Source organism: Paenisporosarcina quisquiliarum, assembly GCF_027563315.1.
Taxonomy (GTDB): Bacteria; Bacillota; Bacilli; order Bacillales_A; family Planococcaceae; genus Paenisporosarcina; species Paenisporosarcina quisquiliarum.
Map to the genome: position 1 here is coordinate 1 of NZ_JAMKBJ010000002.1, position 57,671 is coordinate 57,671.

Below are 57,671 nucleotides of genomic sequence, written 5' to 3' on the forward strand. Positions count from 1 at the left end.
GACCACTTTGTTCGATAGATCCATATTTAATGTCTAATTGCCACATCTCATTTGGACCTGTAATGACGTGATTTCTTGCCAAACGCCGTGGGTGTTTGCTTTTCTTCTTGCGCTGCGGCAAGAGGATGCCCATCTCTTTGCAGAGGCGATACACCTTCTTTGCGTTGATTTTCAAATCATACACAGTCTTTAAGTGGTGGGTAAGTTTTCGGTAACCGTACACGCTTTCTTCACCCTCAATCGCTTCCATCAGAAACTCTTGAATTTGTTCATCCGAAATTCGCTCTTCTTTGTTCGTTAAGGAAAAACCAGGACAGGGACGTCCACGCTCTTCCGCTTTTTCAGGATTTTGTGCGACTGGCTTATAGTAAAACAGGGAACGGCTTAAACGAAGGAATTTCATCAACCGTTTAATAGAAAAACCTTCTTCATGCCATTCTTTTACCATCTCCAACTGTTCCGCTATACTAAAGTGTTTTTTTTTACAATTTCTCGCAAGAAGGCGACTTCAAGTTCTTTTTCACCCAATAGCTTCATGGCCTGATCATATTTCTTCTGGAGTTCGTCATGTGTAGGCTCATCCGAAAGGATGGAAATATCCTCTTTTTCCATTTGGTCGCCAACCTCATCTTGGTATTCAATCATCCACTTTTTTAACGTTGAACGATCGATTCCAGCCTTTCGTGCAATGGAAGCATTGTTTCCCGTCTCTAATGCCATGCGAACATATTTCTTTTTCACTTCTTCAACTACGGCAATTTTCTTATTAGGCATTTCTTTCCCCTCCTATTCGATTTAAACATCCGCTCACAAGTTTGGTTATATTGTAACTCGCTTACTTTATGGTGTCTAAAACTTTAAGGGGGCTTAAGAGTTGACGTAGGAATAATCGGCCTCCACGTAGGAAAAATCTACGTTCACGTTGTAAAAGTAACTTTTAGCATATGCTTCTTCTCGGCAAAGCCAAATCCGCACCTCCACTTTCCTAGTTTCTATGCCTCACTAATAAGCTTTCTGTTTTGAAGAAAATTAACCTCATATTTATTATCTATTAAAGAAAAGAAAATATTAAAGAAATTGATAGGCTTTGGAAAGGGGTATCGTTGACCGAACTAGGCAAGAGCTGTTGCAACATTCAATAGGTTAATTCAAGTGAAAAAACACACGTTGTATCGAAATGATACAACGTGCGTTTTTTGAATGGCGCATTTTGCTGTTCTAGTTTAAAGTCCACATTTTAATTGAGCACCGCAATTTGTACACGTATTGCAGCCACCCATTTCTTTTACTGTCCCCTGTCGGCAAACCGGACAAGTATTCCCAACTTCAGAACCGATTGTAACATTCGTCGAACGTAAATCTTGAATCGTATCGATCAGTACCACTGGGCGTTTTCCAATGATGGTTTCTTCATAATGATGTTCATCCATCACGTTTTCTTCGGCTTTTAAAGTAAGTACTTGTGCATCTCGACTTCCATCGACATAAACAGTCCCACCTTTAGCCCCCCCGCGGTAAAGTCTTTCATACACGCCTTGCACTTGTTCAACTGTATATCCACGTGGCGCATTGACTGTTTTAGAAATGGAACTGTCAATCCAGCGTTGAATAATACATTGTACATCGGCATGAGCTTCTGGTGCCAATTCCATGGAAGCAACAAACCATTCAGGCAATGTTTGTTCATCAGCTTCAGGATTTGCGTTTAAGTATTCCTGAACGATATCTGCTTTAACTTCTATGAATTTACCAAGACGGCCACTGCGATAGTAAGTAAAGGAGAAATAAGGCTCGAGACCCGTTGATACGCCTACTAATGTACCTGTAGAACCCGTCGGTGCAACAGTCAATAAGTGGGAGTTGCGAATGCCTTGTTCTTTGATTGACTGGCGAACATGTTCAGGCATTTTTTTCATGAATCCCGTATTGATGAAAGCATCACGCAAACGGTTTGTTTCTTCATCAGTTTCACCTTGCAAGAATGGGAAACTACCTCTTTCCGACGCAAGTTCAGCAGACGTTTCGTATGCTGTTACTGCTATCGTTTCGAAAATCTGATCAACAAGTACATTACCTTCGTCAGATCCATATTCTTTTTCACAATAGATTAATAAGTCCGCCAGACCCATCACACCTAAGCCCACTCGGCGTTCTCCTAATGCTTGTACTTTATTTGCTTCAAGGAAATATGGAGTAGCATCAATGACGTTGTCCTGCATACGAACTCCGACACGCACAGTTTCTTTCAGACTTTCAAAATCGACAGTTTTCGTATCTTTTTGTGCAAACTGCGCTAAATTCACAGCCGCCAAGTTGCAAACGGAATTTGGTGCTAATGGTTGTTCTCCACACGGGTTGGTAGCCACCACTTGTTGTCCATAAGCTTTAGCGTTGGTCATTTCATTAGCATTGTCGATAAAGAAAATGCCAGGCTCTGCAGAATACGTTGCACAAATGTTAATAAGGTTCCACAAATCTTTTGCTTTCATCGTACGGTAAGTACGGATGGCATGTCCTTGTTTTTCCCATTCACGCACGTCCCCAACTTCGTGCCATTTCTCATTATACGTTGCCATTTCCTCAGCTGAATAACTTTCAACAGCTGGGAATCGTAACTCGTGCTCTCCATCTTCTTCCACAGCTTTCATGAAATCATCTGTCAACGTTACTGAAATGTTAGCGCCTGTTAAAAATTCCGAATTGTTGACACTATATGTGCCGCCGTCCTGCAGCTTCGTTTCGGCATCTCGGATAATAGCATCACTGAAACCACCAAGACCAGGAATCGTCTTGTAGTTTACAATACCTTGATACATTGCTTCTTCTTGTTGTGTCAAAGCTTTAAATTTAAGTTTGTCTTTAGCTAATTGTTTGATTGTTTCATCATTTGTATTTTCAATTAGGAAACGCAGGATTCTTGGATTTTGCATCTTGGAAATGATGAATTCCGCAATGTCAGGATGCCAATCCGCTAACATAATCATTTGAGCACCTCTGCGACTGCCTCCTTGCTCAACCAGATGTGTTAGTTTAGCGATATCATCTAACCAAGATACGGAACCAGATGATTTACCGTTCACACCTTTTGCAAGTGTATTGCGTGGACGCAATGTAGATCCGTTTGTTCCAACACCACCACCGCGACTCATGATTTCCATGACTTGTTTGCGGTGATCGGAAATGCCTTCTCGGGAATCAGGGACAAATGGCATAACGTAACAATTGAAGTATGTAACATCTGTTTCTGCGCCAGCTCCATAAAGCACACGACCTGCGGGAATAAATTTCAGTTGTACCAATTGCTCATAAAACTTCTCAAACCATTCTTGTCTCTTCTCTTCGGAAGTTTCTACAGAAGCAAGTCCGGTCGCATTGCGTTTCGCAATTTGCTCATAGAAAACTTCCAGGGGTTTTTCGATGACATTGATGGAACGATTGACAATGCCTGACTCCAGTTCAGTTGGATCATCAATTGCACTGCGGTAATCTTCTTCAATTAAAACACGCGCTTTATTTGTCGAATTATCGATGGAAACAATATAACCCAATCCACGTGCAGGGAATTTCGGGTCTTCCTTCACTGTTAATACGACAAAATCGCCTTCTTTTAATGTCTTCTTTTCAGTATCTTTAAATGAATAGCGGTCAATCATGACTAACCTGGATACACCTTTGTGAGTTAATGTCATGTCATTCGTGATGGGATGAACTTGAGGGAAAGAAACGATGTCTTTATTTAATGCATCAATGTTTAATTGCCCGATTTTTTGATTTGAAACTAGTACCATTAGCTACTCCTCCTTAATTAACAGAAAAAACACAACATATAGTGCTATACGTTGTGTTTAGGGTACTATATATTGATATGTAAATCAAACAAATCGCATGTTTGTTCGAACATAGACGCGCAACGTCTATAGGATAATAGAACCTATTTTTAGTATAAATTAATCCTTTAGACCTACTACTTGCGATATGTCCACTCATCATTTGCATAGCGTCGAATCTCAAGCTTTTTTACATAATCCATTTGCTCGATTGTTAGCATATATGGTTGAAAATTGACATCAAGACCTTCAGCAAAACCTTCTTTAAAAGCCTCTACACAATCGTCAAACGTTACCGGAGTTTTCCGCACTTGATTGATTGCAACCGCTTTTTTTGCGAGTCCTCTACGCACTCGTTCCTTCACTTCATCTGACGGATAGTTAAACAATGAAACTAATTTGTCTTCATCTAAATCCAAAAGAATTGCTCCGTGCTGAAGAATAACACCTTTTTGTCTGGTTTGTGCACTACCAGCTACTTTTTTACCTTCTACTACTAATTCATACCAAGAAGGCGCATCAAAACAGACCGCACTTTTGGGATTTTTTAAATCACTTTTCTTTTCTTCCGTGTCAGGTACTGAGAAATATGCGTTCAACCCAAGTTTCTGGAAGCCAATCAATAGACCTTCACTTAACACGCGGTAGGCTTCTGTAACGGTTGCAGGCATATTCGGATATTCTTCACTGACAATAATGCTATAGGTTAATTCATGTTCATGCAAAACACCACGCCCACCAGTAGGACGACGGACAAAACCTAAATTATGATTTCTGACGGCATCCATGTTGATCTCTTTTGCCACATTTTGAAAATAACCAATGGAAAGTGTAGCAGGTGTCCACCCATAAAAACGAACAATTGGTGGAAGGAGTCCTTCACTATGCCAGTCGAGTAATGCTTCATCCAGCGCCATATTGAAGGACGGACTGCAAGCGCCAGAATTTATAAAATACCAAATCGGTTTCGACATCTTTTTTCCTCCTCACAATGCTATTCATATTAACAAACTCGTTGTATTGTGGCTACACTTTCTTTTATAATAAGAACATAGATAGAAAGGGGAAAGTTGTTTTGACATTTGTATACATTATCTCTGCTGCATTGTTTGGTTTGATTGTTTACTTTTTAATCTCATCAATGCGATTAAAGAAAGCAGTATCAGGTTTAACGCAAGAACAATTTATTGAAGGCTATCGTAAAGCACAGCTTGTGGACGTTCGTGAACCAAAAGAATTCGAAGGTGGACATATTCTGGGAGCGCGTAATATCCCTTCATCACAAATGCGTCAGCGTTTTAAAGAAATCCGTGCGGACAAGCCAGTATATTTATATTGCCAAAATAGTGCTAGAAGTGCACGTACTGCATTGTTCCTTCAGAAAAAAGGCTATAACCAGATTTACCAACTGCAAGGCGGTTTCCGTCAGTGGACTGGGAAAATCAAAACAAAATAATTTATTCAAAGTTCTTCCAAACGGAGGAACTTTTTTTCAACTTAGAACGTATGTATGAAGTCAAACAATAACGGAGGTCACTATGAAACCAAAAACGCTTATTTCTCATCATGAAAACACTAGAGAATCTCTTCCGCACTATGAAGATCTCGCGTTTGTTTCCCGTAGAATTATCGAAACGTTGGAAAACAGACTGTCAGGTACATGGCAGCATATATACATTGGAGAGACCATTGCTCAACTTGATGCACATGTTCTTGAAATGATGGAAAAAGGACTACTTTCATTTGAAACTCTCAGTCATATTTATGAATCCCGGACTCTTGGTAAAGTGGCTTCAACTTCCGAAGACGCAAATGATAACCTTTTGAAAGTCGTAAATACTTTTGAAAATCAAATCATCTATTTCCCTGATCATGAAGTGGCATTAACTGTTATCTACTTCTACACAACAGACCATAGCTGGCCAGAATTTCAATGCTATGCCCAGTCAGCTGAAAAAGCGTTGAAATTTCTAAAAGACATCAATGAAAAATTACGTCAGATGCTGATGCAGTCTGTCACCTTTCTAGTAGACACGGAGGACGGTGTGAAAAGACGCAACTATGGTGAGCATGCTGTAGTCAGCCGAGAGGATGTTATGTTGGAAGAATCGATTAAGCAGGATATCTTTCGTTCCATTGATCAGTTCTTCACGGCGGATGGCCAATTTTTTAAAGAATACGGATTGCCTTACAAGCGCGGGATTTTATTGTATGGTTCACCGGGTAACGGAAAAACAACGCTTGTAAAATCGATTACGGGGTCAACGAATGCACCAGTTGTATATTGGCAAATCACTGAGTTTACAGGCAGTCATTCTATACAGGAAGTGTTTGGCATTGTAACGAGATTGGCACCAGCGATTCTTGTTATTGAAGATATCGATTCCATGCCGGAATACACTCGCTCCGTCTTTCTCAATACACTGGATGGCACACAATCGCGTGAAGGGTTGTTTATTATCGGTACAACCAACTACCCGCATAAAATAGATCCCGCTTTGATTAATCGTGCCGGCCGATTTGATCGTGCTTACGAAATTCCGGCTCCATCTTTAACTGTACGTGAGCACTATTTAAGAAAAATGGATTTGAAAGATATTTTCTCCCAAGAACAAGTACACGATATGGCTAAGCTGACCAAAGGCTTATCCATTTCCCAATTAAATGAATTGTATATGTCAGTCGCACTGAATTGGCATTATGACGGTGAACTTGCTTACGAAGAACGAATTAAAGAGCTGCAAAAACAAAATAAACGTTCAAAGAAAAATGATTGGGAACATGAAGAAGCATCCATTGGATTTTAACAAAAAGTAAGAGAGCTCTATACTTGAGTAATGAGCTTTCTTGAGAAGTGCAAAACTCTAAATCATATACTGAAATTAATCGAAAAAAGCATCGCATTTTTTGCGATGCTTTTATTATGGTGAAAATCGAATAAAAACTAGCCATGAGGCAGAGTTTCCTATCAATTAATTTTTATCGTGAATTTTATAATGATTTTTTACATGAATATGACTTGGAAAGGCAAACTAATATGAACCTTAATTCAGAAAGGAAGATGTATTGTGGGCAGAGATGATAACAAATCAACGAGTAATAATAAAAACTCCTTACCTCAAACGCCGAAAACACTAAAAACCCCAAGAGAACGTATAAAAGAAGAAACAGCGAGTGAATTTGCAGAAATAGGTTCCAAAGCATTGGAAGTTCTAAACAAGTCCACTAATCAAAAAATTGCACCAGATCATATTAAAGCAGAACTCGCGCGTGAATTTGCAGAAATAGGTACTAAATCGTTAAAAGGTAAAACCACATCCATCCTATACACAACTAAGAAAGATTAGCTTTCCGTATTTAACAAAAAATATGCAGCCTCAACAAATACCTTATGTATGTTGTGGCTGCATTCCCCACTGACTTTTTAGTTGCTCAGGCAACAGCCCCAGTTTTTTTGTTTTTCTAACACCACTATTTGTCATAAAATTGATTGGTTAAAGTTGCCTTGATCTTAAAACAACGAATCCAAGTAGTAAAACTCCTACCCCAACTATAATCCATGTATAAACGCTATACAGAATATCTGTAATATGAAACGGCGCCTCGTGTACATACTCTGCTTTAATAAAGTTGTTTGGTTTTGATTCTACAGCAATGGCTTTACTCGTAGAAACTTCTTTAATTTCAAAATATCGTGTGCCAATTTTATAATAATTAGAAGCGTTTCCGAAATATTTACCGCTTTGTTCATCAGCTCTTGTTTCCACTTTTCCAATCATATCCCCTAACTCACTTTGTGTGATAAGAATGTCTTCTTTAACTTCGTAAACTTTTCCGTTATGTACAACAAACGAATACGCCCAAGATAAAGCACTAGTAGATGTTGAGTAAAAAAACAAACAAGCGATAAATAAATACACAACTTTTTTCAAATATATTCTCCTTAAAGTGTGGTTTGTTTAAAAACGTTCTTCGATGAATCTCAAAAATCCTAATCCCACAAAAATTACCAATATCTATATTCTTCTCAGTCAACCTGCCTTGCTCACTCAATTGTAAACTTAGTTCTTTTTTATTATACCAATAATATCCATTTATATTATGGAATATTAAAAAATGAAACGGAAAATAATAATATCGTTTAACAGAATTTTAAACAAAAAAGAGAGCTCGTGAATGAGCTCTCTTCCTTAATCATTATGCTTTTTTATAACGCAATACTGGTGTACGCGCAGCTTTTGTCTCGTCTAGACGTTTAATAACCGTCGTATGAGGAGCTTGTTGCACGATTTCTGGTGTTTCTTCTACTTCCTTGGCAATTTGGATCATTGCATCGATGAACGCATCCAATGTTTCTTTGGATTCCGTTTCTGTCGGTTCAATCATCATCCCCTCTTCCACATTCAATGGGAAGTAGATTGTTGGCGGATGGTAGCCGAAGTCGAGCAGGCGTTTTGCCATATCCAACGTACGTACGCCCAATTTCTTCTGACGACGACCACTCAACACAAATTCATGTTTACAATGACGGTCATATGGCAAGTCGAAATGAGGCTGCAGTCGACGCATCATATAGTTTGCGTTTAGTACAGCGTATTCCGTTACGGCTTTCAATCCGTCTGGACCCATTGAACGGATGTATGTGTAGGCACGTACATTGATTCCGAAGTTCCCATAGAAAGGTTTCACTCGCCCGATCGATTGTGGACGGTTGTAGTCGAAGTGGTATCCTTCTTCTGTTTTCACAAGTACTGGTTTTGGTAAGAATGGGATTAAGTCTTTCTTCACGCCAACCGGACCAGATCCAGGTCCGCCGCCACCATGTGGTCCTGTGAAAGTTTTATGCAAGTTTAAATGAACGCAGTCGAAGCCCATATCTCCTGGACGTGCTTTTGACATAACTGCATTTAAGTTTGCGCCATCATAGTACAACTTCCCACCAACACCATGGATAATTGCAGCCATTTCTAAAATGTTTTCTTCAAATAGCCCTAATGTATTCGGATTCGTTAACATTAAAGCGGCTGTGTCGTCTCCAACTACTCGTTTTAGATCTTCTAGATCAACCAAGCCATTTTCGTCTGATTTCACTGTGATTGTATCAAATCCAGCAACTGTAGCTGATGCAGGATTTGTACCGTGTGCGGAGTCAGGTACGATTACTTTTGTACGTTGTGTATCCCCATTTGCTTCATGGAAAGCACGAATCATCATAAGAGCTGTCCACTCACCATGAGCACCAGCGGCAGGTTGAAGAGTTAAATCATCCATCCCCGTAATCTCAATAAGATGTTCTTGTAGGTCATACATTAATTCCATTGCACCTTGAACAGTTTCTTCGTCCTGAAGTGGATGAATATTCGCGAATCCTGGGAAACGCGCTACTGATTCATTGATTTTCGGATTGTATTTCATTGTACAAGAACCTAGTGGATAGAATCCTGAATCCACACCATGATTACGCTTGGAAAGCGCTGTATAGTGACGCATAATATCCAATTCCGATACTTCCGGAAGCTCTGCTGCTTCTTCGCGAAGCAAGCCTTCTGGCAATAATGTTGATAAATCGACTTCAGGAATATCAAGTTCCGGTAAGCTATAACCCACGCGGCCCTCTTTCGTCATTTCAAAAATTAGTGGTTGATTATCTTTATGCACGGAAAGACCCCATTTCTTGCACAAGTGCATCGATTTCTTCTTTCGTCCGCTGTTCAGTTACAGCGATTAACGCATGACCTTCCAAGTTCTCATCAACTTTACCTAAGTCGAATCCACCAATAATGCCCTTATTAAACAACTCTTTATTTAGTGCTGTTATGGAAGTTTTAACGTTGACAACGATTTCGTTGAAGTGTGGACCTTGGTACACTACTTCAAATCCAGCCGCTTCAAACGCTTTCTTCGCATAGTTTGCTTTAAGGATATTTTGAGTGGCAATTTCCTGAACACCTTTTTTCCCAAGTGCTGTCATTGCTACTGAAGCTGCAAGAGCATTTAGCGCTTGGTTTGAGCAGATGTTTGAAGTGGCTTTGTCACGACGAATGTGTTGTTCACGCGCTTGTAAGGTTAAAACAAAACCTCGACGGCCAACTTCATCCGTTGTTTCACCTACTAGACGACCTGGAACTTTACGCATCAATTTATTCGTTACCGCAAAATAACCACAGTGAGGTCCACCAAATGATTCCGAGATTCCGAATGGTTGCGCATCCCCTACAACAATATCTGCTCCAAGTTTACCTGGAGAAGTCAAAATTCCAAGTGCCAATGGGTTTGAAGAAACTACCATCAACGCTTTAGCTTCGTGTGTGACTGCTTCCACTTTGCGCAGGTCTTCAACTTGACCGTAAAAGTTAGGATATTGAACAAGAACCGCTGCTGTATTATCGTCGATCATTTCGTTTAACGCTTCAATATCTGTTACGCCGTCTTTAGTCGGAACTTGTACAACTTCAATCGACTGTCCCAACGCATACATACGAACCACATCTTGAGATTCAGGATTAACCGCACCTGAGATAAGAAGCTTTTTACGTTTTGTATGACCTGCTGCCAGCATCCCTGCCTCTGCAAGTGCTGTTCCACCGTCATACATGGATGAGTTTGCAAGATCCATTCCTGTTAATTCACAAATCATTGTCTGGAATTCAAAAATAGCTTGTAGTTCACCTTGTGAAATTTCCGGCTGATACGGCGTGTAAGCTGTATAGAATTCCGAGCGTGAAATCACATGGTCTACAATAATTGGTTTGTAGTGATCATAAACACCAGCACCTAAAAATGATGCATATGCTTTGTTGTCCGCATTTTTTGCAGCCATCTGAGACAACTCTTTTAATAATGAAGACTCTGATTTGGCCGGTTTAATTTGATATTGTCCTTGGAAACGAACTTTTTCTGGAATGTCCGAAAACAACTCATCTATAGAAGAAACACCAATTGTATCCAACATTTCTTTTTGATCTTGTTCCGTCATAGGCAAATAACGATGTTTCATTGGGTCATGACCTCTTTCCAACAATTATTTTTGGCGTTTATAAAACGGCGTTGCCACAGTAACAGCTTTCAACCGTTTACCGCGAATCTCCACTTCAACTTCAGTTCCAAGTTCAGTATATTTACTGACAATCAACCCTAACCCGATGTTTTTCTTCAGCGTAGGAGATTGTGTACCTGTTGTAACTTCCCCGATAACTTCATCATCTTTAAAAATCTGATAACCATGTCTCGGTATGCCTTTGTCAATCATTTCTAATCCCACTAATTTACGTGGAACACCCGCTTCTTTTTGTGCTACAAGTGCTTTTTGACCAATAAAGTCATCTTCTTTTTTCAATTTCACCGCAAAGCCAATACCTGCCTCGAGCGGTGAAATATCTCTTGAAAGTTCCTGACCGTAAAGAGCTAAACACGCTTCAAAACGAAGAGTATCCCGAGCACCCAGACCACAAGGAATTACTCCGTCTTCTTTTCCTTCTTCTAGAATCAAGTCCCATAAAGCGATGATAGATTCAGGAGTAGCGTAAATCTCAAAGCCATCTTCACCTGTATAGCCTGTACGTGAAACCAAAGCTTCGTACTCCCCAATTTTCACATCCGTTTTGAACTTGAAGAAACCTATTTCACTTAAATCTTCTTTTGTCAGACGTTGAAGAACTTTTTCTGCAAGTGGTCCTTGCAACGCAAGTTGACCATATGAATCTGAAACATTATGTACAGTCGTGTCACCAATCATGAACTTTTTCATCCACTCGAAATCTTTTTCGATATTAGAAGCATTGACTACTAGTAAATAATCATTTTGATCGATTTTATACACGAGTAAATCGTCGACAGTGCCACCGTCTTCGTAGCACATCGCACTATACTGAGCTTGACCGTTCTGTAACTTAGAAACGTCATTTGTCAATAATTTTTGCAAGTAGGACAGGCTGTCTTCACCACGAACGATAATTTCACCCATATGTGATACATCAAATAATCCTGCTTTTGTACGTACTGCTTCATGTTCTTCTTTTATACTGGAGAATTGAACGGGTAGTTCCCATCCGCCAAAATCAATCGTTTTGCCACCGTATGTTTTGTATGAATCAAATAACGGAGTGCGTTTTAAATTTTCTGACAATTCATTTTCCTCCTCTTCACTTAAAAAGCAAGTGTGCTCTTTCGGGCGAAACATTTCCCCCAATTTTTCTTAAGAAATGATTGAATTCAAGCAAATGTGTTTTCACACAAAAAAGGACAGAGAATCCCCTTTAGGTGAGAATTCTCTGTCCTGGTACCTGAAAGTTTACCTGAAATCGGCTTTCCTCTTTGGTAGCTATAAGATCCAATAGCGTTCTCCAGAGATGCGTCCTATACGAGTCTTGTTTACCTGAGAGATTCGTAGCTTCTACTTGCTCCTTCGGCGACGCGACTGGCGCGTTCTCTCCCCGTATATTCATCCGCCCAAAACATCCGTTTTGGCATATAAAGAAATCAATGTACAAAAGCGTGTATCGCTTTGTGTATATCCTAACATTGATTAGAAGTAAGCGCAATCTATTTTGTGTTTTCAACCAAAACACGAACGATAATTATTTCCAACTAAAAATCGTTCGATTTTAGGCGGTTAACTTGAAATGCAGCATATTCAGTTATCTGTCTCAACGAGCGTCCTTCAGTTCTTATTGTTATGTGTGCGGTTGCTTTATAATGGCGCTTTCGCATCGTGTACAACGCTTCCAACTCTTCCTTTGTGGATGACTGGACAATAGGTCTGTTTACATCGCGGTGAATTCGTTTCCAAATATCCGCAAAGGTTGCATCCAAAAACAATACAAGTCCGGTCTGGCGCATTAGTATGCTATTGCTTGGATTGACAGCTACCCCTCCACCAGTCGATACGATACACCACTCATCTCGAAACGTTTTAAGGAATTCATGTTCTTGTTGACGGAAAAAAGATTCACCGTATCTCTCGAAAATTTCAGGAATTGTCATCCCCATTTTTTTAACTATCTCCTGATCCATGTCGTAATAAGGAATTTTTAGCAAAAAGCTCAAACGTCGTCCGATTGCACTTTTTCCTGATCCCATGAAACCAATTAAATAAATTTTTTTCATATCCCTACCCCGCTCATTTCACTACAAATCATCACAAAACGACTACTATCGCTAATTTTCCATTTTTATAATAGTAGCAGAAATATAATGACTTTCCAACATTTCATAGATTTTCATCTGTGATATATAAGAAGTAGTAAAATAAAGCAGTATGCCCGAGACAATAAATAATAAAACGATGGCTACGGGAAGTAAAAATCCGGACTCATTCCTGGGACAAATACACTTCATACGCTCGAGCCTCTTTTCGTCCGTTAGCAAACTCAACATCGATCAATACTTGATCACCCAAGAATTGAAATTTACACTTTCTCACTCCAATTAACATGGGCTCATGTCCTGAACGGTTTCTCTGCTTTCGAATTAGCGACGGATAACATTCAATGTCATATTCAGTCCCATTTTTTACAAACCTTATTCCCGTCTGGCTAACTTGTTCTTCAATCGCTGTCACGCCAAAAAGATTATTTTCGATTTCAGATGAAAACAATTCCCATTCAATTGGTTCCGATTGAAAAAAATGCTTTTCGACTTGTTTGAACCAAACTGAATAGAACAATATGAGTTGAGAAAATAATAGGAGGACGAATAATTGAAGAATCGCATCCACAAAAGTGTAACCTTCTTGAGTCAATACATGTCGCATGATTCTTTGAGCTCTTCAAAAAAATAATAACGAACACATAGAGTCGGTTCCGTCCACTGCCAGGAATAAGGCATGTGATCTAGAAAGATTTCACCGGTTACATCCCCTTTTTTGATCCTCGTTGCCGCTTGATTTTTCGCAACCGCAACATGTAACGCAACTTTCTTTTCCGCTAAATTAAACATCATTTGATTTGCCAATGGCAATAATGTACCAAACACCAAAAACAGAATGCTTAGCGTAAGAATCATTTCAACCAAAGAAAACCCTTTTTCATTGTTCAAGGATCATCCGTCCTTTTCCAATGTAAATCCGCACAATTTTAATTCCTCCAGGTGTCACAAACGAAATCGTCCCAAATTTTTCAATGGTTCCATTTGGTAAATAGGCCAGCTCTTTTAAGGTACTACTCGAAGATAGTGCGTATCCTAAAGGTAATTTCCTCTCAAACAATGGTTCATATAGTGATTTTCTCCCTATATACCGTGTCCCTCCTGCATCAAATATCAGTTTCATGTACCGCTGTTCTTCCGTAGCTTTCAATTGAATATGCATCGCATCCAGTTTCAGTTGGTTATAAAACAACTCGAACGTATGCTTTTCAACATATCGATTTTTCACATAAAGTGTACTCGAACTGATGACCAGGACAATGGCTAACACTAGCAACAACTCAATCAGAGAATAACCTTTTTGATCAAGAGACATCTTCCGGTTCCGCTGGAGTTTCCGATACAAGTCCAGTAGTTGCATCGATTTGAATCGGTTTGCCATTTGGACAGGTCGTTTCTCCTTCGTTTAAATACCCATTCGTCGTCAACTCGACAATTGTCGGAATAGATTTTTCATCAATCCGATATGCCTCCACTTGGCCTTGAACCATTTTAATGTAGGCTTCGCACCCTTTTTCATCAATGGTCGCAGAATGCTTCGTTACATTCGGAATTGCGATTAAGATCAGCACAGAAATAATAAGTAAAACGACCATCATTTCAATTAAAGTGAATCCTTTTTGACACTTAATTCTTTTCATTCATGTTTCCTCCTATTAAATAAAGTCAATCATGCCGTATACAGGCAACAATATGGACAAATAAGCCGCTAATATACAAATGGCCAACACTCCAAATAGTATAGGTTGGACAAAAGATAGGGCTTTTGTAAGAGCCGCTTCAGTCTGCTCATTCAATAACTCACTATAAATCAACAATTCCCTGTCTAGATGTCCACTGATTTCTCCGTGTGAAATGTATGTAGGAAAATCATCTGAAAAACATTCTGCTATCTGCACCGCATGTTTTAATGAATCCCCCATTAAAATAGATGTGTATATACTTTCCGAGATCACTTGCAAGTAAGGCTGGTACGTTTGATTTCTCAGTACATCCAGCGCATGCTGCAACGATAACCCACTGGCTAATAATGTCCCAAGTTCCTGCGATAAACTTTTCGTCCAAAATAATTTCATCCACTTAGAGAGGATTGGTATCTTCAATAAGATTGTCACTTGTTGTTTATACGAATTCCTTTGAATCAACCATCTAGAAATAAGCGCGATGAAAATGACTACTATACTAACTACGACTAAGGCATCGGGTAAGTGCAGCAACAGGGTTGTCCAATTCAACGAAGATGATGACGTAGAGTTCTGTCTGGAATCGGCAAGCATTTGCATGTTCGGTAGAAAATAAATACGGAACGCCAAAAACAAACCCGCTAGCATACAAAATAAAAACACCGGATACACAACCACTTTTTTCAGGCTCGCTTTAGCTCTGTCCAACATCGCAATGTGTGTATGAAGGCTTCGAAGTGCTTGATGTAATCTACCATGGGATTCCGCCATTTGAATGGACAGCAAATAACTTTTGGGAATCCCCAATGTCATTAACAAAGTAGTGACTCCTTCCCCATTTTTCAAATGGACTTTTAGGGTACTACTTGCTTCTTCACTTGCTTTCACATGATGTGGCAAAAGCATGACCAACGAATCATAAAACGTATAGCCTTCAGACAATAGTGTAGAAAGTCTTTTAATAAACTGTGCGTGTTTTTTCTTCGGTATTTGACTATTTCTTACTTCAATACGTGACGGGGGAAACTTGAATGACACCCAGTTTCACTCCTCGCTCATATTGATTGGAAAGCGTATTCTCAAAGGGCATAGAAAAAGTATCACCTGTCTTAATCGACACAATCGCTTGCTCAAGAACTTGGCCATGCAGAATCTCATATAAAGAAGAACGATTCGGTGTAACGCGGTCACCTTCCCGCTCGTAGGATGAAATGACAAGTTGTTGGCTTGTTATACCGAGAATTGCTTGTTGCAAGTCATCAATGGGAATCCCTAAATCCATTAATCGATAAAGGCAACCAAGTGGGTTTTTGGCATGTAAAGTCGTGATGACAAGGTGTCCTGTCAACGAAGCTCGTACAGCAGCTTGTGCTGTTTCGGCATCGCGAATTTCACCTATCATGATGACATCAGGAGAATGACGTAATATCGCTTTTAATCCTGATGCATAGGAAATACCTGAGCGTTCATTCACTTGTATTTGAAGCAAGTGGGATTGGCTGTTTTCTACTGGGTCTTCTAAGGAAATCACATGCCGATTCAATTGATGTGCACTATAGCTCGTAAGGGAATACATAGTTGTCGTTTTCCCACAGCCCGTCGGACCAGTTATGCAAATCAACCCTTGACGGCTTAGCATCAACTCATGGAGTAATTGTGCTGTTTCCTGAAATAGAGCAAGTTCTTGCAGTGGTTTGGAATCGTCATGTAACTGCACCCTGATTACTAAACTTTCTTTATTTTGTACTGAAGGTAAGGTTGAAACGCGAAAGGAACATTGCTGGGAATTGAAGATTTGTTGAAATGAACCACTTTGGGGTTTTCGTTTTTCACTGATGTCGAGAGAGGATAAAAACTTGAAGTAAGAAATCATGCGATCCCCGATGTCCAGGTGAAGCTTACCTGCAGGAACCAGTTTTGTGTGTAAGCGAAAATAGATTGTATATAATCCGGAAGCTGGAATTAAATGAATATCGGAGGCGCGTGCCAGAACAGCTCGATTTATCAACTCTTCGCTTTTCTGTTCAATGATATTCAGTAATTCAGTCATGTGTAATACCATTCACCCTTAACAGGTTAGGACCGCTCATCCCCTGTTCTCTGGATTATAAAGTTTTTATAAAAATAATAAAAGACTTTGCCCCAAAATTAAAATTTCCCGCCTTTTTAGGCAGGAAATTTTAATTTTGCCACTTAAACTGCGTGGAATAATTTACTTTTGCGGCAAAAGGTCCCCAAATGCTCAGGTTGATACCCCACTACCAATTGTTTACCATCCGTAAGAATCGGTCTTCTCAATAATTTGGGATTTTCAACAATTAATTCAACCACTTTTGATAAAGGCAAATCATCTATATCCAGATTCAGTTCTTTAAAGGATTGACTTCTAGTGGCCAATATTTCATCGAGACCTTCTGTTGTCAGTGACAATAGAAAAGTGAGTTCTTCTACAGAAGGAGTTTGACGGAATAAATGTCTTTCTTCGAATTGAACTTGGTTCGAGACCAACCATTTTTTCGTTTTCCGACATGATGTACAAGATGGATAGGTGTAAAATTTTAATTCAGTCATTTGAATCCCTCCAATTTCGTTTTACTTGTTATACAGAGTGTACAATATTTGTATAACTATTGTCATCTAAAAAGGAAGGAATATTTAAAAGTTTTTTAAATGAGAGTTTTTTTGGACATACTTTATTGATACGCAAAAAAATTTTGACTCATTTTAATTAAGAATTCACAACTTCCACTGTTCTGTCACATTCTAAAGACATTCTAGAGTTTACATCTGGGAACCGAATCATCTATAATGAGGTAGAGATTATTGTATAGTTGTAAAAGGAGGGGACTACTCATGAACAATATGTATAAAGTGATGGGTTTCTGGACAGGAATTTTCGCAGTTATGTTTTATTTAGGTGATATGTATTCGGCATCATTATTATTTCTAGCTAACACTGGTCTATTTATTCTTTTAGGTTTCTTAAACCTCTCAGAACGTATGTACATTTACATCTTCGGAGCATATTTAACGGTGTTTTTTGCTGGCTTCACTTACTATACGACATTTATCCACGTACCTGGTGCTGGACACTAATCAAGCATATAAAAAGACAGTCATTTCAAATGACTGTCTTTTTTATTTGATTAACATTAATTTTTTCGTCCATAACAAAATAGAACAATAAATTATGACATACCTGCTTTGTCAAAAACCATTAAGAAACGGATTTTGACTCATTTCTTCTTCAGGTGTCGTTGGATTGCCGTGTCCAGGATAACAGATGGTGTCTTCTGGTAAAGTCAGCAGCTTATTATGAATGGAATTGATTAGCTCTTTATGGTTACCATGTGGAAGATCCGTTCTACCAATGCTCCCTTGGAACAGTGTATCTCCTACGATGGCAAATCCGTCTTCTTTAAACCAATACGAAATGCTTCCCGGTGAGTGTCCGGGTGTATGGAACATTTGACATGAAAATGGACCAACTTCAAGCATACCTTCTTTCTCAATCAATATGTCAGCAGGTTTTCCCTCCACTAACGGCAATTCGCGGAAACGGGCTGAACCATTTTTTGTCGAATCAGAAAGCCAGTTTTTTTCAGCCTGATGAATATAGACCTGAATATTGAAAGTGTCCCGTACAACATCAACTGCCCCAATATGGTCAAAATGAGCATGAGTCAAAATAATTGCTAACGGTTTTACCTGCAATCTTCGTAGTTCTTTTATTAATGCTTCTCCTTGCTCACCCGGATCAAAAATCAAACATTGCTTTTCTTTATTGGAAACCACATAACAATTTGTCTGTAATGGTCCCAATGGAAACGTGCGTATATTCAACATGTATATCACCTCAGGATAATTGTAGCAGAAACTGCGCCGCCATACTCGCAGTTCATATATCCGACACTTTTTAATCCTCGACAAATGCCATATTAAAACTTATAATAAGGTAGAAAACTTGTACTCGGCATTCATTTTCTGATGTCAAAAGGAGTGTCTATAATGAACTTATTAATGGTTATTTTTGGCCTGGTTGCTATCTTTGGTGCAATTGGTACTTACCAATCATTTAAAGAGAAAAACCTTTTAGGTGTTGTCTTCAACCTTGGAACTTTCGCTATTTTTGGATGGTTCACAGTGATGACGATCTTGAAACATGGTTATCCACCAGCATTACACTAAACCCATAAAAAAGCTGACGTTCAATCGAACGTCAGCTTTTTTCGTATTGAATCTTTCTTTCATTATTCCCCCAAAGAGATCCACGAATGGATTTCCCCACTTTCAACTTCCAGCAATTTCTCTAATTGGACACCCGTTAAACAAATACGTCCGGAAGGATTACATGCAAAGGATTCATATGGACCTTCTAGAATAATGTTTTTAGGTTTATCGATAGATAGTTGAATAAGGTCGAACTCAGATGGAATTTCATCCATCAAACCAGCCTTAGATGACTCATAAGTCAGCAAGGTTCCGTCTCTAAGCCATTCTATGTCAGGCACGAACCACTGTGAATAATTACTGATAGCTGGCAACTCAAACGTCGTGGATTTTCCATCTTGGTATCGCACCAGTGTATACAAAAACTTTTGTTGATCATTAGAAATACTTACCCTCACTTCTACTCCATCTGCAGCTTCTACGTAAATAATGTTGGAATCTGAATCCTTTGATGTCATGTCCACCGTATTAATTGCACGTAAAGAGCCACCACTTAAAGTATCGTTTTCTGGCCAATTAATCGTATAAATTGAGGATTCTTTTCCCCATTTCCCAAAGGGATCGTTTGTTTCAAATCGTTTCATTTCCTTTGTATTACTTGAGTAAACAAATGAATCGAATGTCCAATCTTCATAAAATGCGCTGAAAAATATGTCATTGGTTTGCGTTGGATGCCAGTCCCAATACAACTCTGAAGATTCAATCGTTAATTTATCCAATTCCTCTCCTGCGTTTGAGAAAATTTGTATGGATGCGCTTAAGGAATTACTGGAGGTTACTACAGCAATTTTCGTAAGACTTGGATGTATCCTGACTTCTATAATCGGTTCGATAATCGTCAGTAAAGTCCTATTCTCCCCAGACTCGACGTGATAGGCATTCAATAAGTAGTTAGATTGCAGTCTGGTTATATACAGTATTTCTTGATCTGTAAGCCAACCGATGATTTGTTCAAAATCACCGATTAATTCTGTTAAAGGTTTAATCGCTTCTTCTTGAATTGGAGGTTCGCGTTCAGGCTCTGATGAAATTGATTTCTCAGGTAAGGTAGGTTCAGAGACAATCGGCTGACAACTCGTTAAAAATAGCAATAAAAAAATCGTACCTAATCTTACGAATCGTCCCATCACCCAATTCCCCCTTTCCTATATAAGTAGTACGTTTAAAATGGACATGTGTTTCATAAAAATTAAGGCTTTTATAACTTTCATAGTTTTTGTCAAATATAAAATCGTTCACTTCCTTGGTCTACTCAAGACCCACGAGTAACGCAATAATTTAGCAAAAAAAAATCGTCAAAAAGTGCATCTACACTTTTTGACGATTTTTATTGAATCTACTTTTTACTTTCAGTTGTTTCATCAATCAAAAGGTTACCCGTTTTTTCATCATAAAAACGAAGTAAGTCTCCATTGATGATTTCATCCGAATAGCCAAGTTCTTCAGAAGCCCGTTCAATGTAAGGCGCACATGCTTCAGCATCAGTCTCTAAGCCAGTTTCCTTGTCGTAACATACATTTCCTGCATAGACCACTTCGTCGGTAACAAAGCGTCCGTCACGGAAAACGACAAACTCTTCATGGTCTTTAGAGAAGACGTCGGCACCAAGCTGCATATCCTTACTTGTATCTACACCAAGTAAATGTAGAATCGTTGGGCGAATGTCGATTTGGCCCGCTACCTCTTCTACAACCTCACCTTTGTTTGATCCAGGAACATGGATGAACATTGGCACACGTTGCAGTTGAGCACTTTCGAATGGTGTTATGTCTTTACCTAAATATTGAGCCATCGCTTCATTGTGATTTTCAGAAATCCCATAATGGTCACCATACATCACAATAATTGAATCTTCGTATAAACCTTTAGCTTTTAAGTCTTCGAAAAGAGTTTTAACTGACTCATCCATGTAACGCACTGTTTGGAAGTAGCGATTTAAAGTCCCTGAATTCGAATCGTATTCAGGAATAAATTTATCTTTTTCTTCCAAATGGAATGGATAGTGATTGGTTAAAGTTATTAATCTTGAGTAGAAAGGTTGTTTCATTTCAGCCATATGATCAACCGATTGTTTGAAGAACGGAATATCTTTCATCCCCCAGTTAACGGCATCTCCTTCAGCGATATCATAACTTTCTACATCATAGAATTGATCAACATTTAAAGCATTATACATCATGTCGCGATTCCAGAAACTCTTGTTATTCGCGTGCATGACATTTGTGAAATACCCTTTTTCATTCAATGATTCAGCCATTGAATTATAAGTGTTACCGCTATGCGTGAAGAATACCGCCCCTCCACCTAATGGATATAAACTGTTTTCCACTAAGAACTCCGAATCAGAAGTTTTACCTAATCCAGTTTGATGGTAGAAATTCGGGAAGTAAAACGTATCTTCATCTTTTGTTAATTCATTTAAGAACGGTGTAACGACTTCTCCGTTCATTTCTTCATTCACGACAAATGATTGAAGTGATTCTAATGAAACAACAATAACGTTTTTTCCTTCAGCAGTACCAAAGACTTCATAATTCGGTTCTGCTTGATTAGATCGAACGTAGTTATTGACTTCAACCAATTCACTGCCATCAGCTAAAGCACGCGCTGCATGCGATTTAGACTGAATATAAATATCATATAAATGATAATTGTATGTTCCGATGTTTTTTACTAATAATTCTCGGTCAAAACTTCTCGTTAACAATTGTGGACGTTCCGTTTCTGATAGTCCCAAGTTCAAGAATAAAACCGCTGCCGCCAACACAAAATATGCACGACGGATTGCTGGTTTAACTATTGCCATTTCCTTCGCATTCGGCAACCATTTCATTGCTGCAAACAACAGTACAACATCAATGAAATAAAAGACATCTGTGAAGTAAACACTCTCGGCTGCAGATGCACCCAAGTCCCCGAAATTGCTCGTTTGGAACAATACAGGAAGTGTAATGAAATCACTAAAGAATCGGTAAAATGCAACGTTTGCGTACAAAATAACAGCTAATATTGAACTCGTAATTAATAAATATCGATTTCTGGCCTTAACGGATTTAAAGAATAATGAGATACCATACACCAATAGCAGGAAGCTTAATGGGTTTAAAAACAATATTACTTGTTGCATGACATTTTCAATTTTCATATCAAAACTCGTATGGTATACCACATAGGTCTTAATCCATGTAAGTAAAATGGCTACCGCCAAAATCGAATGTTTAGGTAGTTTCATGTTCTTCATTCCTAACATCCTCCTTATCACTTTCAAATCTTTGATTTCATTAAAAAGTCGTCGTGTAACCCCACTAATAATAAAGGAGGAAACGACTGACCTTCAACATGAATTATATTCCGTGACATAAACGGCAAAAGCCACTTTATTGCACAAGGTTTATTTTATTCAACGAAAGAAAGAAACATTAGTATATCTTAATCCTTTTTTTACAACCATGCAACTTTCTGTTAATAATCAAATTGTAAAATAGATGGATGTCTCCATACCATGTTACCCTTTATAAGACGAGTGAAACCAATTAAAGTTTCGTTTTTGTTAAAATAAAGTAGATATTTTTCATTTAGTACCTATTATTTACCAAAAATAAAACAACCTGAACGCTTACATCCAGATTGTCTAACGGTTTATTTTATGTTTTTATCAATCAAACGTGACCTTTCCTGCCGAATTAAAAGAATAGCCATTTGAAAGTCCTGTATTTCCATCATATGCGAATTATACAGCTCACGTATCTCATCTTCCATCAACAATAAATCAGCTTGGCGATCTGTTGTGTATATAAAAGTTCCATAGCGTTTTAAATATTGAAGCACATCATAAATTGATTTCATTGTTTCACTCCATTTTCAAGCATTCTATCCTTTTTGTTTCTGTCATAATCATTTGAACAGGTAAATCATATTGTTCAACAGGTACTTGTGCAATAATCTGTCTGTCAAAAGCCATGGCAATCGTTGGACCATGGTATTTGCTTATGAATCGGTCATAGTAGCCTCCACCAAAACCAATGCGATATCCTCTTGAATCAAATACGACCCCAGGAACAATCAGTACATCGATTTGTGAAGCATCCATTTTTGTGGTTCGCTCAGGAATAGGTTCTTTCAATTTCATATACACAACCTCCACTTGATCAAAGGAGGTTATTTCATGAAAAGTCATTTGCTTTGTTTTAGGTGCACATTTCGGAACAGCAACTCTTTTCCCTTGCCCCCACAACTCTTCAATCAGTTTCCACGTATCAACCTCTGGAAATGCTGAAAGAGTAATGCCAATAATATGTGCTTTTTTAACTGTTTCTTCTATTAATACTTTCTTATGTATAACACTTGATTGATTTTGATGCCACTCTGTTGAAAGGCTGTTTAAGTCATTTAAAATAGACTTTCGAATAATAGACTTTTCCAAAGTAAAATTCCCTCCATGAAAAAAACCAAAACCTGAGCAGGTTTTGGTTAAATGGTTTTATTTTGTTTCACGGTGTAAAGTCATTTTCTTTTCACGTGAGCAATATTTTTTCATTTCAAGACGTTCCGGGTTGTTACGCTTGTTTTTCTTAGAAATATAGTTGCGCTCGCCGCAATCTGTGCAAGCTAGTGTGATGTTAACGCGCATCATTATCCCTCCCACTCTAATCAGGAATCTTTTAAATCTTATGAGCATGATTTATACGACTAACCTATTATATCATACCTCATTAAAAAATCTACTACCAACTGCGAAATATTTATCGGCATAGAAAGAGAAAGACGAAAACCGTCTTTCTCCCATGCTGATGACAAAAAAATATCGATTAATATAAAAATATAAAAATTCGTGGTCTTAATTAAAATAGAAGGTGGTCGTCTATTTCTTTCGCTTTCCGCGGACGAAACGCCAGCCTCCTCGGCTCTGCCTGCGGGGTCTAGCTTGTTCCGTTATTCCGCAGGAGTCTTCAGAAATAGCCGACCACTTTCCTACTAAAATATTTAGATCAGAAACACTGGAAGAAGCGCCTTCTGTTGATTGGATTGGAGGCGGCGACTTCAGCGGGAACAGCGCGAGCTGAAGGCCCCGCAGGAACGTAGTGACGAGGAGACTAAAGCCGTGCCCGCGAAACGCGTCCGCTGCAAAGGAAATCACATTTACTTGAAATGGTACTTTTACAATAGAATACATTTAGATTAAATCATTTACTGTTTGTCTAAATCTGAAAGAAAGACTAAAATCGTCTTTCTCCGTCAAATTAGTTATTTAATTCATAGTGTCGACCTTTGACCAAATAAAATAATTGTTCCGCTATGTTCGTTGCATGGTCAGCTGAGCGTTCCAAGTAACGGCATACAAATGACAGTTGCGTAACTTGACTTAACATATGTGGATTTTCAGCACCCACTTTTAAAAGCTGTTGAATCGTTTGACCATATAATTGGTCTACTTGATCATCAAGCTCGGCAATCTTACGAGCATCTTCGATATTTTCTTCAATAAATGCTTTCATCACTTCTGTGAGCATCGTGATCGTTTTAGAACGCATTTCTTCGATGTTCTTGATTGGTGAAACGAAATCCGCTTTACCGATACGGATATTTTCTTTTGCTATGTTGACGGCATAATCACCTACACGTTCCATATCATGTGCTGCTTTCAATAATACAATCAATCGACGCAAGTCTGTGGCAACCGGTTGTTGTTTAGCCAATAATAAGATGACGCGATCATTAATTTCTTCTTCCATGCGATTAATATGGATATCATTTTCAATGATTGATAGGGCAGCATCAACATCGTGGTTCAATAATGCATCAATCGATTTGTTTAATGTTGTAATGGCTAAATTGCTAAGTTTTAAAAATTGCTCTTGAACACCTCTTAGCTCGTGTTCAAATTTTTCTCTAACTACCATTCAAATTTCCTCCTTCTGGATCAACCAAAGCGTCCTGAAATGTAATCTTCTGTACGTTTGTCAGAAGGTGTAGAAAAGATTGTGTCAGTCTTATCAAACTCGATAACTTCTCCGTTCAGGAAAAATGCAGTTTGATCTGAAATACGTGCAGCTTGCTGCATATTATGTGTCACGATGATGATTGAATAATTTTGTTTCAGTTCCTGTACAAGCTCTTCTACTTTAAGTGTAGAAATTGGATCAAGTGCAGAAGTCGGCTCATCCATTAAAATTACATCCGGTTCAATCGCAAGGGCACGCGCGATACAAATACGTTGTTGTTGACCTCCAGAGAGACCGTATGCATTTTCGTTCAGACGATCTTTCACTTCATCCCAGATTGCCGCACCACGTAAACTTTGTTCTACAATATCATCCAAAGTTTTTTTGTTTTTAATTCCATGAATGCGAGGACCATAAGCAATATTGTCAAATATGGATTTAGGGAATGGATTAGGTTTTTGGAAAACCATTCCGACTTTTGTACGTAATTCCTCGACACCATAGTCTGCATCGAAAATATTGCGGTCCCGGTATATGATTTCACCAGAAGTTTTAACAGAAGGTACTAATTCCACCATACGGTTTAATGTCTTGATATATGTCGACTTCCCGCAACCTGACGGCCCAATAATGGCAGTCACTTCATTTTCTTTGATGGCTAAGTCGATATTCTTTAATGCGTGGTGATTACCGTACCATAAATTTAATTGGCGCGTGTCATATACAATGTTACTGTTTGTTGTCTCTTGATTGCCCGTTATTTCACTTGTTGTTTTTTTATTATTTACATTCAGTTGAACCATTTTGAAACCCTCCCGTGCCGCATAGGCTTAATAACGTTTTTGGAATTTATTTCGAATGAACACAGCAATTGAATTCATCAGTAACAAGAAAATCATTAAGACGATAATTCCTGCTGACGCTACATACTGAAATGCTTCCTGTGGACGTTTTGCCCAGTCAAAGATCTGCATTGGCATTGCAGTAAATTGACTAAGTAGATTTTCTGGCAAGAATTGAATAATAACCGGTATCCCAATTACGACCAGTGGTGCCGTTTCTCCAATTGCTCGGGACAATGCTAAAATACCACCTGTCAATATACCAGGAATTGCTGAAGGCAAGACTACTTTGACGATCGTCTGCCACTTTGTAGCACCCATTCCATAAGAAGCTTCGCGTAAATGTTTTGGTACTGCGCGAATTGATTCCTGAGAAGCCACGATAATAACAGGCAAAATGAGCAAGCTCATCGTAAATCCAGCAGCCAATATACTATTCCCTAAAGCTAATGCACGTACGAAAATTGTTAAACCAAGTAAACCAAACACAACAGATGGAACACCTGCTAAATTCGCGATATTCATGCGAATAAATTGCGTCATTTTATTTTGCTTTGCATACTCTTCCAAATAAATAGCTGACCCCACACCTAAAATTAAAGATACAGGTGCCACAACGGCCATCATCCAAAGTGATCCAATTAAGGCCGCTTTTATCCCTGCTTTTTCAGGGAACCGCGATCCAAAGTTATTAAAGAAGTCAGGCGTTAGGAAACCAATTCCCTGACTCACTATTCGATAAAACAGGACTGCAAGAGATAACAATGCAAATAGAGTGGCCATAAAAAATATGATTTTAAATACTTTGTTGACAACCATTCTGCCGCTCATTCGTTTGATTACAGATGTATGATCAATATATTTCATCTTAATATTCCTCCCTAAAGCGTTTTGAAATCGCATGAGCTAACCAGTTCATGAGAAGCGTGAAGAGGAATAATGTAAATCCTACAGAATAAATCGAGTAATAGATGGTTGTTCCATATCCGGCATCACCTGTTGAAACTTGTACAATATAAGCTGTCATCGTTTGAATCGAATCCGTCATATCCAAATCGAACCTTGGTGTTGATCCACCAGCCAAAGAAACAATCATCGTCTCTCCGATGGCACGTGACACTGCAAGTACGATTGAAGCCATAATACCAGATAATGCTGCAGGTAAAACTACTTTAATTGCTACTTCCAGTTTTGTTGCTCCAAGAGCTAACGCCCCTTCACGAATGGAATTCGGTACGGAAGACATCGCGTCTTCTGATAGGGAAGCAATCATCGGTAAAATCATGATTCCGACAACAATACCAGGACTTAATGCATTGAAAATTTTCAGTTCGGGAATAAATTGTTGCAGAAATGGTGTAACAAATGTTAAGGCAAAAAAACCATAAACAATGGTTGGAACTCCTGCCAGTACTTCAAGAACTGGCTTGATTATCCGACGCATATTGTCACTTGCATATTCACTTAAGTAAACAGCTGATGCTAATCCAAATGGCACCGCAACCACGACAGCAATCAGTGTGACTTTAAGTGTTCCAGCGATTAAAGGTAAAATCCCAAAAAGTGGTTCATTATTCGAGAATGGCAGCCATTCTTTTCCGAAAATAAAATCTAGGAAAGGTACACGTTTAAAGAATTCCAACGTTTCGAATAGCAATGTAAATACAATTCCAAACGTAGTAAGTACTGAAATTGAAGCAATGATAAAAAGAATGACTGGAATTGATTTCTCAACCCACTTCTTCCCTTTCCTGCCTTTTTGCTTTGCAATCATCTGTTGAACAGATAACTTGGAAGCTTGTTCATTTGAAGCCATTTGAAATCCCCCTATTGTAAGAAAAGCTAAGAAGCAAACCCTAGACTTAAGTGCCGAAAAATTCGGTTCCGAAAAGGATTTACGGCAAAGTGTGATTTGGCGTGCACACTTTGCCCTTTATGTCCTTCCAGCTTTCTTATCATTTAACAAGAGAAGAGAGTAGCATCATTGCTACTCACTACTCGAAAACATATTTATCGATTATTTTAATCCTTCTAATGCTTTAAGGTCTTCTTTATACGTTTCTTCAGGAGATCTCACATAGCCAACCGCTTCTGCCATATCTCCAGCATTTTCAAGTGTAAACTTCATGAAATCATAAACCGCTTCATTGTCTTTTACTGAAGCATTTTTAACATAAACGAACAAAGGACGAGATAGAGGTGTATAGTCACCAGATTCGATTGTTTCGTTTGTTGGTTCTACTCCGTCAATTTTTACGACGCTCATTGTATCTTTGTTAGCCAAGTAGTAAGCATATCCAAAGAATCCGATCGCGTTTTTATCTCCTTGAACACCTTGCACCAAGACATTGTCATCTTCAGAAAGTGTAGCAGCTTTTACGATATCTGCATCTTCAAGAATTACTTCGTTGAAGTAGTCAAACGTACCAGAATCTGTTCCTGGTGAGTAGAATACCACTTCTTCGTCTGGCCATTCAGGATTGATATCAGACCATTTTTTAGTCGTTCCATCTTCAATCCATAATTTTTTCAAGTCTTCGACAGTCAAATCTTTAGCCCAATCGTTCTCTTTGTTAACAACGATTGATAAACCGTCATAAGCTACTTCTAATTCAGTGTAATCAATACCGGCTTCTTTCAGCTTAGCCGCTTCTTCTTCTTTAATCGGACGTGAAGCATTTGAGAAATCTGTTTCTCCGGCAATGAATTTCTCAAAACCGCCACCAGTTCCAGAAACACCAGCTGTTACTTTTACGTCTGGTTGAACAAGTGCATATTCTTCAACTAATGCTTCCGTAATCGGAGCAACCGTAGATGAACCGTCACCAGAAACGGAACCAGAAAGTTGTTCTGTCGCTTCCCCGTTTCCATTACCTTCTTTTTCTCCATTACCACATGCACCTAGTACAAGTGCTGAGCCAATCATTGTTGACATCATAAAGAATTTCAAGTTTTTCATCCGTTTGTTCCCCCTAAGGTTGGTTGTTTTTTATGTTTTGCCTTACAAACAATACTATAAAGGTCCCATGTTGAGGACATATAAACTGAATGTAAAGAAATTGTAAACACAAAAAAGACCATGATTTTGAAGTTATCATGGTCTTTTTTTCAAATATTATTCAACTGACTTTTCGGTATCTTCTTCTATTATAGTATCGGAAAATGCCGGTTTAATAGATTTTAAGGTTGAAGAATCAACTTCATCTGAAGCGCCATTTTCTTTTTGTATTGCAAAATAAGCATCGACGACTTCACGTGCAAGGATTGTTCCTGTGCTTTCATAGGTGCCATTATAATATGGTGCCCACGGAATCAAAACAGCATAAGCAATTTCAGGATTATCAAATGGTGCAAAACCAATATGCGTAGAGTTGATGGTATTGTCTCCCCAGTTTTCTCGTTTTGGTCCGTAATACACTACTTGGGCAGTTCCGGTTTTACCGGCTGCCTGGAATGGTGCATCCCCAAAGTACGATCTTGCTGAACCTTGATTCCCAAAATAAACACGCGACATTCCTTTTTTAATATGTTCAATTTGGTTTTGCGTATTGTGAATACGATTCAATATTGTCGGACCAATTTCCGTGACAAGTGAACCCATCGTGATACCGTCGGAAGAAGGTTCTCTTATTTCTTTGACGACATGAGGTTGTACTCGATTACCACCGTTGGCAATAGTTGAGACATATTGTGCCATTTGAAGCGGTGTATATGTATCGAACTGACCAATCGTTAAATCCAACAGTTTACCTGCTTTCAGTTCTTCTCCTTTAAATCCGCTAGCTTCACCAGGCAAATCAATGCCCGTTGGCACACCTAAGCCGAATTGAGAATAGGAATTGCGCAGAGTTCCAAATGCATCTTTATCAATATTGATGGATTGTTCCGGTTGGTAAATAGCATTCGCTAAACGGAAACCAATTTTAAACATGTAAACGTTTGATGATCTTTCAAGCGCCTGCAGGTCACTCATTGCAATTCTGGAAGAGCGATTGAAAATTGAACTTTTCGGTTTTGTCCCTTTAATACGAATTGGCTCATCCACGATTACTTCATTCATTTCGAGGACACCTTGGTCATAAGCTGTGAGAATTGTTGCCGGTTTGACGGTTGATCCAATCTCATAAGACGTGGTGAAAGTTCCGTAAGCATAGTCGTTAATTACTTGCTTACCATTTTTGTCTTTCCCAAGCTGTTTCCCTACCATTGATATCACTTCACCGGTATATGGGTCCATTATGACAACAAATGCACGGTCCAATAAGTTTGAACCATTTTTCTTTTTCATATCCAGTAGTTTTGTTTCTACTAAACTTTCGACTTTCGCTTGAATTTCACTGTCGATAGTCAGTACCAGGTCTTTTCCGGGCTGACCTTCAAAAACCGTTTCTGTTTCGGTTACTGTCCCTTTTCCATTGGTAATGTTTTTCACGACCGTTTTTTGTCCTTGAAGGATATCTTCATACTGCTGCTCAATATAACTGCGACCTACGCGATCGTTTCTCGTATAATCACGTGCCATGAAGTAGTCCAATTTAGACTTTGGAATTCCTTCTTTTGGAGATGTGGTACGACCTAAAATAGCCAGTGGTGATTTAGGCACCCGCACCCAATCGGTCGTGGTATTGACACCCACCATTTCTGTCAGGCGTTCAGAAACACGTGCAAATTCTTCCGGCGTAACATTTTCGCTTTTAATGATTTGGGGTGATAAAGCATAACCGGATGCCATTTCACGGTAAATCGCCAACACTTCAAGTTGTTGGTCTGTCAAACTGGCGAGTTCTTCTTCCGTAATCCGATCTCGCACTAATTTATCAATTTTTTGTTGAATCTCCGCTGACGTAAGAGTTTCATCCGAAAGTAATTTGTTTTCATCTTTTTTGGATACTTTTTCATAAGCTTGTTCTTTATGTAGTTGAATCCAATAATCCTGTTTATCCCGTAATGTCACATTGTCCGGCTCTTTTTTAATTAACTTAGCCAGTTTTTCAGCAATGGTTAACATTTCTTCTTGTTTGGTCGTTTGCAGTTTTGTGTAAGTTATTGCGTTTTTAGGTTCGTTATCTACTAAAATACGCCCTGCACTATCATATATTCTTCCTCTTGGAACACTTGTGTTAACAGGGATTTCTTCCGTTCTTTCCAGTTCACGGACAAAATCCTCTCCTTTGACAATCTGTAAAAACCCGAGGCGTAAAATGAGGATAGAAAATAACAAAAAGATGGAGAAAAAGAGGATGTTCATTCGAAATGCGACATTTGCGCGTTGTTTTGCTTTTGCACTCGCCGCTCTCTTTTTTGATGTTTTGCGCACTGCAGCAGTCCTCCTTCTAGCATTCTAACTGTAATGTAGTATATCATTTTGCGCAAAAAAACACACACCCATTTAACGAAATGAGTGTGTGTTTTGTTTCATATTTCGATATTTTTTGTGTAGCTTCACTTTGAGCCAGTGCTTAAGCGTGAGCTATACGTTTTCAATTACTTAGCAGATTCGTAGCGTTTTGAAACTTCAGCCCAGTTAACTACATTCCAGAAAGCACCGATGTAGTCAGGGCGACGGTTTTGGTAGTTCAAGTAATATGCGTGCTCCCAAACATCTAATCCTAGAATTGGTGTAGAACCTTCCATGATTGGAGAATCTTGGTTTGGTGTAGAAGTTAATTCTAATTCACCATTATTTACTGATAACCAAGCCCATCCAGAACCAAAACGAGTTGTTGCTGCTTTAGCGAACTCTTCTTTGAATGCATCAAAGCTGCCAAATTTCGCATCAATTGCTTCAGCTAATGCGCCTGATGGGTTTCCGCCACCGTTTGGAGATAGTAATTCCCAGAACAATGAGTGGTTGGCATGACCGCCACCATTGTTACGAACTGCAGTACGAGCAGACTCAGGAACTGCATCCAGGTTAGCAATCAATTCTTCAACCGATTTGCTAAGAAGGTCATCGTGACCTGCTAGAGCGTTGTTCAAGTTTGTTACATATGTGTTGTGGTGTTTCGTGTGGTGAATATTCATCGTTTCTTTGTCAATGTGTGGTTCTAGTGCGTCATACGCGTAAGGTAATTGTGGTAATTCATAAGCCATGTGTCATTTCCTCCTAAAGGATCTCTTATTAGTTTTTACATTTAATAGCGTATCAAAATTAGTACTATCGTTCAAATATAAACAACGCAATTTTGTGAATTCAGACTTTGGTCTGAATATCAGACCACCCAAAAGAAAATGGCGATCATGACAATTTGCACAACACCCTTTGTAATTACCGAAGTCAAGAACCCTATTACTGAACCAAAACCAGTCTTAATTGCTTGTTTGATCGATGAACGGGTAATGAGTAACTCTGCAATAATGGCACCTAAAAACGGTCCGAGAATGATTCCCGCGAATGGCAAAACAATCGGTCCTATTAATAACCCAATCGTGCTTCCCCATATTCCGGCTTTACTACCACCGTATTTTTTAACACCAAACGCATTGGCCATCATGTCAGCTCCAAAAAGCAAAATAACAAATAAGATTTGGATTAACCAGAACCACCATGGCAGTTCAGCAAAAGAGAAAAACACGCCATACAACAAGAATCCACCCATAATAAAAATGACAGATGGAATAATCGGGTAGACAAGTCCAATGAATCCGATAACAAAACTGATAATAATAAGAGTCCAGCCAACAATTTCCATAGTTTCCCTCCAAATAAAAAAATCTCCTCTTAATCGTGCCTTACATCTTGTTAGATGTAAAGCACCAGAGGAGAGTTCATTTTATGCTCTTTTACCTAAAACGGCTTCCGCGATGTTTACAGCGTGATCACCGATTCTTTCTAAATTACTTACGATATCCACAAAGACAATCCCTGCTTGAGGAGAACATATGCCTTCATTCAGACGTAAAATATGTTTCTTACGGAATTTACGTTCCATTTTATCAATCAAATCTTCCTGCTGTGCTACTTCACGAGCTAATTCGTGACTGTTCGTATCCAATGCTTCTAACGCTTTTTCAACAGTTTCAATCGTTAAAGTAAACATATCTGTTAAATCAGCAAGCGCATCTTCTGTTAATTTAAGACGGTTGACTTCCTGATAGTCAATCAGTTCAATAATGTTCTCAAAGTGATCGCCTACTCGTTCAATATCACGAACAGTTTCCATTAGCATGATATGACGGGAAGAATCAGCCGGAGAAATTGATTCAGCTGAGATTTTCACTAAATAATCGGTGATTTTATTATCAAGATTATTAATTGCATCTTCCAGCTGATACCCTGTTTCTGCATGTTTTTTATTATGCGTTTTTAAATATTCAAATGATTCCTGCAAACCTTGAACGCTGAATCGACCCATACGCAAAATTTCTTCTTTCGCTTGTCCGATTGCAATGGAAGGCGCAGTCTCGATGAAATGTGGATCTAAATGTTTCGGTTTATATTCAATCGTCACTTCTTCACCCGGAATGAATTTCGTTACCAAGTATGCCCAAGCACCGATTAATGGGAATTGAATAATTGTATTCGCTATATTGAAAGTACCGTGTGCAAATGCAATTTGCATTTTTTCTTCTAAGTCTAAAACTCCAGCTAACCATTCTACATACATCGTAAACGGTCCTAATATAATTAGGAAGATTACTGTACCTACTACATTGAATAAAACGTGTGTAGCAGCTGCTCGTCTAGCTGCAATTGATGCACCGATTGAAGCTAGTACCGCTGTGATAGTTGTTCCAATATTATCTCCAAAAAGAACTGGCAAAGATGCATCAAGGTTTAGAATCCCTTCTGAATATAGACCTTGCAGAATTCCAACTGTCGCACTTGAACTTTGAACAATTAACGTGAACACTGTTCCGACAATAACACCCAAGATGGAATGCTCACTCATACTAACTGTCAAATCAATGAATGCTGGCAATTCACGAAGAGGTTTCATACCACCACTCATAAGTTCCATCCCTAAGAAAAGACCACCAAAACCAAAAATAACTTCACCTAAGTTTTGTACCTGGTTTTTCTTGAAGAAGAAAATCAGGAATGCACCTAATGCCATTATTGGCAGTGCTGCTTCTCCTACGTCGAACCCAATAATGAAGGCTGTTACTGTTGTACCAATATTAGCACCCATGATGACACCGATTGCTTGTCTTAATGTCATAAAGCCGGCACTAACAAGACCTACAGTAATAACGGTCGTACCCGAACTGGATTGAATTAAAATTGTTACAGCAATCCCGACCAAAACGCCCATGAATGGGTTTGTCGTAAATCGATCCAAGATATCACGTAAGCGATCGCCCGCTGCTTTTTGCAACCCGTCACCCATGTATTTAATACTGAATAAGAAGATCCCTAGACCTCCAATAAATTGAAACAGCATTTCCTGCCAATTAAGTTCCACGATTCAACTTCAACTCCTATTTCGACAATTTTCAACAGTCCCCATTATGAAGAGTTCAACAAAGGTATGTAAAGGTCCTTCATATAAAATTTACAATATCTTAACAATCGGCACAACTTTGTACGTATTTTGTACAAAAATTCCTTAAAAATCATCTACAGAAAGTAGTATGATAGTGAATAAGGAGTGATTTTCTTGTCATTAGTTCAATTGTTTCTCGCTTCAATAAATAGTCCCAAAAAAATTGCCGCTTTCAGGCTTCTGCCAATCGGTAAAGTTCTTATATATGTGTTTATATTTGTCACAATCCTATCTATACTGTCCTTCATACAATTTACGACGGGACTGAAAGATGACTCTTCATCGATTGTTGGTTTATTAGACTATGTAGAAGACATGGAGTGGATTCTCTACCCCTTTGCCTTTATTATTCAATTTATTATGTCGACACTATTAATCTTCATCCGAATTAGTATATTGGCTTACGTTGGAATGCTGATTCTAAAGGGCTGGAAAAGACGCGGAGATTATCGACACGTCTGGCGTACCACTGCATTTGCCTATACAGTCCCGACCTTAATATCGATTGCTCTCCTATTTAGTGGCCTTTCAGATGGATGGATTACCCTCATCACTACAATGGTTTGTGTTATCTATTTATCACTTGCCCTAAAATACTATCCCAAAAAATAAGGTATATTCCTTCTTTCATCAACATAAGTTGAAGAAAGGGGGATTTTTTATGCGAATAATTGGACTTGCAATCTTAATATTATTACTTTCATATGTTTTAAAAGTAGATTTACTGGATGGCACAATCTCTCTGGCAGCTTTTTCACAGAGTGAAGCTGAATGCATTCAAGAGGAAGAGTATGATGTTTTTCCAGTTCAAACGCTCGAAGGAGACACTGTATTATCCTTGTTCAGCGTTTACCCATCTGAGATATGGATCAGTTTCCCAGAACGACTGGAGGCTTTTTATAAAGAAAATCCTCATTTACGGAACCAGACACTCCGTGCAGGCGAAATTGTCGATGTTCCCATTTACAAAGATACACAAAAATCCTGTTCATAATTACCAAGTAACGTTTCCTCCTTGTCATATCCTTTTCATGACTGCTAAAATAAAGAGTAGTGAAGGCTTTTAGCCCGAAAAGGAGAGAATTTTCATGAGTGAAATTATTCACCGTTCCAAAACTCGCCCCGTTCGTGTAGGCGAAATTACTATTGGTGGCAGTAATGAACTTTTTATACAGAGTATGACCACAACAAAAACACATGATGTTGAAGCAACTGTTGCAGAAATCCTGCGTCTTGAAGAAGCAGGTTGTCAAATTGTCCGCGTTGCATGCCCGGACGATCGTGCGGCAGATGCCATTGCTGAAATTAAAAAACGGATCAATATTCCACTTGTCGTGGATATTCATTTTGATTATAAATTAGCATTGAAGGCCATTGAAAATGGAGCGGATAAAATCCGGATCAATCCAGGTAACATTGGACGTCGTGAAAAAGTGGAAGCTGTTGTTAACGCAGCTAAGGCAAAAGGCATTCCAATCCGCATTGGAGTGAATGCTGGATCCCTTGAACGCAAAATCATCGAGAAATATGGCTACCCTACCGCAGACGGTATGGTCGAAAGTGCCCTGCATCATATCAAAATCTTAGAAGACTTGGATTTCCATGATATTATCGTATCTTTGAAAGCATCAGATGTCAGCTTAGCGATTGAAGCGTATGTGAAAGCTTCACAAGCATTCGACTACCCGCTTCACCTCGGCATTACAGAATCCGGTACATTAGTAAACGGATCAATCAAGAGTGCAGCAGGACTCGGTGCACTTTTAAGTCATGGAATTGGTAATACATTGCGCGTGTCTTTAAGTGCGGATCCTGTAGAAGAAATAAAAGTTGCTCGTGAATTATTGAAAGTGTTCGGTTTATCTTCAAATGCCGCAACTTTAATTTCATGTCCAACATGTGGTCGAATTGAAATCGATTTGATTTCCATTGCAAACGAAGTGGAAGAATACATTTCAACCATCAAGGCACCGATTAAAGTCGCAGTTTTGGGATGTGCAGTAAATGGTCCAGGAGAAGCCCGTGAAGCCGATATCGGCATTGCCGGTGCCCGTGGTGAAGGATTGTTGTTCATGAAAGGCAAAACAGTCCGTAAAGTACCTGAAGCTACGATGGTTGAAGAACTGAAAGTAGAAATTGATAAGATTGCACAGGAATACTTCGACAAACAAGCTTTAGAAAAAACAAACGCGTAAAGGAGTTTCAGCATATGTCAAACTACCGATTCGGTATCGATATAGATGGTACGGTCACATGTCCGACTTCTTTACTCCCTCATATCAACAAAGCTTTTGAATGTAACTTGGTTCTGGACGATATTAAAGAATACGATTTAACAAAAGCTTTTCCGGTTACATCTGACGAATTTTATAAATGGTTTAAGAAAGCCGAACCTGAAATTTATGCAACTTCACCTATTCAAATAGATGCACATGCAATATTGACGCAATGGAAGAAAGAGCATGAGTTATACTTCATTTCTGCCCGTGGTCACAATGTACGCGACGTCACCTTGCAATGGTTTATTGAACAAAATCTTGAGTACGATCACATCGAACTGATTGGTACTCATGACAAAATTCAAACGGCTCGTAATTTTGAAATTGATGTGTTTTTTGAAGATAAACATGACAATGCAGTCGGCATAGCTGAAGAATTAAACATTCCGGTATTATTGTTCAACACTCCATATAATCAGGAAGCTGTCCCAAACGGGGTAATTCGTGTGAATAACTGGCGTGAAGCAGACTATTGGATTCAACATACCTTTCTAAAACAAAAAGCGTGAGGCATATGCCTCACGCTTTTCTTAATGTCTCGAAATTTCTTACTGGCACGCCGGACACTTGCCGTAAATTTCGAATTTATGATTATCGATTTGATAGGAAGGCAACTTCTCTTCAAGCAGATCCATTGGACATAAATGAATTTCTTTGATTTTGCCACACTCCATGCAAATGAAATGATGATGGTGATGGTCCGTTTCACACTGCATCCTGAAATGACGTTCACCGGATAACTCGGTTTCTTCCAAGATTCCTAACTCAACAAACGTGCTTAAGTTTCGATAAATTGTGTCATAACTCATCCCTGGGTAGTCCTTCTTCATGACGTCAAGTAAGTCACGCGCCGTCAAATACCGTTCATTATCTTTGAACAAATTTAAAATCTGCTCTCTTTTATCCGTTTTTTTATAGCCTTTTTCTTTTAAAACGTCCCATGCCTTCGGAATATTCATACGAGACGCCCCCTTTCATTCTTCGTCACGACACTCAACCAGATTTTTTTAGCAATTAATACAATCAGTAAAATTGCGATGGATGTCACGACGATTGTTCCGCCGGGTGCAATATTTAAATAAAAAGCAATCACTAGACCTATAATCACTGCAGCCTCTCCAAATAAAACAGCATACAGTATGGCTTGTTTGAACCCTTTCGCAAGACGCATGCTTGCAGCAACCGGTAAAGTCATTAATGATGATACTAAGAGAATTCCTACAATTCGCATACTCGCAGCAATGACGAGCGCGGTAACAATCATAAACAACAAATGAACCCATTTTGCAGGCAGACCGGATGCTTTCGCATATTCTTCGTCAAACGATAGTAAAAATAATTCTTTATAAAACATCAATAAAAACCCGATGACAATGAAAGCAATGACAAGAACAATCCATAAATCTTGTCGACTGACCGCCGATACCGAGCCAAATAAATAACCGAATAAGTCAGAGCTGAATCCATTAGCCAATGAAATAAAAATGGCACTGAAACCGATACCGGCAGACATAATAATTGGAATTGCCAGTTCTTCGTAATGTTTATACAAACGACGCAATCTCTCAATCAAAACTGAACCCGTAACAGCCGCTACAATTCCTAAATATAATGGATTTAATAAGGCAAAAAAGGCAGTAGTTTGAGATAAATATAAACTTCCTGCAATTCCCGCTAAAGTGACATGACTTAGAGCATCTGCAATGAGAGATAATCTCCTGACGACAATGAATACACCAAGAAGTGGTGCAATCAATCCAATGATAATGCCAGATGCAAAAGCATTCTGCAAAAATTCATAATTAAATAATGCTGATATCATCGAGATCCCTCACTTTTCGCATGGTGAATTTTACGAACCGAGTGACCATACCAAGCTTGACGATCTTCATCGCTCAGTTGATTGAAATCATTTTTGTAGCCATGGAAGTGAATGGTTTGATTCAAACATGCAACATGACTAATGTTGCTTGAAACCGTATCGACATCATGCGTCACCAGAATAAGTGTAATCTGTTGTTCACGATTCAATTCCGCCAGCATATTATAAAACGATTGCACATGCTGATGATCAATCCCTACGGTTGGTTCGTCCAATATTAAGCATTTCGGCTCAGCAATCAGCGCTCGTGCGATAAACACCCGCTGTTGTTGACCACCAGACAACTCTCCGATTGATTGATTCATAAAATCATCCATTCCAACCGCAAGCAAAGCTTTTTCAACTTGTTGTTTCAGGTCTTTCGGATATTTATGAAAGAGTCCTGATTTTTTCACGAGACCACTTGCAACGACTTCATACACGGTCGCTGGAAAACCGGAATTGAATGCATTGGATTTTTGTGAAACATAGCCAATCCATTCCCTATTTTTAAAGTCCCTACTTTTCTGACCAAATAACTCAACTGTCCCTGAAGACGGCTTTAATAATCCTAAAATAATTTTCAACAATGTGGACTTTCCTGAACCATTAGGTCCCAAAACTGCTAGAAAATCACCTTGTTTAACCTGTAAAGAAATGTTTTTCAATACAACTGTCTGATCATATTGAAATGACACATCTTGTAGTTCAATATTATATGGCGCTTTCATCAAGCTCGCCTCTTTCTAATTCATAATCATTACGATTTACAATGGATTAGTATAACGAAGAATCGACAAGAAGTAAACTTAATTATCTTGAAAGGATGACTTAGTGGATATTTGGGAACTGGTGCAAGCAATAAAAGATAAACCTGATGAGGAAATTGCCAAAATGACGAGCATACTTCCTGTTACACTGACGCCTGCAGAAGTAAAACAAGTCCGTCCAATTTTTGAGAAGGCTTCGCTTCAATGGCTTATTTTTGGCCCCCCTGAGCATGTTCACAAACAAATTCAAACGGTTCTTGGCAAAACTCGGACTAAAAAACTGTTGGCACATTTTGGTCTTTAAACTAGAAAAAAAGACTCAAGCAAAAAGTTGCTTGAGTCTTTTATGATTTAAGCACGCAAATTTTCAATGCTCTCCGGCATGAACGTTTGTTGCTTGAACATTTCAATTTCGTATAAATATGGTGGTTTTTTGTTTTTTGCATCTGAGCCAACGAAAGGCGTTTCAAGAATTTTCGGTACCGAAGTCAATTGGGGATGATGCACGATATAGTTGAGTGCATCAAAACCTATTTCACCAAACCCTATATTCTCATGACGGTCTTTGCCAGCACCACGAATATTTTTACTGTCATTGATATGAAGAACTTTCAAACGATCCAGTCCGATTAATTGATCAAATTGATTCAATACACCATCAAAATCATTCACGATATCATAACCAGCGTCATGTGTATGGCATGTATCAAAACAAACCGACATTCTTTCGTTATGTGTCACGCCATTAATAATCTCTGCAAGTTCTTCAAATGATCGACCACATTCAGTACCTTTTCCAGCCATCGTTTCTAAAGCGATTTGCACAGGAAAATCTTGTGAAAGTACTTCATTTAAACCTTCAATAATCTTTGCAATGCCAACATCTGCTCCTGCCCCAACATGAGCTCCCGGATGGAGGACGATTTGTTTAGCACCTAAAGCTGCAGTTCGTTCGATTTCTTTTTGTAAAAAACCGACGCCAAGTGAAAATGTTTCTGGCTTCAATGAGTTCCCGATATTAATGATATAAGGTGCATGAACAACTATATTTGACATTCCATTGGCCATCATATGTGCTTGTCCCGCTTCAATATTCAAATCTTCTATCGGTTTGCGGCGCGTATTTTGAGGCGCGCCTGTATAAATCATAAAAGTATTGGCCCCGTAGGACGCTGCCTCTTCACTGGCTGAAACCAGCATGTTTTTCCCACTCATGGAAACGTGTGAACCTAATAACATAAAAGAACACCCCTTTACTTTTTACGGTTTTTGATGCGGCGTTCTCTCTTTTTAATTTTGTCCATTTCCCATTTCATATTACGTTTGTATCCTGGTTTTACTTTTTTCGGTTTACGGACCATCGATTTTGCTTTCGCATCAATTTCATCTTCAGTTGTCTTTTTACGATTTTTGCGTGTGTGGCGTTCTTTTAAAGATGACCACTCACCATCAACGACATCGACATGAACAAACGGGATTCCCATTTTTTCGATACGGATAATCGCGTCTTCGTCAGTTGGTTCATATAATGTAATAGCTGTGCCTTCCAAACCGGCACGAGCTGTACGTCCAACACGGTGAATAAAGAACTCCAAGTCTTCTGGCAGTTCATAGTTAATCACGTGACTTACACCTTGAATGTCAATTCCACGGGCAGCAAGATCTGTTGCCACAATGTATTGATACTCAAGATCGCGGACTTGTTTCATCATGCGTGTACGTTCACGAGGCGCTAAATCCCCATGAATTCGTCCTACACGATAACCAGCTTCAGCTAAATAATTGGCAACATCATCTGCATTTTTTCGTGTGTTTGCAAAAATAATCGCCAAGTAGGGATTAATTCCATTTAACACTTCGACCAGACGTTTCTTTTTCGACTTGCTTCGTACTGGAACCAGATTGAAGACAATGCCTTCAGCTACCGGACGTTTTTCACCGATATTGATGTGTACTGGAGATTCCATGTATTTTTTCAAAAATGGCTGCAAGCGTTCAGGAATAGTCGCAGAGAATACGAACATTTCAAGAGAATCTGGCATTTTTCCTGCAAAAGCATCGATATCTTCGATAAAGCCCATGTCAAAAGCGAGGTCCGCTTCATCTACTACTAATATAGGTGCCGTATGAACCAGCAAAGCATTTTCTTTAACTAAGTCACGAATACGACCTGGTGTCCCAACAACAATATGTGGTTGTGATTTTAACTTGTCAATCGAACGTTGTTTATCAGTACCACCGATAAACAATTTTGATTGAATGTCCGTACCTTCAGTCAGTTTACTTAGTTCTTCGAAAATTTGTGAAGCAAGTTCACGCGTTGGGGACGTAATGATAGCCTGTAATTCTGTTTTGCCAGTGATGATTCGCTCAACAATCGGAATTAAAAAACTATGCGTTTTCCCTGTACCCGTATGTGCTTGGCCAATCGCACTTTTTCCTTTAAGAATTAGAGGTATCATTTCTTTTTGAATAGGGGTTGGTTCTGTAAAACCTAATTTACTAATGGCATTCTGTAAAAAAGGTTGAAAATCATAATCTGTATATTTGGACATTTTAGTCCCTCCTTACGTTCTTTCATTGTAACATGTTTTGTCTATTTTGAAGACCATCAGCTTATCATAGTTGTTGTGTGCCCTCTGCGTCAATTAACTATTTATTTAGAAAGGAGGATTATATGCGTTATCAATCATTTTATCCATTCGCACAATCGCAAATACCGAATGTTGCGCAACGTTTCCCAGTTCCGCCTGGTAACTTTCCTGGAGGTCCATCTCAATCACCTTTTGGCGGATTTTTAGGTGGTCTAGGCGGTTCGGGTGGACCAGCAGGTGGTGGTTTTCGTGGTTTAGGGAATGCTTTAGGAAATTCTGGATTACCGCAAGGCGCGAACCGTATTGAGCAGTTCATGGAAACCGCTGACCGTTTCTTGAACACTGCGCAGAAATTGACACCAATGGTCCAACAAGTTGCACCTATGGTTCAAAACATCCCAGCGTTATTTAAAATTTATAGAGGTTTCCAAAGCATGCCTGATGCCACATCTACTGCCTCCGCCGCTAGTGGTGCTGTGCGAAATGCTGCATCAGCTGCATCCGTTGTTCCCCGCACTGTTGGGGCATCTCAACCACGTATTTTCCAGCCACCAATTTGATTTTTGAATTCGCCACTCCTCTCCGTTATAATAGAAATTAACAACTTCTGAGAGGAGTGCTACATATGCAAGTACTCAAAATTTCCCCACGTGGTTATTGTTACGGCGTCGTGGATGCAATGGTTATCGCTCGTAATGCAGCGATGGATACTTCCCTTCCGCGCCCGATTTATATATTAGGTATGATCGTTCATAATAAACATGTAACCGATGCCTTTGAAAATGATGGGATTATTACGTTGGATGGAGAAAATCGTAAAGAAATACTGGATAAAGTGGATGGCGGAACCGTTATCTTTACTGCCCATGGTGTATCACCTGAAGTTCGTGAATTAGCCAAACAAAAAGGGCTGGTTTCGATAGATGCCACTTGTCCTGATGTGACAGTTACACACGATTTAATTCGTGAGAAGACTGCCGAAGGTTACCAAGTCATTTACATCGGTAAAAAAGGACATCCTGAACCTGAAGGTGCGGTAGGTGTGGCACCACATGCTGTTCATCTTGTTCAGACTGTGGAAGATGTCGAACAATTGAACATCCAGGCAGAAAAATTAATCGTTACGAACCAGACGACGATGAGTCAATGGGACGTGGCCGCACTTATGGAAAAATTGTCTTTGAAATATCCTCATATCGAGGTTCATAAAGAAATTTGCCTGGCTACACAAGTTCGACAAGAAGCTGTAGCTGATCAAGCAGGCGCTGCCGAATTGTTGATCGTTGTCGGAGATCCTATGAGTAACAACTCAAATCGACTGACACAAGTCTCTGAAGAAATTGCCAACACCCCTTCCTACCGAATTTCTGATTTGTCGGAGCTTAGACTGGAATGGCTAGAAGGCATTGAACGAATTGCTGTTACAGCAGGCGCTTCTACACCGACACCTATCGTTAAAGAAGTTGTCCAATTTTTAGAGAAGTATGACCCACTGGATCCACAGACTCATCATTTAGAACGTACAGTTACTATTGACAAGATTTTACCAAAAATCAAAACGCCTAAACCTGTCGATAGAATTGAACCTTATAAACTCACGTAATGAAAAAGCTATCCAGCATTAACTGGATAGCTTTTTTTATAGAATTCTGAACGGTTCAGTTGAAATTTTCGATGCAACAAAAGTACAGTCGAATTTTTTCTCTTTACACATCCCGTTCATTTTTTCAGAAACACCTTTTTTCATAATCGATTCAACATGGTGTCCCGGATCAATTACATTCAGACCCAGTGCTTGTGCATCCTGTGCTACATGGAAATACAAATCTCCAGTGACCAGGACATCTGCGCCTGCCCTTTTAGCTTTTTGAATGTACTTATTACCGTCGCCACCAAGTACAGCAACTTTACGGATGTTTGCACCAGCTTCGCCAACAATGCGTACAAACGGCACAGATAGTCGGTCTTTAACTCGTTGTGCAAACGCATCAAGAGACATTGGCTGTTCAAGACTACCAATTCGACCGATGCCTTGTTCCTGTGTTTTCGTATCTTGCGTCCATAAATCAAACGCCACTTCTTCATAAGGATGGTGAGTATACATGGCTTTTAAAACCTTGGCTTTGTTAGAAGCAGGGAATACCACTTCCACTTTGTCCTCATTCACTTCTTCCAAGTGATTCTTAGTACCAATAGTAGGGTTCGCACCTTCTAAAGGTTGAAATCTTCCTATACCGGTTGATGAAAAACTACAGCTGTCGTAATTGCCAATTTTACCGGCTCCTGCACGAGCAAGTGACTTGCGTAAATCTTCTGAAGCGGAAGTTGGTACATACACAGCTAACTTCATCATCGGTTCTGCGTATGTTTCTTCCAGTATGTTGATTTCCTGCAATCCAAGTGCTTCTGCCAACAAATCATTCACCCCGCCCGGTGCCACATCCAAATTGGTATGAGCAGCATATACCGCAATGTCATGCTTAATACAAAGAGCAAACATTTCACCTGAAGGAGAATCGGTACGTAGATTTTTTAAAGGACGGAAAATTGGTGGATGATGTGCGAGAATCATCTGGCATTTTTGATCAATTGCTTCCTGGACAACTTCAAGCGTCACATCCAGTGTGACCAAGACTTTTTGTACCGGTCGATTCAATTGGCCGATTTGTAAACCGATGGGGTCATCATCCAATGCATAAAATTTTGGCGACCACGACTCAAACAATTGAATGATTTCGTGTCCATTCGCAGTTTTCATGCACCAAGAACCTCCTTAACAATTGTCAATTTCTCTTCGATTTCTTCTTTCTTCATCTGAACTTCTTTCGATAATTCAGCGACGCGAATCGCTTCTAATATACGTTTCCATTCAGCTGATTCTTTTTGCCATTTTTTTCGGAACACATCATTACGATCTACCATTAAAAATGGACCAAGTAATAATTCTGCTGGAGATAGAGTCATCTTTCCTCTTTCCAATACCAGAATTTCGTATATTTTGTCGTCTTCTTGCAGAATTTCTTCTGCCACGAGCTTCCAGTCATTTAATAACGCCCACTCACGAATTGCTTTCGCATGAATATTCGGTTGTAAAATAAGCCTGTTGACCGTTTTTAATCTGTCGATATCTTGATCTAAAATGGAGGCAATTAATGGCCCTCCCATCCCTGCAATGGTCACTGTATCAACATGATCTTCACTTTCAATCGCTTGAAGTCCGTTTGCAAACCGAACCGTTATGTAATCTTGCAATTGTTCAGCGCGAACTTGCTTGCGTGCAGATTCATACGGTCCTTTTGCCACTTCACCAGCAACTGCTTTATCCGCGATTTGTTGGTGAACGAGATAACATGGTAAATATGCGTGGTCACTTCCGATATCCGCCACGATTGATCCTTTTTCAACATATGAAGCGACACGTGTTAATCGCTCTGAGAGACGTTGTGCGTTCAACGAAATCCTCTCCTTTCTTCTATAAACAAGATTGTACCATAGACACGAAAAAACGGGTTGCTGAAGGTGAATGAGAGTGGTGAGCGGTTCTATCTATTTGTGGTTTTATGGAATCTATTCGCGTTCGGAGACGTTCTATTCGCGTCCGAAGGTGGTATATTCGCGATTCGAGGTGTTCTATTCACGTTCGGACGTGTTCTATTCGCGTTTCGACACCTTCTATTCGCGTTCCTCGACATAACCTATCCTAACCCATGAAAAAACCCTTATCCAAATCGGATAAGGGTTAAGGCTTATTTAAGAGTTAAAATATATTCTGCCATTTGTGCAGCTTGGTCTTCAGGTAGTAAACCGGCAGGCATGCCAGATCCTTTACCATTTACGATAATTTCAGTAATTTCTTCTTTAGATAAAGAAGTACCTACTAAAGCAGGACCAACTCCACCTTTAAGATCTCCACCGTGACAAGAAATACATTTCCCTTTTGCCATTTCAGCATCGAACTCTTCAGTTTCTGCTTTATCGCCGCCTTCACCGCCTTCTTCATGTCCAGCAGTAATTTCTTCTTTTTTCTCAGCGCCTTGAATTGATAAGAAGAAGATAAGGCCAATACCAAATGCCATAATTAAAATGAAAGGAACTATTGGATTTTTTTGCATCATGTAACCTCCTTTTTTCGTTCATTCTTTTTCTAAAATAGAATCAGTCAACACTGTTATTGTACTGCATTCTATCTAAAACGAAAAGTCTTATCTCGGAAGTTTTCACGGATTGTGATAAATTCGACAATTTAGCGAAATTTAGCAACCGATTAAACGCGCAATAACCATTCGTTGCACTTCAGAGGTACCTTCACCAATTTCACACAATTTGGCGTCACGCATATAACGCTCCACTTCATATTCTTTCATATATCCATATCCGCCGTGAATTTGAACAGCTTGGTCCGCAATTTGCATTGCGATTTCTGATGCATATAATTTACACATTGAGGCTTCTTTTGAGAATGGACGGCCTTGATCTTTCAACCATGCAGCTTTATAGACCATAGTTCGTGCCAATTCAATCTTCATGGCCATATCAGCCAATTTGAATTGCGTAATCTGGAAATCGGATAGTGGTTTGCCGAATTGTTTTCGTTCTTTAGAATAACGTAGCGCTCGATCAAACGCCGCCTGAGCAATCCCTACAGCCATCGCACCAATACCGATACGACCACCATCAAGTGTCACCAAAAACTGACGGAATCCTTCTCCACGCTTACCTAAAAGGTTTTCTTTTGGAACTCTTACATTCTCTAAAACTAGTTCTGTTGTATTTGAAGCATTTAAGCCCATTTTTTCGTAGTTATCAATAACTGTGAAACCTTCTGCATCCGTTGGCACGATAATCGCACTGATTTCTTTCTTGCCATCTACTTCTCCGGTAATCGCAGTAATTGCCAAGTGTTTCGCATAGCTAGCGTTCGTAATATATACTTTGCTGCCATTAATGACGAAATCGTCTCCATCTTCAACGGCACGTGTTTGTGTTCCGCCGGCATCAGAACCTGCATTTGGTTCAGTCAATCCGAAAGCACCAAAAGTTTCACCTGTGCAGATCGGTGTTAAATATTTATGTTTTTGCTCTTCTGTACCAAACAAATTAAGTGGTGCCCCACCTAACGAAATATGCGCTGAATAAGTAATACCAGTAGATGCACATGCTCGACTAAGTTCTTCCGTTACGATAGCGAAACTGATTGTATCTGCGCCAGCGCCACCATATTCTTCAGAAAACGGTAAGCCCATCATCCCCATGTCGGCTAACTGTTTGAAAATTTCTTTTGGAAAAGCTTTTGTACGATCACGTTCTATCGCGCCTGGTGCTACAACTTTATCCGCAAACTCTTTCATTGTTTTGCGAATCATCTGATGTTCTTGCGATAAATCAAAATTCACTACATTCAACCCCTTTTAATTTTAAAACGCTTTCATTTTTCATTATATCTGAAATATTCTAACATTCACAACTATTATTCTTCTATTAAAAAAAGAGAACAAAAAAAGATGCTCACGGGTGTGAGCATCTTTTGGGAAGTCTATTCTAAAAAGTCTTTTAGTCGTTTACTTCTTGAAGGATGACGCAATTTGCGTAAAGCTTTCGCTTCAATTTGACGAATACGCTCGCGCGTTACGCCAAATACTTTACCTACTTCTTCAAGCGTGCGTGTACGGCCGTCGTCAAGACCAAAACGTAAACGTAATACATTCTCTTCACGATCAGTTAATGTATCTAAAACGTCCTCTAACTGCTCTTTTAATAACTCATATGCTGCGTGATCAGATGGAGATTGTGCATCAGAGTCTTCAATGAAGTCACCTAAGTGAGAATCATCTTCTTCCCCAATAGGTGTTTCCAGTGAAACAGGTTCTTGTGCAATCTTCAAGATTTCACGTACTTTCTCAGCTGGCAATTCCATTTCTTCCCCGATTTCTTCAGGAGAAGGTTCGCGACCTAAGTCTTGTAGCAATTGACGCTGAACACGGATTAATTTATTAATCGTCTCGACCATATGAACTGGAATACGAATCGTACGGGCTTGGTCAGCAATTGCACGTGTAATTGCTTGTCGGATCCACCATGTAGCATACGTACTGAATTTGAACCCTTTACGGAAATCAAATTTTTCCACCGCTTTAATAAGACCCATATTTCCTTCCTGAATCAAATCCAGGAAAAGCATTCCACGACCAACATAACGCTTGGCAATACTTACAACAAGACGCAAGTTCGCTTCAGCCAATCGTTTTTTCGCTTCTTCATCGCCAGCTTCAATACGTTTAGCTAAGGCAATTTCTTCATCAGCAGAAAGTAAATCCACTCGACCGATTTCTTTTAAGTACATACGCACAGGATCATTAATTTTAACGCCCGGTGGTACGCTTAAATCGTTCAAGTCGAATGTTTCTTCTTCTTGCCCTTTTTTCATCAACTTTTCCAAGTCTTCTTCATCGCCGTCTTTACGACCAAGTTCCACACCTTGTGCTTCCAGCTGTTCGATAAATTCTTCGATTTGATCGGATTCCAACTCAAATACGGATAATTTTTCAGCTATATCAGCAAAAGTCAGCTCCCCCGATTTTTTACCTAATTCGAGTAGAGATTTTTTTGCTTCTTCTAATGTGACCTCAGTTTCTACCTCTTTTGAACGTTCAGACTTGTCCGCCATAAGTCTTCCTCCTTTAAAAAAAACCAATCAATTTACATCGTTGATAACGATTTTTTCAAATCGATTATTTGTTTTGCAAGCTCTAAAGCACGTTTCATATCCTGAAGTTTTTCTGCTTCTTTGGACTCGTGCATTTTCGTTTGTATTTGAAGCTCGATTCGGTGTTTATTTATTTGTCGTAAGCAGTCCGAGACTTCTTCAATAGCATGCTCTGGGTCCCGTTCTGTTAACGTTGCTTCCATAACCAATTTTCGTAGTTCTGTGTCTTCTAGAATTTCTAGAAAACGATGTGTATCAGCTTGAGGATAGGTATCGTAGAAACCTATTAGTCGAACAAATATTGCCTCGTAAGGATCGTGGATAAATACATGAAGGCCATGATCTTGGTGTAAACGATCGACTATATCGACTTGATGAAGCATGTGCGCGAGCAACAATTTTTCAGCCCTGTCAATCGCTTGAACGCGCTTTCGACTTATCGGAGCGTTTTGGGCAACTGGTGGAGCCTGTTGTCTCGAGTTTTGTTTAAGGTTCTTGCCTTCAATCTTTCGAAATTGCTGATAAATCGCGTCTTCCGAAATATTGGTTTCTTTGGCTAATTGCCGAATATATAAATCGCGTTCAACCGGTGAAGAATTCCCGACAAAATGTTCCAGAACTTCTTGCACGTATTGTAACGTGTCATTTTCAAATTGAAAGTTTTTATTACGTCTTGCGACCATCATCATAAAAGCTAAATAAGCATGAGGTCGTTCAATGATTTGTTTTTCAAATGCCTCTGCACCATTTTTTTGAACAAAGTCATCCGGGTCCATCTGATCGGGCAAGATGGCAATTTCAGTTTTCACTTTACTCTCCATTAAGAGTTGTGAAGCACGTTTTGCAGCTTCTAAACCCGCGCCATCCCCATCGTAACAAAGTATGACAGAGTCGGTTAATCGCTTCAGTTTTTGGATATGTTCTTTTGTAAGCGAAGTACCCATAGTAGCTACAGTATTCATGATACCCGCTTTTGCCGCTGCCATAACATCCATAAAACCTTCCATGACAATCACTTTATGTTTTTTACGGATTATCGGACGTGCAACATCCAAATTATACAAAACTTTGCTTTTTTGAAAGATCGGTGATTCAGGACTGTTCATGTACTTTGCATCTTGCGTTTCAGTTGTTAACACACGACCTGAAAACGCTATGACATGTCCCGCTTCATCACGAACCGGAAACATAATACGTTCTCTGAATCGATCAAAGTATTCATTTTTATTTTCTTTCTGAATGAGAAGACCACTTTGTGCCATTTCGGCTAGATTGAATCCTTTACGTTCGAGTAACGTAGTTAAGGCATCCCAATTAGGAAGTGACCACCCAATTCTATATTGTTCAATAAGCTCTCTAGAAAATCCTCTTTCTTCTAAATAATGAAGAGCTTTTTCACCTTCTTCTGTATTAAGAAGCAAGTGATGATAATAATTCATTGCAAACGTGTGCGCTTCTTTCATTCGTGTTTCTTCTTTGGATACCGTTTTGGTCTCGCCATTTTGTGGTTCAATCTCAACATCGATCCCGATACGAGATCCTAACTTACTGACGGCTTCCTGAAAGGAAAGATTGTCTATATCCATTACAAAGGTAATGGCATTTCCTCCGGCACCACATCCAAAACAATGAAAAATTTGTTTGTCTTGTGAAACTGAGAATGACGGTGTTTGTTCTCCATGAAAAGGACAAAGTCCAAACCAGTTACGTCCACGCTTTGTCAATTGGACATATTCACTAATGACATCAACAACATCATTACTCGTACGAATATGTTCGATTGTTTCTTCAGGAATTCGTTGCATGTTGTCATCACCATCTTTTAACGGGCTAAATATTGAATTCGAGAGATTTGATGAAAATCCTGCAAGTTTCGACAAAATAATAAAAAAACACATATTACTCCCTTTAAAGTAGTAATAATGTTATTTTTCTATAGTGATTTTTTAAAGTCAAAATTATTAAAATCATGACAAAACTTACAAAATGACAACTCTTATTAAATATTTTTACCACAATTTTTTATTATAAAACGTTTTTCTTGAAAAATCTATAAAAAATTATTATTCCAAAAGAAAAAACCTTCCCGGAAGAGATGGTTTTCACTTACTGGATTTTGTTTAAGATGACATTTGCCGTTTCTTCCACTGCTCGATTCGTGACATCAATCACATGACAGCCAATTCGAGAAACAACTTTTTCAAAATGGACGATCTCTTGTTTAATACGTTCCAATTTTGCATAGCTTGCATCATCATTCAAACCCAAAGCAATCAATCGTTCTTTACGAATTGAATTGAGCTTATCTGGTGAAATAACAAGTCCGAAACATTTTTCTGGGTCAACTTTAAATAATTCTTCTGGGGGTTCCACTTCAGGCACTAAAGGAACATTCGCAACTTTATATCGTTTGTGTGCTAAATACTGAGATAATGGCGTCTTTGATGTACGTGAAACGCCTACTAGAACGATGTCTGCCAATAGTAAACCACGTGGGTCACGCCCATCATCATATTTAACAGCAAACTCGATTGCTTCGATTTTTTTAAAATAGTCATCATCCAATTTACGAACCAGACCTGGTTCTTCAAATGGAATCTCATTCAGCTCAAGTTCCAACATGTCCATTAGCGGACCCATTAAGTCAATGGATCTCACACTATGCTTTGCGCATTCCATCTGTAAATTATAACGCATTTTTTTTTGGACGAGCGTATATAAAATCATCGCCTGCTGCATTTGAGCAAGATGAACAATCTCTTTCACATGATCCAGTGTTTCAATATGTGGGAAACGTTTTAAGGAAGTGTCCTGTAAACCAGGTCTAAACTGACTTACCGCCGCTTTCGCAACTAACTCCCCTGTTTCACCAACAGAATCCGAAACAATAAATATTTGCAGTTTTTTCATGGTTTCCATCACCTCACAAATCGTGATTTTCCGCTAATGACAGAAAAGCACCTGTAATGTTTGTTTTCGTCAAACGACCAATCACTTCGTAGCCATCTGGATGTTGTTTAACGATTGGCAGAGCATCTATCTGTTTGTCAATCAACTTCTTCGCAGCATGGAACAATGAATCGTGTTTATAACAAAAAGTAATATTGGGCATCCTCGTCATGATGATATGTACGGGAATTTTGTTCAAGTCCTGTTGACCTAAACTCGTTCTAAGTAAATCTTTTCGAGATAATACTCCTGTTAGATAAGCATTTTTGTCGACAACAAAAAGCGTTCCGACATCCTCTAAGAACATGTGACAAATGGCATCATATACTGTCATATCTTCAGCCACTACAATAGGGATTGATTGGAAATCCCGAACCTTCATATTCATCATGCTATCGGAAACAGCTTGACCAGTTTTTTTGCCTGAATAGAAATATCCTACTCGAGGTCTTGCATCCAGAAACCCCGACATGGTTAATATAGCTAAATCCGGTCGAAGTGTAGATCTTGTTAAATGCAGACGTTCTGCAATTTGTTCTCCTGTAATCGGACCATTTTCTTTTACAATTTGCAAAATGTCCTCTTGACGTTTGTTGAGTTCGATCGGACTCACCGCCTCAAAAAGTGTTATACTCAATGTTCAATATTATATACTAATTAAGCAGGCTAATCTAGTACCCAGCTTAAGTGGCATTTTTAAATTGTGTATGCTACAATATAGTCAATTATATAGACGAAGATAGGAAAATAAGTATTGTTCACATTAGCGAGCAGAGACAGTGAAAGTCTGCAAGGAACAAGAAAAGGCGTCCTGGAGTCATGTTAATGAAAGTGGATTGCGCATAGCGATCAACTGGGGTGGAACCGCGGGTATAATGCACTCGTCCCCGGACATTTAATGTCCGGAGACGAGTGCTATTTTTATTTTTGGAGGGATTGTTATGACAATCACAATGGAAAACGTAGTAAGTTTAGCAAAACACCGAGGATTTGTATTTCCTGGCTCTGATATCTACGGAGGCTTAGCCAACACTTGGGATTACGGTCCACTTGGAATTGAATTGAAAAACAATATTAAAAAAGCATGGTGGCGCAAATTCGTTCAAGAATCTCCATATAACGTGGGACTTGACGCAGCGATCCTTATGAACCCTAAAGTATGGTCGGCATCAGGTCATATCGGTAATTTCAATGACCCAATGATCGACTGTAAAAAATGTAAAGCGCGTCATCGTGCTGACAAATTGATTGAAGATGCACTTGAAGCTAAAGGAATCGAAATGATCGTTGACGGCCTTCCATTCGAAAAAATGGAAGAGTTAATCAGCGAACATGCAATTACATGTCCAGATTGTGGTGCACAAGAATTCACGAACATCCGTCAGTTCAATTTAATGTTCAAAACTTCTCAAGGTGTGACGGAATCTTCTTCAAATGATATCTACTTACGCCCTGAAACTGCACAAGGTATTTTTGTAAACTTTAAAAACGTTCAACGCTCAATGCGTAAGAAAATGCCGTTCGGGATTGCTCAGATCGGTAAAAGTTTCCGTAATGAAATCACGCCTGGTAACTTCACTTTCCGCACGCGTGAATTTGAGCAAATGGAGCTTGAATTCTTCTGTAAGCCAGGTGAAGATCTGGAATGGTTTACTTTCTGGCGCGACTATTGTAAAAACTGGTTACTGAACTTAGGTTTAAACGAAGATAACATGCGTTTACGTGATCACGATAAAGAAGAACTTTCACATTATGCTTCGGCTACTACAGATGTGGAATATAAATTCCCATTCGGCTGGGGTGAGCTTTGGGGTATTGCAGACCGCACAGACTTCGACTTAAAACGCCATATGGAACACTCTGGTGAAGATTTCAACTACATTGATCCGATTACGAATGAGCGTTATGTACCGTACTGTATCGAACCATCATTGGGTGCAGACCGTGTCACACTGGCGTTTTTATGTGATGCTTATGCTGAAGAAGCACTTGAAGGCGATGACAAACGTACAGTGTTACGTTTCCACCCTGCCTTAGCTCCAGTAAAAGCAGCTATTTTACCATTATCAAAAAAACTAGCTGAAGGTGCTGGTGAAGTGTTTACTGATTTGAGTAAATCATTCATGGTCGATTATGATGAGTCTCAATCCATCGGGAAACGCTACCGTCGACAAGATGAAATCGGCACACCTTTCTGTATCACGTATGACTTTGATTCAGTTGAAGATGGTCAAGTAACCGTTCGTCACCGCGATTCAATGGAACAAGTACGTATGCCGATCATTGATGTTAAAGCTTATATTGAGAAGCACTTAGAATTTTAAGCTTTTCGATTGTGAAGGCTCAGAGCTCTACATTAGCATTATGATTTAGTGAAAAGTTAAGGGAGGGAGATGTGATTAGTTCACATCTCCCTCCCTTTTTACTATGCTTTGTTATATTTAAGAAGCAGTCCACTACCTGGAATTAAGTAATGACTCATGGCTTAACCCTTCCCATGATGATGGTATTATAGTAATTGCCGTCAGAAAGAAATTTATCTTTTCTTAGAATACCTTCCACTTCAAACCCACATTTCTTGTAAAGCTCGATGGCTTTTTCATTGGTTTCGAGAACATTCAATGTTATTTTCTTAATTTCATGTGTGTCTGCCCAATGAATTGCTTGTTGTAAAAGATTTTTCCCGATACCAAATCCCCAATATTCCATTAATACACAAACACCAAATTCTACTTTATGAGAACTTCTTTTTAAATTGCTTCCTTCACATCTGGAAAAACCGACAATTTTTTGATCAACTTCAGCAACTAAAAACAGATTATTTAAACTTTCTGTATCATCTTTAATTATCTGTTTAAAGCCCGATTCATCTATATATGCCTCGCCTTTTTCTCTATCTAAATTTTCAGTTTCACCATCTGCCTGCAATCTGACTTCGGACAGGCTTTTGGCATCTTTCTCGTTTGCTGATCTAATAAAATATTGTAAGTTACGAACATTGAATTCGATTTCGTTCACTTTCATTACCACTCAATCCCCCTTCATCACTTTAAAAATCAATCACCAGCAATGGTAATATACCGGTATTCTTTATTCGACAAAATACTCTTTAATTCATCGATTTCATTGGTAAACTCATCCGGAATGTTTGATTTAATCGCTTCAAGTCTTTCTATGAATTCTATAATTTGATCTCTATTTAAGTTCACTTCAATTCCATAGTAATGTTTTATTTTACTAAGGATTCCCCATTGTTCTGAACTCACATTTTTATAAAAGATTTGATTATGCAGTTTTTTACTTATTTCCGCAAGAAAATATTCTTTATTGTCTTTATCATAAAAATAGATATCCAATCCCATATATTAACTCCTTTTTAAAGAACCAAATCCAGTGTAATCTGCCATAAAATAATTTGTTACTCATTGGATTGTGGAAATAAAATACGCTTAGGAATATCCCCTAAGCGTTTTGATTATTTATTCGTCACAAATGATTGCTTGTATTCTTCCGAGACCATGAAATCATCTTCCAAGAGCACATACGGGTGTCTTTCCAACAACATATTTTTAATGTATTCTGGCATTCTATTTCCTTCGTATGCGCAAATTAATGGAAACGACAGTTCATTTACTGCTTCGTCGATTATTTTCTCAAAATCTTCAATTAGATGAAGAGGCTCTTCCATGGTAGCCCACTCCACATGTGCCCAAGACCGGAAAGTGAGTTGTTTTTCCAGGTAAGGCTCTATCATTTTACTAAAGTAATCTGTAATTGCAGGAGGATGATAACTTCCACTAGAACAATAGAAATCAAAGCTGTTTACATAATGTAGAAACGTCAGTTGCTCTTTTGATAAACGTGTGCTCAGTTCCTTTTGAATCATCGGATAAAGACGGGAATTTTCAATTAAAATAACGTAATCTCCCAAAGCAATACCATTTTCAATAAAATCCAGAACCTGTTTTATGTAATTTTCTTGTTCAGTATACGAATACAGCACATGAACATTTCGTTGATCCTCAAACATTTGATTCATTTTGTTTTTCATTTAGTCATCCCTTTGCTTCGTATCTCTCAATTATACCTAATAAATAAGAGTAGCGAAATGAGAGAAAATTGATAATTTGTGTAATTATCAATTTTTCCCAACTGTTTTAATTGAAATTGAAAATTTCTTCTTCCATAGTCCATTTTAAACGTCTTACCCATTCTTCCTGAATTTCATGTGACCCACTTTTTATCCTATGCAAAATTTTCCATACCTTATAAACACAATAGGCTTTTAATAATTCAGGTGTTACGGCTACAGAACTGTATTTTTTGTACTCATTAATAAATAGCTGATTTAATGATTCCGCATATTGGGGGTAATGGAGTTTCGTAAACCAGCAGACCCAGCCTATATCCGTTAAAGGATTTGCCCATTCAGACCACTCCCAATCCAAAACGGTAAGCGTATGAGTATCCGTGTATAAAATATTATGAACTCCATAGTCTCCGTGAGTTAAAACCCATTCGTCTTGGCAATCTTGTATGTTTTTTAAAAGGAATTTTGAATTATTTATTAGTACATCTGGGACAAAATCCAAATTATAGTTCAATTCATTGAAATTACATTCTTTAATTCCACTAGAAACATACTGGTATTTTTTTGAATGGATACTTTTCGCAAGAGTTTGACCTAAAATTTCATATAATTCCTTTTTTATATTTAGGTCTTCACTATCCAAAATGGTTTGTCCATTAATTCCTTTCCTGTACTCCATTACAATTATTTGAATGTCGTCTATTTTCATAACATCATAGATTTTTGGTGTAATGCCGGTTTCTTGTGTTAACTTTAAACAATTAATTTCATTTTCTATTTCATCGTTAACTGAGTTTATTACTTTAGCAACTACTGGAGGATGTATACCAACTAACAGGAAGGTTTCATTTGTGTACCCACCAGCTAATCTAATCGGTGTAAAATCACCATACTTTGCTATCAGGTGCTTTTTTAATAAATTTTCAACCAATGTAATACACCTCCTCTTTGAATTTTATACTTGTTATCTATTTATTTTCACATAAAAAACCGCCTTACTGCCCTTTTTCAGGATCAGTAGACGGATTTTCTTTTTTGGGGAAGTATTGAGGTGAACGATCAAGCTGATCGATGAATGATCTGGACTTCAATCGAATACCTGTTTGTTCTTCATAGATGGTTCTGACTATTTTCTTGATAAAAGTTTTAGTTTCTTTCTTTAATGTCAATTTTCCAACTTGCTCGATCGGTACAGTATAAAAAGTCCGAATTAGTTTCACTTGAGCAGGCGTTAATCGAATGATATAACGATCCACGTCAAAACACCGATGACACAAAAAACCGATTTGTTGGAAGGAGAAAGCAAATTCTCCATCTGTCGCTCCACAATTGGCACATTGATGCAGTGTGGGATATATACCAGTGACCGGCAACATCTTCCACTCAACGAACAAAGCAATGGCTTCAGGGTCATATTCCTCAGAGATAGCATGCAGCGCTTGCTGGAGCAAATTGAAAATGGCAGGTTGAGCCGTACGGTCTTCTACCGCACGATCAATTAATTCCACCACAAAACTTGCATAAGCAGTCGCTTCGATATTCTCACGAATATGACGGTACGATTCCATCTGTTCCCCTTGCTGCATCGTCCCCATTCCGCGCCCTTGTTGGACCAGGAAGGAACCATGGGTGAAAGGTTGCGTAATCGCCGCGAGTCTACTTGCAGGTTTTTTTGCCCCTCTTGCCATCGCGGTGACCTTGCCACCTTCTCGCGAATAGATGGTGACTATTTTATTGGATTCCCCGTAATCTTGCGTTTTTAAGACAATGCCTTCAATTCGATTCAGCAACTGCCCCCACGCCCCTTATTAATATTCGTCGTCGCGGAAACCGAAGTCGCGTAAATGGACTTGTTTATTGCGCCAGTCTTTTTGGACTTTTACCCATAGCTCTAGAAATACTTTGCTTCCAAGCAACATTTCGATATCTTTACGGGCACGCATCCCCACTTCTTTAAGAAGTGCACCTTTTTTACCGATAACGATCCCTTTTTGTGAGTCGCGTTCTACCATAATGGTCGCTGTCACTCGAATTTTATCACTATCTTCATCTCTTTTAATTTTCTCAATAACGACCGCAATTGAATGTGGAATCTCTTCATGTGTTAAATGAAGCACTTTTTCACGAATCAACTCAGAAATAATGAAACGTTCTGGATGATCTGTTACTTGATCGGCAGGGTAATATTGAGGGCCTTCTGGCAAGTGCTCAGTCAGGACTTTCAGTAAGCCTTCGATATTGATACCTTCAAGAGCAGAAATCGGTAATACAT

The 57,671-nt window shown here is 38.9% G+C and carries 63 protein-coding genes and 1 riboswitch (1 of these 64 running past the window's edge); of the genes, 13 read left to right on the forward strand and 50 right to left on the reverse strand.

Annotation, left to right across the window (positions count from 1 at the left end; all coding sequences use genetic code 11):
• From M9R32_RS02210 to M9R32_RS02225, 4 genes are all read right to left on the reverse strand, one after another.
• A partial coding sequence (locus M9R32_RS02210; protein WP_269925119.1) for an IS3 family transposase occupies positions 1–448 on the reverse strand: 448 nt, incomplete at its 3' end.
• Positions 449–462: 14 nt separating this feature from the next.
• Entirely contained in the window at positions 463–774 is a 312-nt protein-coding gene (locus M9R32_RS02215) for a transposase (RefSeq protein ID WP_269925120.1), read from the reverse strand.
• 449 nt (positions 775–1,223) lie between these two features.
• Entirely contained in the window at positions 1,224–3,788 is a 2,565-nt protein-coding gene (locus tag M9R32_RS02220; RefSeq protein ID WP_269925121.1) for a vitamin B12-dependent ribonucleotide reductase, read from the reverse strand.
• A gap of 176 nt (positions 3,789–3,964) precedes the next feature.
• On the reverse strand, positions 3,965–4,801 hold the full coding sequence (locus tag M9R32_RS02225; protein WP_269925122.1) for a lipoate--protein ligase family protein: 837 nt from the start codon (positions 4,799–4,801) through the stop codon (positions 3,965–3,967).
• 101 nt (positions 4,802–4,902) lie between these two features.
• Here M9R32_RS02225 and M9R32_RS02230 point away from each other — a divergent pair, with 101 nt between their 5' ends.
• The 3 genes from M9R32_RS02230 to M9R32_RS02240 all read left to right on the forward strand — a co-directional run bounded on the left by M9R32_RS02230 (position 4,903) and on the right by M9R32_RS02240 (position 7,174).
• On the forward strand, positions 4,903–5,283 hold the full coding sequence (locus M9R32_RS02230; RefSeq protein ID WP_269925123.1) for a rhodanese-like domain-containing protein: 381 nt from the start codon (positions 4,903–4,905) through the stop codon (positions 5,281–5,283).
• A gap of 82 nt (positions 5,284–5,365) precedes the next feature.
• Positions 5,366–6,634: an AAA family ATPase gene (locus M9R32_RS02235; protein WP_269925124.1), complete on the forward strand. Its 1,269-nt coding sequence runs from the start codon at positions 5,366–5,368 to the stop codon at positions 6,632–6,634.
• 261 nt (positions 6,635–6,895) lie between these two features.
• Complete coding sequence (locus tag M9R32_RS02240; RefSeq protein ID WP_269925125.1) at positions 6,896–7,174, forward strand: hypothetical protein; 279 nt, start codon at positions 6,896–6,898, stop codon at positions 7,172–7,174.
• A gap of 147 nt (positions 7,175–7,321) precedes the next feature.
• Here M9R32_RS02240 and M9R32_RS02245 read toward each other — a convergent pair whose 3' ends face one another.
• From M9R32_RS02245 to M9R32_RS02300, 12 genes are all read right to left on the reverse strand, one after another.
• Positions 7,322–7,759 (reverse strand): hypothetical protein, encoded by a 438-nt coding sequence (locus tag M9R32_RS02245; RefSeq protein ID WP_269925126.1) that lies wholly within the window; start codon positions 7,757–7,759, stop codon positions 7,322–7,324.
• A 265-nt stretch (positions 7,760–8,024) separates the two neighbouring features.
• Positions 8,025–9,515, reverse strand: coding sequence for an aminomethyl-transferring glycine dehydrogenase subunit GcvPB (gcvPB, locus tag M9R32_RS02250; protein WP_272508254.1), 1,491 nt, complete (start codon positions 9,513–9,515; stop codon positions 8,025–8,027).
• Complete coding sequence (gcvPA, locus tag M9R32_RS02255; protein WP_269925128.1) at positions 9,478–10,824, reverse strand: aminomethyl-transferring glycine dehydrogenase subunit GcvPA; 1,347 nt, start codon at positions 10,822–10,824, stop codon at positions 9,478–9,480. The genes gcvPB and gcvPA overlap by 38 nt, the downstream gene beginning before the upstream one ends.
• Positions 10,825–10,848: 24 nt before the next feature.
• Positions 10,849–11,952, reverse strand: coding sequence for a glycine cleavage system aminomethyltransferase GcvT (gcvT, locus tag M9R32_RS02260; RefSeq protein WP_269925129.1), 1,104 nt, complete (start codon positions 11,950–11,952; stop codon positions 10,849–10,851).
• Positions 11,953–12,178: 226 nt separating this feature from the next.
• Positions 12,179–12,271, reverse strand: a riboswitch (glycine riboswitch).
• 142 nt (positions 12,272–12,413) lie between these two features.
• Positions 12,414–12,932 (reverse strand): shikimate kinase, encoded by a 519-nt coding sequence (locus tag M9R32_RS02265; RefSeq protein ID WP_269925130.1) that lies wholly within the window; start codon positions 12,930–12,932, stop codon positions 12,414–12,416.
• A 205-nt stretch (positions 12,933–13,137) separates the two neighbouring features.
• On the reverse strand, positions 13,138–13,578 hold the full coding sequence (gene comGF / locus M9R32_RS02270) for a competence type IV pilus minor pilin ComGF (RefSeq protein ID WP_269925131.1): 441 nt from the start codon (positions 13,576–13,578) through the stop codon (positions 13,138–13,140).
• Positions 13,563–13,862, reverse strand: coding sequence for a pilus assembly FimT family protein (locus M9R32_RS02275; RefSeq protein WP_269925132.1), 300 nt, complete (start codon positions 13,860–13,862; stop codon positions 13,563–13,565). Before M9R32_RS02275 ends, comGF begins: the two co-directional genes overlap by 16 nt.
• A complete protein-coding gene (locus M9R32_RS02280; RefSeq protein WP_269925133.1) occupies positions 13,852–14,286 on the reverse strand; it encodes a prepilin-type N-terminal cleavage/methylation domain-containing protein in 435 nt (144 codons plus the stop codon). Before M9R32_RS02280 ends, M9R32_RS02275 begins: the two co-directional genes overlap by 11 nt.
• Entirely contained in the window at positions 14,276–14,611 is a 336-nt protein-coding gene (gene comGC / locus M9R32_RS02285; RefSeq protein WP_269925134.1) for a competence type IV pilus major pilin ComGC, read from the reverse strand. Before comGC ends, M9R32_RS02280 begins: the two co-directional genes overlap by 11 nt.
• A gap of 15 nt (positions 14,612–14,626) precedes the next feature.
• Complete coding sequence (gene comGB / locus M9R32_RS02290) at positions 14,627–15,691, reverse strand: competence type IV pilus assembly protein ComGB (RefSeq protein WP_269925135.1); 1,065 nt, start codon at positions 15,689–15,691, stop codon at positions 14,627–14,629.
• The gene (gene comGA / locus M9R32_RS02295; protein ID WP_269925136.1) at positions 15,660–16,703 is read right to left on the reverse strand and encodes a competence type IV pilus ATPase ComGA; all 1,044 of its coding nucleotides are present in this window, start codon (positions 16,701–16,703) and stop codon (positions 15,660–15,662) included. The genes comGB and comGA overlap by 32 nt, the downstream gene beginning before the upstream one ends.
• Positions 16,704–16,846: 143 nt before the next feature.
• Positions 16,847–17,224, reverse strand: a complete 378-nt coding sequence (locus tag M9R32_RS02300; protein WP_269925137.1) for a Spx/MgsR family RNA polymerase-binding regulatory protein — start codon at positions 17,222–17,224, stop codon at positions 16,847–16,849.
• A 282-nt stretch (positions 17,225–17,506) separates the two neighbouring features.
• Between M9R32_RS02300 and M9R32_RS02305 the strand changes: the two genes are divergently transcribed.
• Positions 17,507–17,749 (forward strand): DUF2626 domain-containing protein, encoded by a 243-nt coding sequence (locus M9R32_RS02305; RefSeq protein ID WP_024534515.1) that lies wholly within the window; start codon positions 17,507–17,509, stop codon positions 17,747–17,749.
• A 111-nt stretch (positions 17,750–17,860) separates the two neighbouring features.
• On the opposite strand, the gene M9R32_RS02310 is transcribed toward M9R32_RS02305, so the two are convergent.
• Entirely contained in the window at positions 17,861–18,499 is a 639-nt protein-coding gene (locus M9R32_RS02310) for an MBL fold metallo-hydrolase (RefSeq protein WP_269925138.1), read from the reverse strand.
• 162 nt (positions 18,500–18,661) lie between these two features.
• On the opposite strand from M9R32_RS02310, the gene M9R32_RS02315 reads away from it, so the two are divergent.
• Entirely contained in the window at positions 18,662–18,841 is a 180-nt protein-coding gene (locus M9R32_RS02315) for a DUF2759 domain-containing protein (protein ID WP_269925139.1), read from the forward strand.
• 62 nt (positions 18,842–18,903) lie between these two features.
• Here the strand turns inward: M9R32_RS02315 and M9R32_RS02320 are convergent, their stop codons facing one another.
• The 14 genes from M9R32_RS02320 to M9R32_RS02385 all read right to left on the reverse strand — a co-directional run bounded on the left by M9R32_RS02320 (position 18,904) and on the right by M9R32_RS02385 (position 34,072).
• The gene (locus M9R32_RS02320; RefSeq protein WP_269925140.1) at positions 18,904–20,010 is read right to left on the reverse strand and encodes a YqgU-like beta propeller domain-containing protein; all 1,107 of its coding nucleotides are present in this window, start codon (positions 20,008–20,010) and stop codon (positions 18,904–18,906) included.
• A 209-nt stretch (positions 20,011–20,219) separates the two neighbouring features.
• Positions 20,220–22,124 (reverse strand): LTA synthase family protein, encoded by a 1,905-nt coding sequence (locus M9R32_RS02325; RefSeq protein ID WP_269925141.1) that lies wholly within the window; start codon positions 22,122–22,124, stop codon positions 20,220–20,222.
• A 398-nt stretch (positions 22,125–22,522) separates the two neighbouring features.
• Positions 22,523–22,729 (reverse strand): YqgQ family protein, encoded by a 207-nt coding sequence (locus tag M9R32_RS02330; protein WP_269925142.1) that lies wholly within the window; start codon positions 22,727–22,729, stop codon positions 22,523–22,525.
• 4 nt (positions 22,730–22,733) lie between these two features.
• Complete coding sequence (locus M9R32_RS02335) at positions 22,734–23,306, reverse strand: 5-formyltetrahydrofolate cyclo-ligase (protein ID WP_269925143.1); 573 nt, start codon at positions 23,304–23,306, stop codon at positions 22,734–22,736.
• 57 nt (positions 23,307–23,363) lie between these two features.
• A complete protein-coding gene (gene rpmG, locus M9R32_RS02340) occupies positions 23,364–23,513 on the reverse strand; it encodes a 50S ribosomal protein L33 (RefSeq protein ID WP_016426933.1) in 150 nt (49 codons plus the stop codon).
• Positions 23,514–24,123: 610 nt separating this feature from the next.
• A complete protein-coding gene (gene phoU, locus M9R32_RS02345; RefSeq protein ID WP_269925144.1) occupies positions 24,124–24,783 on the reverse strand; it encodes a phosphate signaling complex protein PhoU in 660 nt (219 codons plus the stop codon).
• Positions 24,784–24,803: 20 nt separating this feature from the next.
• Positions 24,804–25,628, reverse strand: a complete 825-nt coding sequence (gene pstB, locus M9R32_RS02350; protein ID WP_269925145.1) for a phosphate ABC transporter ATP-binding protein PstB — start codon at positions 25,626–25,628, stop codon at positions 24,804–24,806.
• 27 nt (positions 25,629–25,655) lie between these two features.
• Positions 25,656–26,534, reverse strand: a complete 879-nt coding sequence (gene pstA, locus M9R32_RS02355; protein ID WP_269925146.1) for a phosphate ABC transporter permease PstA — start codon at positions 26,532–26,534, stop codon at positions 25,656–25,658.
• A 1-nt stretch (position 26,535) separates the two neighbouring features.
• Complete coding sequence (gene pstC / locus M9R32_RS02360) at positions 26,536–27,483, reverse strand: phosphate ABC transporter permease subunit PstC (protein ID WP_269925147.1); 948 nt, start codon at positions 27,481–27,483, stop codon at positions 26,536–26,538.
• A gap of 201 nt (positions 27,484–27,684) precedes the next feature.
• The gene (locus M9R32_RS02365) at positions 27,685–28,626 is read right to left on the reverse strand and encodes a PstS family phosphate ABC transporter substrate-binding protein (RefSeq protein WP_269925148.1); all 942 of its coding nucleotides are present in this window, start codon (positions 28,624–28,626) and stop codon (positions 27,685–27,687) included.
• Positions 28,627–28,782: 156 nt separating this feature from the next.
• Positions 28,783–30,984 (reverse strand): peptidoglycan D,D-transpeptidase FtsI family protein, encoded by a 2,202-nt coding sequence (locus M9R32_RS02370; RefSeq protein ID WP_269925149.1) that lies wholly within the window; start codon positions 30,982–30,984, stop codon positions 28,783–28,785.
• A gap of 167 nt (positions 30,985–31,151) precedes the next feature.
• Entirely contained in the window at positions 31,152–31,760 is a 609-nt protein-coding gene (locus M9R32_RS02375) for a superoxide dismutase (protein WP_269925150.1), read from the reverse strand.
• Positions 31,761–31,879: 119 nt separating this feature from the next.
• Positions 31,880–32,359: a DUF456 domain-containing protein gene (locus tag M9R32_RS02380; protein WP_269925151.1), complete on the reverse strand. Its 480-nt coding sequence runs from the start codon at positions 32,357–32,359 to the stop codon at positions 31,880–31,882.
• 81 nt (positions 32,360–32,440) lie between these two features.
• Complete coding sequence (locus M9R32_RS02385) at positions 32,441–34,072, reverse strand: Na/Pi cotransporter family protein (protein WP_269925152.1); 1,632 nt, start codon at positions 34,070–34,072, stop codon at positions 32,441–32,443.
• Between the two features lie 186 nt (positions 34,073–34,258).
• On the opposite strand from M9R32_RS02385, the gene M9R32_RS02390 reads away from it, so the two are divergent.
• The 4 genes from M9R32_RS02390 to M9R32_RS02405 all read left to right on the forward strand — a co-directional run bounded on the left by M9R32_RS02390 (position 34,259) and on the right by M9R32_RS02405 (position 36,941).
• Positions 34,259–34,765 (forward strand): DUF1189 family protein, encoded by a 507-nt coding sequence (locus tag M9R32_RS02390; RefSeq protein ID WP_269925153.1) that lies wholly within the window; start codon positions 34,259–34,261, stop codon positions 34,763–34,765.
• Between the two features lie 49 nt (positions 34,766–34,814).
• Positions 34,815–35,147 (forward strand): hypothetical protein, encoded by a 333-nt coding sequence (locus tag M9R32_RS02395; protein WP_269925154.1) that lies wholly within the window; start codon positions 34,815–34,817, stop codon positions 35,145–35,147.
• Between the two features lie 94 nt (positions 35,148–35,241).
• On the forward strand, positions 35,242–36,348 hold the full coding sequence (ispG, locus tag M9R32_RS02400) for a flavodoxin-dependent (E)-4-hydroxy-3-methylbut-2-enyl-diphosphate synthase (RefSeq protein ID WP_272508256.1): 1,107 nt from the start codon (positions 35,242–35,244) through the stop codon (positions 36,346–36,348).
• 14 nt (positions 36,349–36,362) lie between these two features.
• Complete coding sequence (locus M9R32_RS02405; protein ID WP_269925155.1) at positions 36,363–36,941, forward strand: hypothetical protein; 579 nt, start codon at positions 36,363–36,365, stop codon at positions 36,939–36,941.
• A 39-nt stretch (positions 36,942–36,980) separates the two neighbouring features.
• Here the strand turns inward: M9R32_RS02405 and M9R32_RS02410 are convergent, their stop codons facing one another.
• The 3 genes from M9R32_RS02410 to M9R32_RS02420 are packed head-to-tail and all read right to left on the reverse strand — an operon-like array spanning position 36,981 to position 39,024.
• Positions 36,981–37,391 carry a Fur family transcriptional regulator gene (locus tag M9R32_RS02410; RefSeq protein ID WP_269925156.1) on the reverse strand — a complete coding sequence of 137 codons (411 nt, stop codon included), beginning with the start codon at positions 37,389–37,391 and terminating at the stop codon, positions 36,981–36,983.
• Positions 37,388–38,254 carry a metal ABC transporter permease gene (locus tag M9R32_RS02415; protein WP_269925157.1) on the reverse strand — a complete coding sequence of 289 codons (867 nt, stop codon included), beginning with the start codon at positions 38,252–38,254 and terminating at the stop codon, positions 37,388–37,390. The genes M9R32_RS02410 and M9R32_RS02415 overlap by 4 nt, the downstream gene beginning before the upstream one ends.
• Entirely contained in the window at positions 38,251–39,024 is a 774-nt protein-coding gene (locus M9R32_RS02420) for a metal ABC transporter ATP-binding protein (protein WP_269925158.1), read from the reverse strand. The genes M9R32_RS02415 and M9R32_RS02420 overlap by 4 nt, the downstream gene beginning before the upstream one ends.
• Positions 39,025–39,127: 103 nt before the next feature.
• Here M9R32_RS02420 and M9R32_RS02425 point away from each other — a divergent pair, with 103 nt between their 5' ends.
• Positions 39,128–39,367: a hypothetical protein gene (locus M9R32_RS02425; RefSeq protein ID WP_269925159.1), complete on the forward strand. Its 240-nt coding sequence runs from the start codon at positions 39,128–39,130 to the stop codon at positions 39,365–39,367.
• Positions 39,368–39,414: 47 nt separating this feature from the next.
• On the opposite strand, the gene M9R32_RS02430 is transcribed toward M9R32_RS02425, so the two are convergent.
• Positions 39,415–40,302 (reverse strand): deoxyribonuclease IV, encoded by an 888-nt coding sequence (locus M9R32_RS02430; protein WP_269925160.1) that lies wholly within the window; start codon positions 40,300–40,302, stop codon positions 39,415–39,417.
• A gap of 14 nt (positions 40,303–40,316) precedes the next feature.
• Positions 40,317–41,618: a DEAD/DEAH box helicase gene (locus M9R32_RS02435; RefSeq protein ID WP_269925161.1), complete on the reverse strand. Its 1,302-nt coding sequence runs from the start codon at positions 41,616–41,618 to the stop codon at positions 40,317–40,319.
• Positions 41,619–41,740: 122 nt separating this feature from the next.
• On the opposite strand from M9R32_RS02435, the gene vrrA reads away from it, so the two are divergent.
• The gene (vrrA, locus tag M9R32_RS02440) at positions 41,741–42,217 is read left to right on the forward strand and encodes a VrrA/YqfQ family protein (RefSeq protein ID WP_269925162.1); all 477 of its coding nucleotides are present in this window, start codon (positions 41,741–41,743) and stop codon (positions 42,215–42,217) included.
• A 65-nt stretch (positions 42,218–42,282) separates the two neighbouring features.
• Positions 42,283–43,260, forward strand: a complete 978-nt coding sequence (locus M9R32_RS02445) for a 4-hydroxy-3-methylbut-2-enyl diphosphate reductase (RefSeq protein ID WP_269925163.1) — start codon at positions 42,283–42,285, stop codon at positions 43,258–43,260.
• A 36-nt stretch (positions 43,261–43,296) separates the two neighbouring features.
• Here M9R32_RS02445 and M9R32_RS02450 read toward each other — a convergent pair whose 3' ends face one another.
• The 8 genes from M9R32_RS02450 to M9R32_RS02485 all read right to left on the reverse strand — a co-directional run bounded on the left by M9R32_RS02450 (position 43,297) and on the right by M9R32_RS02485 (position 51,922).
• The gene (locus M9R32_RS02450; RefSeq protein ID WP_269925164.1) at positions 43,297–44,415 is read right to left on the reverse strand and encodes a Nif3-like dinuclear metal center hexameric protein; all 1,119 of its coding nucleotides are present in this window, start codon (positions 44,413–44,415) and stop codon (positions 43,297–43,299) included.
• Positions 44,412–45,110 (reverse strand): tRNA (adenine(22)-N(1))-methyltransferase, encoded by a 699-nt coding sequence (locus M9R32_RS02455; protein WP_269925165.1) that lies wholly within the window; start codon positions 45,108–45,110, stop codon positions 44,412–44,414. The genes M9R32_RS02450 and M9R32_RS02455 overlap by 4 nt, the downstream gene beginning before the upstream one ends.
• A 293-nt stretch (positions 45,111–45,403) precedes the next feature.
• The gene (gene cccA, locus M9R32_RS02460) at positions 45,404–45,769 is read right to left on the reverse strand and encodes a cytochrome c550 (RefSeq protein WP_269925166.1); all 366 of its coding nucleotides are present in this window, start codon (positions 45,767–45,769) and stop codon (positions 45,404–45,406) included.
• A 141-nt stretch (positions 45,770–45,910) separates the two neighbouring features.
• Positions 45,911–47,050 (reverse strand): acyl-CoA dehydrogenase, encoded by a 1,140-nt coding sequence (locus M9R32_RS02465; protein ID WP_269925167.1) that lies wholly within the window; start codon positions 47,048–47,050, stop codon positions 45,911–45,913.
• A gap of 140 nt (positions 47,051–47,190) precedes the next feature.
• Positions 47,191–48,321 (reverse strand): RNA polymerase sigma factor RpoD, encoded by a 1,131-nt coding sequence (gene rpoD, locus M9R32_RS02470; protein WP_016426907.1) that lies wholly within the window; start codon positions 48,319–48,321, stop codon positions 47,191–47,193.
• Between the two features lie 32 nt (positions 48,322–48,353).
• Complete coding sequence (gene dnaG, locus M9R32_RS02475) at positions 48,354–50,165, reverse strand: DNA primase (RefSeq protein ID WP_269925168.1); 1,812 nt, start codon at positions 50,163–50,165, stop codon at positions 48,354–48,356.
• Positions 50,166–50,466: 301 nt separating this feature from the next.
• Positions 50,467–51,270, reverse strand: a complete 804-nt coding sequence (locus M9R32_RS02480) for a pyruvate, water dikinase regulatory protein (protein ID WP_269925169.1) — start codon at positions 51,268–51,270, stop codon at positions 50,467–50,469.
• Between the two features lie 13 nt (positions 51,271–51,283).
• The gene (locus M9R32_RS02485) at positions 51,284–51,922 is read right to left on the reverse strand and encodes a transcriptional regulator CcpN (RefSeq protein WP_269925170.1); all 639 of its coding nucleotides are present in this window, start codon (positions 51,920–51,922) and stop codon (positions 51,284–51,286) included.
• Positions 51,923–52,250: 328 nt separating this feature from the next.
• On the opposite strand from M9R32_RS02485, the gene M9R32_RS02490 reads away from it, so the two are divergent.
• Entirely contained in the window at positions 52,251–53,633 is a 1,383-nt protein-coding gene (locus M9R32_RS02490) for a glycine--tRNA ligase (RefSeq protein ID WP_269925171.1), read from the forward strand.
• A 154-nt stretch (positions 53,634–53,787) separates the two neighbouring features.
• Here M9R32_RS02490 and M9R32_RS02495 read toward each other — a convergent pair whose 3' ends face one another.
• From M9R32_RS02495 to era, 6 genes are all read right to left on the reverse strand, one after another.
• Positions 53,788–54,333: a GNAT family N-acetyltransferase gene (locus M9R32_RS02495; protein WP_269925172.1), complete on the reverse strand. Its 546-nt coding sequence runs from the start codon at positions 54,331–54,333 to the stop codon at positions 53,788–53,790.
• A gap of 32 nt (positions 54,334–54,365) precedes the next feature.
• Complete coding sequence (locus M9R32_RS02500; protein ID WP_269925173.1) at positions 54,366–54,671, reverse strand: hypothetical protein; 306 nt, start codon at positions 54,669–54,671, stop codon at positions 54,366–54,368.
• A 113-nt stretch (positions 54,672–54,784) separates the two neighbouring features.
• Positions 54,785–55,360: an MEDS domain-containing protein gene (locus tag M9R32_RS02505; RefSeq protein WP_269925174.1), complete on the reverse strand. Its 576-nt coding sequence runs from the start codon at positions 55,358–55,360 to the stop codon at positions 54,785–54,787.
• A gap of 106 nt (positions 55,361–55,466) precedes the next feature.
• A complete protein-coding gene (locus M9R32_RS02510) occupies positions 55,467–56,330 on the reverse strand; it encodes an aminoglycoside phosphotransferase family protein (protein ID WP_269925175.1) in 864 nt (287 codons plus the stop codon).
• A 64-nt stretch (positions 56,331–56,394) separates the two neighbouring features.
• On the reverse strand, positions 56,395–57,189 hold the full coding sequence (recO, locus tag M9R32_RS02515; protein ID WP_269925176.1) for a DNA repair protein RecO: 795 nt from the start codon (positions 57,187–57,189) through the stop codon (positions 56,395–56,397).
• Between the two features lie 18 nt (positions 57,190–57,207).
• A protein-coding gene (gene era, locus M9R32_RS02520; protein ID WP_269925177.1) for a GTPase Era crosses the window boundary here: on the reverse strand, positions 57,208–57,671 show its 3' portion. It continues 451 nt past the right edge of the window; 464 of the gene's 915 nt are visible here — the last part of the coding sequence; its start codon lies off the right edge, out of view; the stop codon is at positions 57,208–57,210.

Bases quoted from the DNA above. Each gene is read 5' to 3' on its own strand.
- rpmG (WP_016426933.1), bottom strand. From the start codon at position 23,513: ATGCGCGTTAACATCACACTAGCTTGCACAGATTGCGGCGAGCGCAAC.
- M9R32_RS02305 (WP_024534515.1), top strand. From the start codon at position 17,507: ATGAACAATATGTATAAAGTGATGGGTTTCTGGACAGGAATTTTCGCA.
- M9R32_RS02375 (WP_269925150.1), bottom strand. From the start codon at position 31,760: ATGGCTTATGAATTACCACAATTACCTTACGCGTATGACGCACTAGAA.
- M9R32_RS02265 (WP_269925130.1), bottom strand. From the start codon at position 12,932: ATGAAAAAAATTTATTTAATTGGTTTCATGGGATCAGGAAAAAGTGCA.
- M9R32_RS02215 (WP_269925120.1), bottom strand. From the start codon at position 774: ATGCCTAATAAGAAAATTGCCGTAGTTGAAGAAGTGAAAAAGAAATAT.
- comGA (WP_269925136.1), bottom strand. From the start codon at position 16,703: ATGACTGAATTACTGAATATCATTGAACAGAAAAGCGAAGAGTTGATA.
- comGF (WP_269925131.1), bottom strand. From the start codon at position 13,578: ATGCGACATGTATTGACTCAAGAAGGTTACACTTTTGTGGATGCGATT.
- M9R32_RS02405 (WP_269925155.1), top strand. From the start codon at position 36,363: ATGTCAAACTACCGATTCGGTATCGATATAGATGGTACGGTCACATGT.
- M9R32_RS02325 (WP_269925141.1), bottom strand. From the start codon at position 22,124: ATGAAGAACATGAAACTACCTAAACATTCGATTTTGGCGGTAGCCATT.
- cccA (WP_269925166.1), bottom strand. From the start codon at position 45,769: ATGCAAAAAAATCCAATAGTTCCTTTCATTTTAATTATGGCATTTGGT.
- comGC (WP_269925134.1), bottom strand. From the start codon at position 14,611: ATGAAAAGAATTAAGTGTCAAAAAGGATTCACTTTAATTGAAATGATG.
- M9R32_RS02420 (WP_269925158.1), bottom strand. From the start codon at position 39,024: ATGAAAGCGCCATATAATATTGAACTACAAGATGTGTCATTTCAATAT.
- phoU (WP_269925144.1), bottom strand. From the start codon at position 24,783: ATGGTAGTTAGAGAAAAATTTGAACACGAGCTAAGAGGTGTTCAAGAG.
- M9R32_RS02490 (WP_269925171.1), top strand. From the start codon at position 52,251: ATGACAATCACAATGGAAAACGTAGTAAGTTTAGCAAAACACCGAGGA.
- M9R32_RS02415 (WP_269925157.1), bottom strand. From the start codon at position 38,254: ATGATATCAGCATTATTTAATTATGAATTTTTGCAGAATGCTTTTGCA.
- gcvPA (WP_269925128.1), bottom strand. From the start codon at position 10,824: ATGAAACATCGTTATTTGCCTATGACGGAACAAGATCAAAAAGAAATG.
- M9R32_RS02300 (WP_269925137.1), bottom strand. From the start codon at position 17,224: ATGACTGAATTAAAATTTTACACCTATCCATCTTGTACATCATGTCGG.
- M9R32_RS02435 (WP_269925161.1), bottom strand. From the start codon at position 41,618: ATGTCCAAATATACAGATTATGATTTTCAACCTTTTTTACAGAATGCC.
- M9R32_RS02320 (WP_269925140.1), bottom strand. From the start codon at position 20,010: ATGGGACGATTCGTAAGATTAGGTACGATTTTTTTATTGCTATTTTTA.
- M9R32_RS02220 (WP_269925121.1), bottom strand. From the start codon at position 3,788: ATGGTACTAGTTTCAAATCAAAAAATCGGGCAATTAAACATTGATGCA.
- pstC (WP_269925147.1), bottom strand. From the start codon at position 27,483: ATGGCTTCAAATGAACAAGCTTCCAAGTTATCTGTTCAACAGATGATT.
- M9R32_RS02365 (WP_269925148.1), bottom strand. From the start codon at position 28,626: ATGAAAAACTTGAAATTCTTTATGATGTCAACAATGATTGGCTCAGCA.
- M9R32_RS02495 (WP_269925172.1), bottom strand. From the start codon at position 54,333: ATGAAAGTGAACGAAATCGAATTCAATGTTCGTAACTTACAATATTTT.
- M9R32_RS02395 (WP_269925154.1), top strand. From the start codon at position 34,815: ATGCGAATAATTGGACTTGCAATCTTAATATTATTACTTTCATATGTT.
- rpoD (WP_016426907.1), bottom strand. From the start codon at position 48,321: ATGGCGGACAAGTCTGAACGTTCAAAAGAGGTAGAAACTGAGGTCACA.
- pstB (WP_269925145.1), bottom strand. From the start codon at position 25,628: ATGGTTCAACTGAATGTAAATAATAAAAAAACAACAAGTGAAATAACG.
- M9R32_RS02500 (WP_269925173.1), bottom strand. From the start codon at position 54,671: ATGGGATTGGATATCTATTTTTATGATAAAGACAATAAAGAATATTTT.
- dnaG (WP_269925168.1), bottom strand. From the start codon at position 50,165: ATGCAACGAATTCCTGAAGAAACAATCGAACATATTCGTACGAGTAAT.
- M9R32_RS02505 (WP_269925174.1), bottom strand. From the start codon at position 55,360: ATGAAAAACAAAATGAATCAAATGTTTGAGGATCAACGAAATGTTCAT.
- pstA (WP_269925146.1), bottom strand. From the start codon at position 26,534: ATGAAATATATTGATCATACATCTGTAATCAAACGAATGAGCGGCAGA.
- M9R32_RS02315 (WP_269925139.1), top strand. From the start codon at position 18,662: ATGAACTTATTAATGGTTATTTTTGGCCTGGTTGCTATCTTTGGTGCA.
- gcvPB (WP_272508254.1), bottom strand. From the start codon at position 9,515: ATGCACTTGTGCAAGAAATGGGGTCTTTCCGTGCATAAAGATAATCAA.
- M9R32_RS02330 (WP_269925142.1), bottom strand. From the start codon at position 22,729: ATGAAATCAATTTATGATGTGCTTCAATATTTAAAACGCTATGGAACT.
- M9R32_RS02445 (WP_269925163.1), top strand. From the start codon at position 42,283: ATGCAAGTACTCAAAATTTCCCCACGTGGTTATTGTTACGGCGTCGTG.
- M9R32_RS02310 (WP_269925138.1), bottom strand. From the start codon at position 18,499: ATGTTGAATATACGCACGTTTCCATTGGGACCATTACAGACAAATTGT.
- vrrA (WP_269925162.1), top strand. From the start codon at position 41,741: ATGCGTTATCAATCATTTTATCCATTCGCACAATCGCAAATACCGAAT.
- M9R32_RS02225 (WP_269925122.1), bottom strand. From the start codon at position 4,801: ATGTCGAAACCGATTTGGTATTTTATAAATTCTGGCGCTTGCAGTCCG.
- M9R32_RS02480 (WP_269925169.1), bottom strand. From the start codon at position 51,270: ATGAAAAAACTGCAAATATTTATTGTTTCGGATTCTGTTGGTGAAACA.
- M9R32_RS02410 (WP_269925156.1), bottom strand. From the start codon at position 37,391: ATGAATATTCCGAAGGCATGGGACGTTTTAAAAGAAAAAGGCTATAAA.
- M9R32_RS02380 (WP_269925151.1), bottom strand. From the start codon at position 32,359: ATGGAAATTGTTGGCTGGACTCTTATTATTATCAGTTTTGTTATCGGA.
- ispG (WP_272508256.1), top strand. From the start codon at position 35,242: ATGAGTGAAATTATTCACCGTTCCAAAACTCGCCCCGTTCGTGTAGGC.
- M9R32_RS02235 (WP_269925124.1), top strand. From the start codon at position 5,366: ATGAAACCAAAAACGCTTATTTCTCATCATGAAAACACTAGAGAATCT.
- M9R32_RS02280 (WP_269925133.1), bottom strand. From the start codon at position 14,286: ATGTCTCTTGATCAAAAAGGTTATTCTCTGATTGAGTTGTTGCTAGTG.
- M9R32_RS02450 (WP_269925164.1), bottom strand. From the start codon at position 44,415: ATGAAAACTGCGAATGGACACGAAATCATTCAATTGTTTGAGTCGTGG.
- M9R32_RS02430 (WP_269925160.1), bottom strand. From the start codon at position 40,302: ATGTTATTAGGTTCACACGTTTCCATGAGTGGGAAAAACATGCTGGTT.